Annotated in this window: 61 protein-coding genes and 1 pseudogene (2 of these 62 running past the window's edge); 58 read left to right on the top strand and 4 right to left on the bottom strand. The window is 47.7% G+C overall.

All coding sequences use genetic code 11. The annotated features are described in order from the left end of the window. From NtB2_RS05855 to rpsO, 16 genes and pseudogenes are all read left to right on the top strand, one after another. On the top strand, positions 1 to 489 hold the 3' portion of the coding sequence (locus NtB2_RS05855) for a phosphate ABC transporter substrate-binding protein PstS family protein (RefSeq protein ID WP_109246010.1). 363 nt of this gene lie to the left of the window's left edge; the window shows 489 of its 852 coding nt (coding positions 364-852); its start codon lies off the left edge, out of view; it ends in the stop codon at positions 487 to 489. Positions 490 to 513: 24 nt separating this feature from the next. Next, positions 514 to 1,437, top strand: coding sequence for a phosphate ABC transporter permease subunit PstC (pstC, locus tag NtB2_RS05850; RefSeq protein ID WP_109246009.1), 924 nt, complete (start codon positions 514 to 516; stop codon positions 1,435 to 1,437). Then, positions 1,437 to 2,324, top strand: a complete 888-nt coding sequence (pstA, locus tag NtB2_RS05845; RefSeq protein ID WP_109246008.1) for a phosphate ABC transporter permease PstA — start codon at positions 1,437 to 1,439, stop codon at positions 2,322 to 2,324. The genes pstC and pstA overlap by 1 nt, the downstream gene beginning before the upstream one ends. Positions 2,325 to 2,342: 18 nt before the next feature. Then, positions 2,343 to 3,146 carry a phosphate ABC transporter ATP-binding protein PstB gene (gene pstB / locus NtB2_RS05840; RefSeq protein ID WP_109246007.1) on the top strand — a complete coding sequence of 268 codons (804 nt, stop codon included), beginning with the start codon at positions 2,343 to 2,345 and terminating at the stop codon, positions 3,144 to 3,146. A 7-nt stretch (positions 3,147 to 3,153) separates the two neighbouring features. After that, positions 3,154 to 3,915 (top strand): phosphate ABC transporter ATP-binding protein PstB, encoded by a 762-nt coding sequence (pstB, locus tag NtB2_RS05835; RefSeq protein ID WP_109246022.1) that lies wholly within the window; start codon positions 3,154 to 3,156, stop codon positions 3,913 to 3,915. A gap of 90 nt (positions 3,916 to 4,005) precedes the next feature. Beyond that, positions 4,006 to 4,659 carry a phosphate signaling complex protein PhoU gene (phoU, locus tag NtB2_RS05830; RefSeq protein WP_109246006.1) on the top strand — a complete coding sequence of 218 codons (654 nt, stop codon included), beginning with the start codon at positions 4,006 to 4,008 and terminating at the stop codon, positions 4,657 to 4,659. Positions 4,660 to 4,728: 69 nt separating this feature from the next. Next, positions 4,729 to 5,808: a DUF4352 domain-containing protein gene (locus NtB2_RS05825; RefSeq protein ID WP_109246005.1), complete on the top strand. Its 1,080-nt coding sequence runs from the start codon at positions 4,729 to 4,731 to the stop codon at positions 5,806 to 5,808. Between the two features lie 168 nt (positions 5,809 to 5,976). Then, a complete protein-coding gene (gene rny / locus NtB2_RS05820) occupies positions 5,977 to 7,572 on the top strand; it encodes a ribonuclease Y (protein ID WP_109246004.1) in 1,596 nt (531 codons plus the stop codon). A 601-nt stretch (positions 7,573 to 8,173) separates the two neighbouring features. Next, complete coding sequence (gmk, locus tag NtB2_RS05815) at positions 8,174 to 8,782, top strand: guanylate kinase (RefSeq protein ID WP_109246021.1); 609 nt, start codon at positions 8,174 to 8,176, stop codon at positions 8,780 to 8,782. 30 nt (positions 8,783 to 8,812) lie between these two features. Then, positions 8,813 to 9,277 carry a DNA-directed RNA polymerase subunit omega gene (gene rpoZ / locus NtB2_RS05810; protein ID WP_109246003.1) on the top strand — a complete coding sequence of 155 codons (465 nt, stop codon included), beginning with the start codon at positions 8,813 to 8,815 and terminating at the stop codon, positions 9,275 to 9,277. A gap of 347 nt (positions 9,278 to 9,624) precedes the next feature. Further along, entirely contained in the window at positions 9,625 to 11,964 is a 2,340-nt protein-coding gene (locus NtB2_RS05805; RefSeq protein ID WP_109246002.1) for a primosomal protein N', read from the top strand. A 227-nt stretch (positions 11,965 to 12,191) separates the two neighbouring features. Next, positions 12,192 to 13,142: a methionyl-tRNA formyltransferase gene (fmt, locus tag NtB2_RS05800; protein WP_109246001.1), complete on the top strand. Its 951-nt coding sequence runs from the start codon at positions 12,192 to 12,194 to the stop codon at positions 13,140 to 13,142. Beyond that, a complete protein-coding gene (gene rsmB, locus NtB2_RS05795) occupies positions 13,132 to 14,403 on the top strand; it encodes a 16S rRNA (cytosine(967)-C(5))-methyltransferase RsmB (RefSeq protein ID WP_109246020.1) in 1,272 nt (423 codons plus the stop codon). Before fmt ends, rsmB begins: the two co-directional genes overlap by 11 nt. A 23-nt stretch (positions 14,404 to 14,426) precedes the next feature. Further along, positions 14,427 to 15,179: pseudogene (locus NtB2_RS05790) on the top strand (Stp1/IreP family PP2C-type Ser/Thr phosphatase); the annotation flags it as partial. An 83-nt stretch (positions 15,180 to 15,262) separates the two neighbouring features. Beyond that, positions 15,263 to 17,155: a Stk1 family PASTA domain-containing Ser/Thr kinase gene (gene pknB / locus NtB2_RS05785; protein WP_109245999.1), complete on the top strand. Its 1,893-nt coding sequence runs from the start codon at positions 15,263 to 15,265 to the stop codon at positions 17,153 to 17,155. Between the two features lie 162 nt (positions 17,156 to 17,317). After that, positions 17,318 to 17,587, top strand: a complete 270-nt coding sequence (gene rpsO, locus NtB2_RS05780; protein WP_109245998.1) for a 30S ribosomal protein S15 — start codon at positions 17,318 to 17,320, stop codon at positions 17,585 to 17,587. A 748-nt stretch (positions 17,588 to 18,335) separates the two neighbouring features. Here the strand turns inward: rpsO and proC are convergent. Beyond that, positions 18,336 to 19,130, bottom strand: coding sequence for a pyrroline-5-carboxylate reductase (gene proC / locus NtB2_RS05775; RefSeq protein WP_109246019.1), 795 nt, complete (start codon positions 19,128 to 19,130; stop codon positions 18,336 to 18,338). Positions 19,131 to 19,255: 125 nt separating this feature from the next. Between proC and glmU the strand changes: the two genes are divergently transcribed. The 21 genes from glmU (at position 19,256) to NtB2_RS08625 (ending at position 37,872) form a co-directional block, all read left to right on the top strand. Beyond that, entirely contained in the window at positions 19,256 to 20,632 is a 1,377-nt protein-coding gene (gene glmU / locus NtB2_RS05770; RefSeq protein WP_109245997.1) for a bifunctional UDP-N-acetylglucosamine diphosphorylase/glucosamine-1-phosphate N-acetyltransferase GlmU, read from the top strand. Between the two features lies 1 nt (position 20,633). After that, entirely contained in the window at positions 20,634 to 21,197 is a 564-nt protein-coding gene (locus tag NtB2_RS05765) for an NUDIX hydrolase (RefSeq protein WP_109245996.1), read from the top strand. A 2-nt stretch (positions 21,198 to 21,199) separates the two neighbouring features. Beyond that, positions 21,200 to 21,487, top strand: a complete 288-nt coding sequence (gene macP / locus NtB2_RS05760) for a cell wall synthase accessory phosphoprotein MacP (protein ID WP_109245995.1) — start codon at positions 21,200 to 21,202, stop codon at positions 21,485 to 21,487. A 332-nt stretch (positions 21,488 to 21,819) separates the two neighbouring features. Continuing rightward, positions 21,820 to 22,500, top strand: coding sequence for a 5'-methylthioadenosine/adenosylhomocysteine nucleosidase (locus NtB2_RS05755; RefSeq protein WP_109245994.1), 681 nt, complete (start codon positions 21,820 to 21,822; stop codon positions 22,498 to 22,500). 124 nt (positions 22,501 to 22,624) lie between these two features. Continuing rightward, entirely contained in the window at positions 22,625 to 23,938 is a 1,314-nt protein-coding gene (gene pepC, locus NtB2_RS05750; protein ID WP_109245993.1) for an aminopeptidase C, read from the top strand. A gap of 371 nt (positions 23,939 to 24,309) precedes the next feature. Next, on the top strand, positions 24,310 to 24,741 hold the full coding sequence (locus NtB2_RS05745; RefSeq protein ID WP_109245992.1) for a LytTR family DNA-binding domain-containing protein: 432 nt from the start codon (positions 24,310 to 24,312) through the stop codon (positions 24,739 to 24,741). Further along, the gene (locus NtB2_RS05740; protein WP_109245991.1) at positions 24,741 to 25,115 is read left to right on the top strand and encodes a DUF3021 family protein; all 375 of its coding nucleotides are present in this window, start codon (positions 24,741 to 24,743) and stop codon (positions 25,113 to 25,115) included. The genes NtB2_RS05745 and NtB2_RS05740 overlap by 1 nt, the downstream gene beginning before the upstream one ends. Then, the gene (locus tag NtB2_RS05735) at positions 25,112 to 25,933 is read left to right on the top strand and encodes an ABC transporter ATP-binding protein (RefSeq protein ID WP_109245990.1); all 822 of its coding nucleotides are present in this window, start codon (positions 25,112 to 25,114) and stop codon (positions 25,931 to 25,933) included. Before NtB2_RS05740 ends, NtB2_RS05735 begins: the two co-directional genes overlap by 4 nt. 2 nt (positions 25,934 to 25,935) lie before the next feature. Further along, positions 25,936 to 26,676: an ABC transporter permease gene (locus NtB2_RS05730; protein WP_109245989.1), complete on the top strand. Its 741-nt coding sequence runs from the start codon at positions 25,936 to 25,938 to the stop codon at positions 26,674 to 26,676. A gap of 40 nt (positions 26,677 to 26,716) precedes the next feature. Further along, positions 26,717 to 26,887: a hypothetical protein gene (locus NtB2_RS08630; RefSeq protein ID WP_165814964.1), complete on the top strand. Its 171-nt coding sequence runs from the start codon at positions 26,717 to 26,719 to the stop codon at positions 26,885 to 26,887. Positions 26,888 to 26,939: 52 nt separating this feature from the next. Next, complete coding sequence (rlmB, locus tag NtB2_RS05725) at positions 26,940 to 27,668, top strand: 23S rRNA (guanosine(2251)-2'-O)-methyltransferase RlmB (protein ID WP_109245988.1); 729 nt, start codon at positions 26,940 to 26,942, stop codon at positions 27,666 to 27,668. Positions 27,669 to 27,674: 6 nt separating this feature from the next. Beyond that, a complete protein-coding gene (locus tag NtB2_RS05720) occupies positions 27,675 to 28,541 on the top strand; it encodes a DegV family protein (RefSeq protein ID WP_109245987.1) in 867 nt (288 codons plus the stop codon). Between the two features lie 156 nt (positions 28,542 to 28,697). Then, entirely contained in the window at positions 28,698 to 30,053 is a 1,356-nt protein-coding gene (gene ftsA, locus NtB2_RS05715; protein ID WP_109245986.1) for a cell division protein FtsA, read from the top strand. A 32-nt stretch (positions 30,054 to 30,085) separates the two neighbouring features. Then, positions 30,086 to 31,339 (top strand): cell division protein FtsZ, encoded by a 1,254-nt coding sequence (gene ftsZ / locus NtB2_RS05710; protein ID WP_109245985.1) that lies wholly within the window; start codon positions 30,086 to 30,088, stop codon positions 31,337 to 31,339. Between the two features lies 1 nt (position 31,340). Further along, positions 31,341 to 32,015 carry a YggS family pyridoxal phosphate-dependent enzyme gene (locus NtB2_RS05705; RefSeq protein WP_109246018.1) on the top strand — a complete coding sequence of 225 codons (675 nt, stop codon included), beginning with the start codon at positions 31,341 to 31,343 and terminating at the stop codon, positions 32,013 to 32,015. Between the two features lie 45 nt (positions 32,016 to 32,060). Beyond that, complete coding sequence (locus NtB2_RS05700; protein ID WP_109245984.1) at positions 32,061 to 32,675, top strand: cell division protein SepF; 615 nt, start codon at positions 32,061 to 32,063, stop codon at positions 32,673 to 32,675. Further along, positions 32,675 to 32,947, top strand: a complete 273-nt coding sequence (locus NtB2_RS05695; RefSeq protein WP_109245983.1) for a YggT family protein — start codon at positions 32,675 to 32,677, stop codon at positions 32,945 to 32,947. Before NtB2_RS05700 ends, NtB2_RS05695 begins: the two co-directional genes overlap by 1 nt. After that, positions 32,944 to 33,741 carry a YlmH family RNA-binding protein gene (locus tag NtB2_RS05690; protein WP_109245982.1) on the top strand — a complete coding sequence of 266 codons (798 nt, stop codon included), beginning with the start codon at positions 32,944 to 32,946 and terminating at the stop codon, positions 33,739 to 33,741. The genes NtB2_RS05695 and NtB2_RS05690 overlap by 4 nt, the downstream gene beginning before the upstream one ends. Positions 33,742 to 33,762: 21 nt before the next feature. After that, a complete protein-coding gene (locus NtB2_RS05685) occupies positions 33,763 to 34,548 on the top strand; it encodes a DivIVA domain-containing protein (protein ID WP_109245981.1) in 786 nt (261 codons plus the stop codon). 317 nt (positions 34,549 to 34,865) lie between these two features. Continuing rightward, complete coding sequence (gene ileS / locus NtB2_RS05680; RefSeq protein ID WP_109245980.1) at positions 34,866 to 37,655, top strand: isoleucine--tRNA ligase; 2,790 nt, start codon at positions 34,866 to 34,868, stop codon at positions 37,653 to 37,655. A 79-nt stretch (positions 37,656 to 37,734) separates the two neighbouring features. Next, entirely contained in the window at positions 37,735 to 37,872 is a 138-nt protein-coding gene (locus NtB2_RS08625; protein ID WP_165814963.1) for a hypothetical protein, read from the top strand. A 32-nt stretch (positions 37,873 to 37,904) separates the two neighbouring features. Here the strand turns inward: NtB2_RS08625 and NtB2_RS05675 are convergent, their stop codons facing one another. Further along, complete coding sequence (locus tag NtB2_RS05675) at positions 37,905 to 38,414, bottom strand: TetR/AcrR family transcriptional regulator (protein ID WP_165814962.1); 510 nt, start codon at positions 38,412 to 38,414, stop codon at positions 37,905 to 37,907. 115 nt (positions 38,415 to 38,529) lie between these two features. Between NtB2_RS05675 and NtB2_RS05670 the strand changes: the two genes are divergently transcribed. The 9 genes from NtB2_RS05670 (at position 38,530) to NtB2_RS08840 (ending at position 46,326) form a co-directional block, all read left to right on the top strand. After that, positions 38,530 to 39,558 carry an SDR family oxidoreductase gene (locus tag NtB2_RS05670; protein WP_109245978.1) on the top strand — a complete coding sequence of 343 codons (1,029 nt, stop codon included), beginning with the start codon at positions 38,530 to 38,532 and terminating at the stop codon, positions 39,556 to 39,558. Between the two features lie 151 nt (positions 39,559 to 39,709). Continuing rightward, complete coding sequence (gene sufC / locus NtB2_RS05665) at positions 39,710 to 40,480, top strand: Fe-S cluster assembly ATPase SufC (protein ID WP_109246017.1); 771 nt, start codon at positions 39,710 to 39,712, stop codon at positions 40,478 to 40,480. 1 nt (position 40,481) lies between these two features. Further along, positions 40,482 to 41,741 carry a Fe-S cluster assembly protein SufD gene (sufD, locus tag NtB2_RS05660; protein ID WP_109245977.1) on the top strand — a complete coding sequence of 420 codons (1,260 nt, stop codon included), beginning with the start codon at positions 40,482 to 40,484 and terminating at the stop codon, positions 41,739 to 41,741. Then, positions 41,741 to 42,139, top strand: coding sequence for an arsenate reductase (thioredoxin) (gene arsC / locus NtB2_RS05655; RefSeq protein WP_109245976.1), 399 nt, complete (start codon positions 41,741 to 41,743; stop codon positions 42,137 to 42,139). Before sufD ends, arsC begins: the two co-directional genes overlap by 1 nt. Further along, positions 42,140 to 43,351, top strand: coding sequence for a cysteine desulfurase (locus tag NtB2_RS05650; RefSeq protein ID WP_109245975.1), 1,212 nt, complete (start codon positions 42,140 to 42,142; stop codon positions 43,349 to 43,351). Positions 43,352 to 43,354: 3 nt separating this feature from the next. After that, entirely contained in the window at positions 43,355 to 43,837 is a 483-nt protein-coding gene (locus tag NtB2_RS05645) for an SNARE-associated domain-containing protein (RefSeq protein WP_109245974.1), read from the top strand. Between the two features lie 21 nt (positions 43,838 to 43,858). After that, positions 43,859 to 44,320, top strand: coding sequence for a Fe-S cluster assembly sulfur transfer protein SufU (gene sufU, locus NtB2_RS05640; RefSeq protein ID WP_109245973.1), 462 nt, complete (start codon positions 43,859 to 43,861; stop codon positions 44,318 to 44,320). Then, complete coding sequence (gene sufB / locus NtB2_RS05635) at positions 44,320 to 45,744, top strand: Fe-S cluster assembly protein SufB (protein ID WP_109245972.1); 1,425 nt, start codon at positions 44,320 to 44,322, stop codon at positions 45,742 to 45,744. The genes sufU and sufB overlap by 1 nt, the downstream gene beginning before the upstream one ends. 345 nt (positions 45,745 to 46,089) lie before the next feature. Beyond that, entirely contained in the window at positions 46,090 to 46,326 is a 237-nt protein-coding gene (locus NtB2_RS08840) for a DUF4865 family protein (RefSeq protein WP_109245971.1), read from the top strand. A 142-nt stretch (positions 46,327 to 46,468) separates the two neighbouring features. Here the strand turns inward: NtB2_RS08840 and NtB2_RS05625 are convergent, their stop codons facing one another. Next, positions 46,469 to 46,585: a DUF4044 domain-containing protein gene (locus NtB2_RS05625; RefSeq protein WP_109245970.1), complete on the bottom strand. Its 117-nt coding sequence runs from the start codon at positions 46,583 to 46,585 to the stop codon at positions 46,469 to 46,471. 87 nt (positions 46,586 to 46,672) lie between these two features. Continuing rightward, positions 46,673 to 46,852, bottom strand: coding sequence for an SPJ_0845 family protein (locus NtB2_RS05620; RefSeq protein WP_109245969.1), 180 nt, complete (start codon positions 46,850 to 46,852; stop codon positions 46,673 to 46,675). Positions 46,853 to 47,056: 204 nt separating this feature from the next. Between NtB2_RS05620 and tuf the strand changes: the two genes are divergently transcribed. The 12 genes from tuf to NtB2_RS05560 all read left to right on the top strand — a co-directional run. Further along, entirely contained in the window at positions 47,057 to 48,253 is a 1,197-nt protein-coding gene (tuf, locus tag NtB2_RS05615; protein ID WP_109245968.1) for an elongation factor Tu, read from the top strand. A 397-nt stretch (positions 48,254 to 48,650) separates the two neighbouring features. Beyond that, the gene (locus NtB2_RS05610; protein ID WP_263970109.1) at positions 48,651 to 49,613 is read left to right on the top strand and encodes a ribose-phosphate diphosphokinase; all 963 of its coding nucleotides are present in this window, start codon (positions 48,651 to 48,653) and stop codon (positions 49,611 to 49,613) included. Continuing rightward, positions 49,613 to 50,731: a cysteine desulfurase family protein gene (locus tag NtB2_RS05605; protein ID WP_109245966.1), complete on the top strand. Its 1,119-nt coding sequence runs from the start codon at positions 49,613 to 49,615 to the stop codon at positions 50,729 to 50,731. Before NtB2_RS05610 ends, NtB2_RS05605 begins: the two co-directional genes overlap by 1 nt. Before the next feature lie 9 nt (positions 50,732 to 50,740). Next, on the top strand, positions 50,741 to 51,085 hold the full coding sequence (locus NtB2_RS05600; RefSeq protein ID WP_109245965.1) for a DUF1831 domain-containing protein: 345 nt from the start codon (positions 50,741 to 50,743) through the stop codon (positions 51,083 to 51,085). 92 nt (positions 51,086 to 51,177) lie between these two features. Next, entirely contained in the window at positions 51,178 to 51,966 is a 789-nt protein-coding gene (locus tag NtB2_RS05595; RefSeq protein WP_109245964.1) for a hypothetical protein, read from the top strand. Positions 51,967 to 52,032: 66 nt separating this feature from the next. Further along, a complete protein-coding gene (locus tag NtB2_RS05590; protein ID WP_109245963.1) occupies positions 52,033 to 52,623 on the top strand; it encodes a YdcF family protein in 591 nt (196 codons plus the stop codon). Positions 52,624 to 52,710: 87 nt separating this feature from the next. Then, positions 52,711 to 53,313: a serine O-acetyltransferase gene (gene cysE / locus NtB2_RS05585; protein WP_109245962.1), complete on the top strand. Its 603-nt coding sequence runs from the start codon at positions 52,711 to 52,713 to the stop codon at positions 53,311 to 53,313. Next, positions 53,310 to 53,909: a TMEM175 family protein gene (locus NtB2_RS05580; protein WP_109245961.1), complete on the top strand. Its 600-nt coding sequence runs from the start codon at positions 53,310 to 53,312 to the stop codon at positions 53,907 to 53,909. Before cysE ends, NtB2_RS05580 begins: the two co-directional genes overlap by 4 nt. Positions 53,910 to 53,914: 5 nt before the next feature. Beyond that, on the top strand, positions 53,915 to 55,267 hold the full coding sequence (gene cysS, locus NtB2_RS05575) for a cysteine--tRNA ligase (RefSeq protein ID WP_109245960.1): 1,353 nt from the start codon (positions 53,915 to 53,917) through the stop codon (positions 55,265 to 55,267). Then, entirely contained in the window at positions 55,260 to 55,655 is a 396-nt protein-coding gene (locus NtB2_RS05570) for a Mini-ribonuclease 3 (RefSeq protein WP_109245959.1), read from the top strand. The genes cysS and NtB2_RS05570 overlap by 8 nt, the downstream gene beginning before the upstream one ends. Positions 55,656 to 55,730: 75 nt before the next feature. Beyond that, on the top strand, positions 55,731 to 56,132 hold the full coding sequence (locus NtB2_RS05565) for a DUF1033 family protein (protein ID WP_109245958.1): 402 nt from the start codon (positions 55,731 to 55,733) through the stop codon (positions 56,130 to 56,132). A gap of 155 nt (positions 56,133 to 56,287) precedes the next feature. Next, positions 56,288 to 56,395 carry the 5' portion of an MFS transporter gene (locus tag NtB2_RS05560; RefSeq protein WP_109245957.1) on the top strand. 1,212 nt of this gene lie beyond the right edge of the window, so 108 of the gene's 1,320 nt are visible here — the first part of the coding sequence; the start codon lies at positions 56,288 to 56,290; its stop codon lies off the right edge, out of view.

The raw sequence follows: 56,395 nt of genomic DNA, 5'->3' as shown, positions 1-56,395 counted from the left end.
CAGTTGGTCGATGTCTTTACAGGCAAGGTCAAAAACTGGAAGGAAGTCGGCGGCCCAGATCTGGCCATCACCGTGATTGGTCGTACGGCAGGTTCAGGGACCCGGGTCAACTTTGACAAGTATGCCCTCAATGGGGCAACCGAGGTCAATGGCCCAAGCCAAGATGCCTCAGGCTCTGTTGTCCAGTTACTGAGCCAGACGCCTGGTGCCATCAGCTATGTCTCCTTCTCATACAAGGCAAAGCCTGGTGTGAAGGCCCTTTCTGTTGATGGTGTGGCTCCGAGCGATGCCAATGTCCAGACCAACAAGTGGAAAATCTGGTCTTATGAGCACATGTACACCAACAAAAAGCAGGACAATAAAATCGAAGAGAATTTTATTGACTATGTGAAGGCAGATACTGCAAGCTTGAAAAAACTCGGCTATATCCCAATGGCTGAGATGAAGGTAGACCGCTCAGCTGACGGAAAAATCAGTCGTATTAAATAAAAACTTTTATTAAAAAAGGGATGTATGGAAAACTCAAAACTTAGAGATAAACTCTTATCTAGCTCAAAAAATTCAAGACTAGAAAAATTCGGTAAGACATTGACCTTCTTGTGCATTGCACTGATTGTTTTTGTGGTCGGATTGATTCTGGTCTTTGTTGCTGAAAAGGGCCTTTCGACCTTCTTCGTAAATGGCGTAAATCCGCTGAACTTCCTCTTTGGGACCAACTGGATGCCAGGCTCTATCGGTCCTGATGGCAAGCCAGCCGTCGGTGCCCTACCGATGTTCTCAGGCTCGCTCATCGTTACGATTCTCTCAGCCTTGATTGCGACTCCGTTTGCAATCGGTGCTGGGATCTACATGACAGAAATCTCGCCAAAATACGGCTCTAAGATTCTTCAACCGGTCATCGAGCTCCTAGTCGGTATTCCTTCTGTTGTCTATGGTTTTATCGGTTTGACAGTCATCGTCCCCCTGATTCGTGGGGCCTTTGGCGGGACTGGACTTGGCCTGCTTTCAGGTGTCTTTGTCCTCTTTGTTATGATCCTGCCGACGGTAACTTCGATGACGGTCGATGCCCTCAAGGCTGTGCCTGGCCACTACCGTGAAGCCTCACTCGGCCTTGGTGCGACCCGCTGGCAGACCATCTGGCGTGTCCTTCTTCGGGCTGCAACACCAGGGATTCTGACCGCCGTGATTTTCGGGATGGCCCGTGCCTTCGGTGAAGCCCTGGCCGTGCAGATGGTTGTCGGTAATGCAGTTACCATGCCAAAAAACCTGATTTCACCAGCTTCAACCCTGACATCAATCCTTACTTCAGGCATTCCAAACGCAACACCAGGGATTCAGCTCAATGCCCTCTGGTCGCTTGCCCTACTCTTGCTCCTGATGTCACTTGTTTTCAACCTCATCATGCGTGCCATCGCTAAGAAAGGAAGTCTGAAATAATGAATGCAAAACGTTCTGATAAATTAGCGACAGGCGTCCTCTATGTTCTGTCAGCGATTATCGTCGCTATTCTAGCCTTCCTCCTGATTTTCATTTTGGTCAAGGGCCTGCCTTATGTTTCATGGCAGTTCATCACGACAGCTTCTGACCCTTTGACAGGTGGCGGGATTGCCGTCCAACTCTTTAACTCGGTCTACCTCTTGATTGTGACCCTGATTATTTCAGTGCCATTGTCACTGGGTGCCGGCATCTACCTCAGCGAATATGCCAATCAAAAGCACTGGCTGACAGGGTTTGTTCGGACAGCCATTGAAGTCCTGAGCTCACTGCCTTCTATCGTTGTCGGTCTTTTCGGGATGCTCCTCTTTGTCCTCCAATTTGGCATGGGCTTCTCAGTCATCTCAGGGGCCTTGGCTCTGACCGTATTCAACTTGCCATTGATGACCCGTAATGTCGAAGAAAGCCTGCGGGCCATTCCGACCATCCAGCGTGAAGGTGGCCTGGCCCTTGGCCTGTCGAAGTGGGAGACCGCAACACAGGTCATTCTGCCTGCTGCTGTCCCTGGGATTATCACAGGGGTCATCCTCTCATCTGGTCGTGTCTTCGGTGAGGCCGCTGCCCTGATTTACACAGCCGGTCAGACCAACCTGCCGATTGACTGGGCCAACTGGAACCCGATGGCAATCACGTCACCATTGTCACTCTTTAGACCAGCTGAAACCCTCGCAGTACATATCTGGGCCCTTAACACTGAAGGAACCATCTCTACAGCGACACAAATCTCAGCTGGTGCATCTGCAGTCTTGATTATCTTCGTCCTCCTCTTCAACCTGGGAGCCCGCTTCCTTGGACGCCGGATTCACAAGAAATTGACATCAGGAAACTAATTAAAGGAAATAAATTTTATGGCAACATATGACTGGAATGAGCGTCATATCATCACATTTGACCAGGATATTGCCCTGTCAACGGATGACATCCGCGTCTTCTACAATGAAACTAAAGAGGCAATTCATGGGGTTTCCATGCAATTCCCTAAAAATAAGGTCTCTGCACTGATTGGCCCTTCAGGTTCTGGGAAATCGACCTACCTGCGTGCCCTCAACCGGATGAACGACACGATTGATGGAGCCCGGGTGACCGGCAACATCATGTACGAAGGGGTCAATATCAACGACCCTAAGGTCAATGTCTACGAGGTCCGCAAGCAAATCGGCATGGTCTTCCAACGTCCTAATCCCTTCCCTAAATCCATCTACGAGAACATCGCCTTTGTCCACCGCCGTGAAGGTGTCCGGGACAAGAAGAAGCTCGATGAAATTGTAGAGACTTCGCTCAAGCAGGCGGCCCTCTGGGACCAGGTTAAAGACGACCTGAATAAATCAGCCTTGGCCATGTCAGGTGGTCAGGCACAGCGTCTCTGTATCGCCCGTGCCCTCTCTATGAAGCCTGAAATCATCCTTATGGATGAACCAGCTTCAGCCCTTGACCCGATTTCAACCATGCAAATCGAAGAGACGATGACAGAGTTGAAGAAAGACTATACGATTATCATCGTCACCCACAATATGCAACAGGCCTCACGTGTCTCTGACTATACAGCCTTCTTCTACAATGGCGACTTGATTGAGTTTGATGAGACTTCTAAGATTTTCACACAATCTCAACTGAAAGCTACAGAAGACTATGTTTCAGGACACTTTGGATAAGGAAATTATGACAAAAGAAGCAATTTTATCAGTAAGCGATCTCTCGCTCTACTATGGCAAGAAAAAAGCCTTAAACAATATCACGATGGATTTCTATCCCAATGAAATCACGGCCCTCATTGGCCCGTCAGGATGTGGGAAGTCAACCCTCTTGCGGTCGATCAACCGGATGAATGACCTGATTTCAACCGTGACCATCACTGGTGCCATCATGTACAAGGGCAAGAACATGTATAGCCCTAAAATCGACACGGTCGATCTCCGCAAGGAAATCGGCATGGTCTTCCAGCAGCCTAATCCCTTCCCCTTTTCCATTTATGAAAATGTGGTCTATGGCCTCCGCCTCAAAGGCGTGAAGGACAAGGCCTTGCTCGATGAAGTGGTTGAAAACTCACTCAAGGCAGCCAACATCTGGGATGAGGTCAAGGACGACCTCCACAAGTCAGCCCTCGGCCTCTCTGGTGGTCAACAGCAACGGGTTTGTATCGCACGTGTTTTGGCGGTCAACCCTGACATTATCCTGCTTGATGAGGCGACATCAGCCCTTGACCCGATTTCAGCCGGCCGGATTGAAGAAACCCTGCTCGAACTCAAGAAGGACTATACACTCATCATGGTCACCCACAGCATGCAACAGGCTTCCCGGATTTCAGACCGGACTGCCTTCATGCTCAATGGCGACCTCATTGAAATGGATGATACCAAGAAAATCTTCCTGGACCCGCAAAAGCAGGAGACTGAAGACTATATCGCTGGTAAATTCGGTTAATTGTTAATTGCGATTAAAGTGAGCAATTAATCTATCAGATAGGCAAAGCAGGGCTTTGCTTTCCAATTATCCTCGTAAAAAGGAGAAAACATGTTACGTACACAATTTGAAGAAGAACTCAACAAGCTCCACAATCAATTTTACTCAATGGGAACCCAGGTCTCAGCCCAGCTGAACAAGGCAGTTCGCTCATTTGTCAGCCATGACCGTGAGCTGGCAGAAGAAGTCATTGCGACTGACAAGCAAATCAACGACCTTGAAACCAAGCTTGAAATCAAGTCGCTGGAAATGATTGCTCTGCAACAGCCGGTATCAAGCGACCTGCGGACCATCATCACAGTCCTCAAGGCCTCATCTGACCTCGAGCGGATGGGTGACCACGTGGCTTCTATTGCCAAGGCGACCATCAGCCTCAAGGGCGAAGAACGCATCAGTGTGGCTGAAGAAGACATCTCTCTCCTCGGAGAAAAGGTCAAATCTGTCGTCGATGCCTCACTCAATGCCTATATCCAGGGCAATGACAAGCGGGCCCGTGAGATTGCTGAGCAAAACACGACCGTAAAAAACATGTCAAGCGAAATCCAGAGCAAGATTTTGGATGCTATGAAAGACAACACAGAGACTATTCCTACAGGGAAAGAATACTTGATGACTCTTGTCTACCTAGAACGTATTACAGGCTATGCCATCAACCTCTGTGAATGGATTGTCTATCTTAATTCCGGCGAAATCGTTGAGCTTTAAGCAAGGGCTTCTGCTGAATACAGAGGCTTTTCTTATTGCCAAATTCAGCTGGTTTGTTATAATTAGACTATGTATAAAAAACTAATGATAGGACTGACCATTTTAGCCAGTCTTAGCCTGATGACGGCCTGTGGCAAGCACAAGGCAGAAGTGAAACCTGCCACAAGTACGAGTACTAGCTCCCAGGTCACAGAAGAAGTCAAAATCAGCTATGGGGCGGCGACTCCGATTTTCTCGGATGACAAGCAAGCCAAGGAAAATCAAGAGTTTATCGCTGTTGAAGTCACAGTACAAAATCCTAAAAAAGACGGTCTCAAGGCCATCTCTGCATCAGACTTTTCATTGAAAGACAAGGCTGGCAATAAGCTGGCAGTCACTGACCTCAAGTCGAAAGATGGCAAGTCCTACCAGACACTGACCAAGCAGAACCTCAAGTCTGGCCAGCTCTATCAGGCCTACCTGACCTTTGAGGTCAACACCAAGGAAAGCTATGACCTCGTCTATGACAAGAATGAAGCTGGCAAGTTAGATATGTCAGGCCTTGCCAAGGGGCAAGACCAGGCCCTGCAAGTCGCAAATGACTATGTGGCCGCTGCCTTTTTAGGGGCTGACACGACCAATGCCAATTTTAAGAAGGCTGAAGAAGCCTTTACCAAGGCGGGTACCGATTATTATAAGAGTTTGAAACTCTTTAATGGCACGGCCAAAGACATTACCATGACCAAGGAAGAGGCGGCTACGGCAGTCAAGGGCATGATGGTGGCCAATAAGGCCAAAGCCAAGACGGACTACCAGCTCAAGGTCCTCTATCCGACCTTCATGCAGGTCGAGCTGAAGCCATCGACCATTCATTTTACGGATATCAGCTTTGACAAGACCCAGCAGGACTGGGTCGACGGCCAGCCTGACAGCAGTTTTGACCCAGATAATTCGGGCAATCTGGTCCTGAAGGCCGACAAGCAGGCCGAGCTCAATGCCTATACCTTTGGCCAGATTCCTAAGCTTCTCGGCGAGCTCAAGGCTAAGAAGTCCACAGGAGCGACACTCAGCCTTTCAAAGACGGTCGGTGCTGACTGGGCACTTGCTGGTTCAGAAGTGAATAATGCGGATTATAAGAATTTGGAGCAGGCCTATTATTATGGGCGCTAAGCTAGTAAAACCAGGCTTTGGACCTGGTTTTTATCATATGAGCCTATCTGGGTCTATACAGTTTAAGCTTATAAAAGCCACCTTGTAAAATGCTTACATAAATGCTATAATGTCAGTTGGAGTTTTCTTTGAAAATTCCGTTGAACAATAGAACATTAAGGAGAATAAATGATCGTTATTATCATTATTCTCGCTGTATTATTGATCGTATTAGGAATTGCCTTTTTCTTATTTGGCCAAAAAGTGAAGCAGAATCAGCGTGATGCAGATTCGTTGATCAAATCGGCTGAAAATAAGGCAAATGAGCTTTTAACACAAGCACAACGTGATGCAGATTCGCTGAAACGTGATGCTGAGGCCTTCAAAAAAGAGGCCCGGCTCACGCTAAAAGAAGAAGAGCAGCAACAACGTCGTGACATAGAAGATGAGTTTAAGCAAGAACGCCAAGAGTTTAAGGAGACGGAACAACGCTTAAAACAACGTGAAGAAATCTTAGACCGCAGGGACGACAGTCTCACGCGTAAGGAAAAAAACTTAGATTCTAAAGAAGAAAGTCTTGAAAGCAAGACTAATGCCCTCAATGACCGCGAGAAAGCAGTCGCTGACGTCGAAGCAAAGAAACGTGAGGAGCTGGAGCGCATCGCGCAACTCTCACAAGAGGATGCCAGAAGCCTCCTCTTGACGGAAACCCGTGAAAGCATGACTAAGGAGCTGGCACAGATTGTCCGTAGCTCTGAGGAAAAAGCCAATCACGAAGCCGACAAAAAGGCCAAGCAAATCATCAGCCTGGCCATCCAACGCGTTTCAAGTGAATCAGTGGCAGAGCAGACCGTGTCTGTTGTGACGCTGCCAGACGACAGCATGAAGGGTCGGATCATCGGTCGTGAAGGCCGGAACATCCGGACTTTTGAGGCCCTGACCGGGATTGATGTTATCATTGATGACACGCCGGAAGCCGTAGTTCTCTCTGGCTTTGATCCGATCCGTCGGGAGATTGCCCGGATGACACTGGAGCAGCTGGTCCAAGATGGCCGGATTCATCCCGCCCGCATTGAAGAATTGGTCGAAAAGAACCGCAAGGCTCTGGACCACAAGATGCGTGAGTACGGTGAGCAGGCGGCCTTTGAGGTCGGAGCCCACAACCTCCATCCAGATCTGATGAAGATCATGGGACGTCTGCATTTCCGGACATCTTATGGTCAAAATGTCCTGGATCACTCTGTGGAGGTGGCACAGATTGCCGGCAACCTTGCTGGTGAGATGGGCGAAAATGAAGCCTTGGCCAAACGTGCCGGCTTCCTGCATGATATTGGTAAGGCGCTTGACCATGAGGTTGAAGGCAGCCACGTCGAGATTGGGACAGAGCTTGCCCGCAAGTATAAGGAACATCCCGTCGTTATCAATGCCATCGCCAGTCACCACAATGACACCGAGCCAAACAGTAATATTGCTGTTCTCGTCGCTGCGGCTGATGCCCTCAGTGCAGCCCGGCCTGGTGCCCGTCGCGAATCCGTGGAAAACTATATCAAGCGTCTCCGTGACCTCGAAGCGATTTCTACCAGCTTCAAGGGTGTGGATTCAGCCTTTGCCCTCCAAGCCGGCCGTGAAATCCGTGTCATGGTACAGCCCGATAAGCTGACCGACGACCAGATTGTCGTCCTGGCCCATGATGTCAAGAGCAAGATTGAGAATGAAATGGATTACCCAGGCAATATCAAGGTCACCGTGATCCGTGAGACACGGGCGATTGATTATGCAAAGTAAGGAAAAGTCGGCGATGCCGGCTTTTTTCTTTGTCTAATATAGCCGTTGCGTTCCGAGCTTTCCGAGACAGGGAATAGTGAGGCCGCAAGCAAACCGCTTTGCGGTTTCATTGCTAACTGGCGAGTCTAAGGTCTCGCCAGTTGCCTTTTTCACTATTCCCTGCCTCGGAAAGCTCGGAACTACACTGTTTTCTTGCTGTCGAATTTCCAGAAACCAGCTAGAATACCTGGCCTAAGCTTAAAATTTTGAAATTAAGGCTATAGTGGACCGGAAGGATTTTCTAGCTCAGCTGTGAAAAGGGAGTCCTGGAGACCGCAGGGCTTCAGAACTAGCAATGTATTATTGGAAAAAGTTCTGAGTCAGCGATGCGACCACAGGGAGCATTGAGGACCAGAACTTTCCAAGAATATCTGGGGATAAGGAAAACGCAGTTTTCCTCCTTCGCAGGCTTTGCTTGCGTCCTTGCAGCATGCTCAGAAAATCCTGGAAGGGAACGACTTTCAGGGTTACAATCGAGTTACAAAAAATTAAACTATGAAAACAAAAACTAGCTTCCAGAGCATCCGTTTGTTAAAATATAAGAAAAGCTAAGGAGAATATGATGACCGAACGTGGTTTATTGATTGTCTTTTCTGGCCCTTCTGGTGTAGGAAAAGGCACGGTGCGTGCAAAAATCTTTGAAAATGAAAATAACTTTGACTACTCGGTCTCAATGACGACCCGGCCCCAGCGACCTGGCGAGGTTGACGGCAAGGATTACTATTTCCGGAGCCGTGAGGAGTTTGAGGACATGATTCGCAAGGGCGAGATGCTGGAGTATGCTGAGTATGTTGGCAACTACTACGGGACGCCTCTGACCTATGTCAACCAAACCCTGGATGAAGGCAAGGATGTTTTTCTTGAGATTGAGGTCCAAGGGGCCTTGCAGGTCAAGGAAAAGGTGCCAGATGGCGTCTTTGTCTTCCTGACACCACCAGATTTAGAAGAACTCCGGGAACGCCTGGTCGGCCGTGGGACGGACTCTGAAGAAGTCATCGCCAGCCGTCTGGCCAAGGCCCGTGAAGAGATTCGCCTGATGAATGAATACGACTACGCTGTGGTCAATGACGAGGTCGAGCTTGCGGCTGAGCGGGTCAAGAAGATTATCGAGGCCGAGCACTTCCGTGTCGAGCGGGTTATGGGCCGCTATGCTCAAATGATTGAAGAATAAGAATAGAAAATAAAAAAGAGGTAAAATATTATGATGCTTGAACCATCTATTGATAAATTGTTGGATGCAGTGGACTCTAAATACTCACTCGTTGTGCTTGAAGCCAAGCGGGCCCATGAATTGCGTGACCAGGAGCGGGAAACTAAGCTCTATCCTAATGACCCTCGTGTCGCCTATGTGGCTCCAGAAGAACGCAAGGAACGGGTCTTCCAATCTGTAAAACCTACGCTTCAAGCCCTGGAAGAAATCGCAGAAGGTCGGGTCAGCATTCACCCAGCCCCAGATGCCAAGCGTGAAACCCTGGCCCAGAAGAAGGAGCTTGCCAGCCTGAACGCCCGGATGGAAGAAAAACTCATCAAGGAGCAAATCGAGCAGGAAGAAGCTGAAGAAGAAGCAAAGAACAAGGCAGCCAAGGCTTCAAAGGCCGCTAAGGCTGAAGAAGCTAATGAAGGCGAAGGCGATGAGGCTGAGGCTACTGCTTCTGAAGAAGAATAAAAATATCGGAGTTTCTCATAAAGTCGCTCCAGTCCATAAAACTCGCCCGCTGTTGTAAGGCCGCAAGTTTGATTGGTAAAGAGCTCTGAGTGAGCAATGCGACCAAGGGGAGCATTGAGGGCCAGAGCTCTCTAAGAGAAGTTTTGAGATAAGGAAAGCGAAGCTTTCCTCTTTTTTGTCGTTCCACTGCTAATTTGGGAGCCTAAAGTCTCCTGAATTGCCCTTTTTACAACAGCGGGTGAGTTTTCTTTCCTTCTGCTAGTAAAGATTAGGCTTATAGCTTATCTCTTTCTAAAGTAAAGAAGGATATTTGCTTCACTGGCCCCAGAATATGGTAGAATTTGAATATGATAAATTCAGAACGAAAGATTGCAGAAGTCATCGTCGATGTCCCCCTCATGCAGACGGACAAGCCTTTTTCTTATGCAATCCCTGAGCATCTGGCGGGCCTGATTGAGGTCGGTATGCGGGTCCATGTCCCTTTTGGGTCTGCTGGCCGCCTGGTCCAGGGCCTTGTCGTCGGCTTTTTGGACGACTTTAATGGAGAGCTCAAAGAAATCGTTGAGGTCCTGGACCTGGAGCCTGTCCTGACCGAAGAGCAACTCTGGCTGGCAGATGAAATGCGACATAATGTCTTTTCCTACAAGATTTCCTGCCTGAAGGCCATGTTGCCGAATCTGCTTAATTCAAGCTATGACAAGGTCTTGGTACATGACGACGGCTCAGAAGAGCTCTGGTCTAGTCTTTCGCCAGAAGCCCAGCAGTCCGCTCTCAAGGCCGTCAAGGCCGGCGAGCAGACCGTCCGCTACCTGGCCAAGTCCAAGGAAAACCGCAAGACTGAAAAATGGCTGACTGCGACAGACAAGCTAGCTGATTTTGATTTTGGCAATCGCTCGAAGAAAAGGCTGGAATTAAGGGATATGTTCCTAGGGCTTGGCAGGGAGCCCATCCGCAAAAAAGACCTGCCCTTTTCAAGAGAGGTCATCAAGTTTTTTATCGACAATGACCTGCTCAAGCTTGAAGAGCGGGAGGTCAACCGCTTAGAATCCGCCTTTGATGCGGTCGAGCCCGACCAGGCCAAGCAGTTGAACGCTGAGCAGGCCACTGCCTTTCAGGCCATCATCAGCGACCGAAGTCGCCCCTTCCTGCTTGAAGGTATCACGGGCTCAGGCAAGACCGAGGTCTACCTCCAGGTCATCGAGCATTTTCTCAAGCAAGGCAAGACTGCCATCATGCTGGTCCCTGAGATTTCCCTGACCCCTCAGATGTCCAACCGCTTCATTGCCAGATTTGGCAAGCAGGTCGCCATCATGCACTCTGGCCTGTCTGACGGGGAAAAATATGATGAATGGCGGAAAATCAGGTCTGGTGAGGCCAGGGTCGTCGTCGGTGCTAGATCAGCGATCTTTGTCCCCCTGACCAATATCGGCGTCATCATCATCGACGAAGAGCACGAGGCGAGCTACAAGCAGGATAGCAATCCCCGCTATCATGCTAGAGACATCGCCCTTCTCCGGGCAAAACGCCAAGGGGCGGCCCTAGTTATGGGGTCGGCCACGCCGAGCTTAGAGAGCCGGGCACGGGCTCAACGGGATGTCTACCAGCTTCTGACTCTGACCCAGCGGGCCAATCCTGATGCCCTACTTCCCAAGGTCGAAGTCATCGACATGCGGAGCCAGATCAATGAAGCGTCGGCTAATTTTTCAAAACCACTTTTAGCGAAGATTGCTGAAAAATTAGAACGCAAGGAACAGGTCATCCTCATGCTCAATCGCCGGGGCTACAGCTCTTTTGTCATGTGCCGGGATTGTGGCCATGTGGTCGAATGCCCCAACTGTGACATTTCACTGACCCTGCACATGGACACGAAAACGCTGAATTGCCACTACTGTGGCCATACAGAGGCCATCCCACAAGTCTGCCCGAATTGCCAGTCCCGCAAGATTCGCTACTATGGCTCTGGGACTCAAAAAGTGCAAGAAGAATTAGAAGGCCTCATGCCCGAGGTCAAAATCCTCCGGATGGATGTCGACACGACCAAGACTAAGAATGCCCACGAGCGGATTCTGGCAGACTTTGGTGAGGGTAAGGCGGATATTTTGCTGGGGACCCAGATGATTGCCAAGGGCCTTGACTTTCCAAATGTGACCCTGGTCGGTGTCATCAATGCCGATACAGGACTGAACCTGCCGGATTTCCGGGCTTCTGAGCGGACTTTTGACCTGCTCATGCAGGTGGCCGGTCGGGCTGGTCGGGCTGACAAGCTGGGCGAGGTCTTGATACAGACCTTTAATCCGGGCCACTATGCGATTGCTCTGGCCCAGGCCCAGGACTATGAGGGCTTCTACGCTAGAGAGATGGCCTTTCGCCAGAAGTTGGCCTATCCGCCTTATTATTTTACGGTGCAGGTGCTGGTGTCTCATAAGGACGAGCAGGTCGCTGTCAAGAAATCCTATGAAATTGCAAAAATTTTAGCTGGGCATCTGACCGATAAGGCCAAGGTCCTGGGCCCAATTCCCAAGCCCATCGCCCGGACCCACAACCTCTATCACTATCAGCTTTTAATCAAATACCGCTTTGAAGACGAGCTGGAAGAGGCTCTTAATGAGGTCCTTGACCTGACCCAAGAGCGGGAAAACCGGGATTTGCGGGTCATTATTGATAGTGAGCCGCAGAATTTTGTCTAGTCAAAGAAGGAGAGGCCGTTTCGTTCTGGAAATTCTGAAAATCACTTTGAGGATACAAGCAGACAGCTTTGCTGTCTCATTGCTAAAAGGCGAGCCCTAGCGGTCTCGCCTTTTGCCTTTTTCACAGTGATTTTCAGAATTTCCGAAACGAAATGGCTTACATCACTAGTTCTCTCCCAAAGCCCTGAAACCTTGTTGTTTTAACCGATTTCCGCTATAATAGCCATATGACAAAAACAAAAATCATTTTTATGGGGACGCCTGAATTTTCAGCGACGGTCCTCAAGGGTATTTTAGAAAGTGGCCAGTATGAGGTCTTGACGGTGGTCACTCAGCCAGACCGGCCGGTGGGGCGTAAGCGGGAGCTCAAGGGGACGCCGGTTAAGGCGGTCGCTGTCGAGCATGGCCTGCCTGTCTTACAGCCTGAAAAATTATCAGGTTCAGAAGAATTAGAAAAACTCATTGCCCTTGGTCAAGATGAGGGAGCTGGCATCATTACAGCGGCCTTTGGCCAATTTTTGCCTGGTAAGCTTCTGGACAACGTGGCCTTTGCGGTCAATGTCCACGCTTCTCTTTTACCTAAATATCGTGGGGGGGCACCGATTCATTATGCCCTCATGAATGATGAAAAAGAGATGGGCGTGACCCTGATGGAGATGGTCCGCAAGATGGATGCAGGCGACATGATTGCTCAGGGATCAATTCCAGTTTTAGAGACGGACAATGTCGGCAGTATGTTTGAAAAGTTGGCGGTCGTCGGCCGTGACCTGCTCCTGGACAAATTTCCAGCCTATCTGGCGGGTGATATCAAGCCTGAAGCTCAAGACGAATCCCAAGCGACCTTCAGCCCCAACATTGCCCCAGAAGAAGAAGTGATTGACTGGACAAAATCTGCCCGTGAGATTTTCAATCAAATCCGGGGGATGAACCCCTGGCCTGTCGCCCATACAACCTGGAATGACGGCCGTTTCAAGATTTATGAGGCGCAAGAAACCGAAGGGGCTGGCCAGGCTGGTCAGGTCATCGAAAAGACCAAGAAGAGTCTTGTTATTGCTTGTGGGAAAGGGGCTCTGAGCCTCAAGCTCGTCCAACCAGCCGGCAGAGCAAAAATGGAAGTGGCAAACTTCCTCAATGGCCTTGGCCAGAAAATAGAAATAGGTGATGCCTTTGGCAAATAATGCAAGACAGGTCGCCCTGGACGTCCTCAACGACATCTTTGGAAACGACGCATACGCAAATATCTCACTGGACCGCCACTTAGAAGGCAGTGAGCTCTCAGGTCTCGATAAGAGCCTGACGACGGCCCTGGTCTACGGTGTCGTCAGCAAGAAGGCCCTTCTGGACTGGTATGTGGCTCCCTTCCTCAAGAAAGCAGCCAAGCCTTGGGCGGCCAATCTCCTGGCTTTGACAATCTACCAGATTGTCTTTATGGATAAGGTCCCAACCTCTGCTGCGGTCGACGAAGCGGTCAAAATCGCTAAGCGACGGGATGGTCAGCAGGCCGGCAACTTTATTAATGCGGTCCTCCGGAATTTTATGCGGTCTGAACGCATCAAAGAAGAGCCTAAAGACTGGGAGACCAAGTACTCGATGCCAAAGCTCTTGATGGACAAGATGGTCAAGCAATTTGGAGGAAAGCGGACGGGTGAGATTTTAGCCAGCCTTGACGAACCTAGCCGGGCCAGTGTCCGGCTCATTGACCCTGCTGTAGAACTTCAGGATATGGAAGTCTCCGAGCTCTCTCCAGTTGGCAGGATCGCCCTCCATGGCAATTTCGCCAGCAGTCCGGATTTTGTTGAAGGCCGTATCACCATCCAGGACGAGAGCTCACAGCTGGTCGCTCCACAAATGGAATTGACCGGGACTGAAACTGTCCTTGACGCCTGTGCAGCACCGGGTGGCAAGACCACTCACATGGCTAGCTACCTGACGACAGGCTCAATCACAGCCCTCGACCTCTATGACCACAAGCTCAAGCTCATTGAAGAAAATGCTGAACGTCAGCATGTTGCCGACAAAATCAAGACGATCAAGGCAGATGCAAGCCAGGTCGCTGAGCAATTTGGCGAAGAGCAGTTTGACCGGATTTTGGTCGATGCCCCTTGTTCTGGTGTCGGCCTGATTCGTCGGAAGCCAGACATCCGCTACCGCAAGGAGGCGACAGACTTTCTGGAGCTTCAGGCCTTGCAACTCCAAATTTTGCATAGTGCCTCGAAAAGCCTCAAGAAAAGTGGTATAATGGTCTACAGTACCTGCACAATCTTTGATGAAGAAAATTTTGACGTGGTCAAAAAGTTCTTAGAAACACATCCAAATTTTGAGCAGATTGAGATTTCTCATGAAAAAGAAGACATTATCACAGACGGCTGTATCTTCATCACGCCTGAAATGTACCATACGGATGGCTTCTTTATCGCGAAATTTCGTAAAATCAAATAACTTTAATCTTGAAAGGGAGAAAAGTGGAATACAGTATCTTATCAGACATCGGCTCTAAACGGAGCAATAATCAGGACTTCGCTGGAAGCTTTGTCAATAAAGCCGGCCTGCGCATCTTTTTGCTTGCCGATGGTATGGGTGGACACAAGGCTGGAAATGTCGCCAGCAAGCTGACCGTAGAGGACCTGGGCAAGGTCTGGTCAGAGAGCTTTTTTGACGATAGCACGCCGGATGCGACCATCGAGCTCTGGCTCCGCAATCAAATCCGTAACGAAAACGAAAACATTGCCAACCTGGGCAAGCTCGATGAATACCAGGGCATGGGGACTACCCTCGAAGTCCTGGTAGCAAAGAGCCACAAGGTCATCTCGGCCCACGTCGGCGATAGCCGGACCTACCTGGTCCGTGCAGGCGAGCTCAAGAAAATCACCAATGACCACTCTCTGGTCCAAGAACTGGTCGATGCCGGACAGATCACGGAAGAAGAGGCTGAAAGCCATCCCAACAAGAACATCATCACCCGTAGCCTTGGTCAGACCAGCGAGGTCCAGCCGGACCTGGTCCACCTGGATGTCCAGGCTGATGACATGATTCTCATGAACTCTGACGGCCTGACCAACATGGTCAGCAATGAAGAAATCATGGCCATTGTTGACCAGCCAGAAACGCTGGATACAGCGACCCAGGCCCTGGTTGACAAGGCTAATGAACACGGCGGTTTTGACAATATCACTGTCAGCCTGATCAAATTTGACGGCCAAGAGGCTGAGATTCATGGTAAGGGCCAGGAAGCAGTACTAGAAACTGCGACGGCTGAAGCCGGTGAAACTCTTCAGTCTAGCGAAAGTGAGGTGTCTGAATGATCCAAATGGGACAACTCTTCGCTGACCGTTACCAGGTCAAAAAAGAAGTAGGACGTGGCGGAATGGCCAACGTCTACCAAGGAGAGGACAGTTTTATTGACAACCGCAAGGTCGCCATTAAGGTCCTCCGCCCGAATTTTGAAAACGATAGCATCGCCATCGCCCGCTTCCAGCGGGAAGCCTTTTCTATGGCTGAGCTCTCACACCCCAATATCGTCTCAATCACAGACGTCGGAGAATCCGATAACCAGCAATACATCGTCATGGAGTATGTCGATGGCCCGACGCTGAAGCAATATATCAAAGAGCATGCCCCCCTCTCAAATGAAGAGGCTATCAATATTGCCACAGAGATCCTTTCAGCTATGCAGATGGCCCACGGCCACGGCATCATCCACCGGGACCTCAAGCCTCAAAACATCCTGATGACGGCGAATGGCACGGCTAAGGTTACCGACTTCGGCATTGCCAAGGCCCTCTCAGACACCAGTCTGACTCAGACCAACACCATGTTTGGCTCGGTCCACTACCTCTCGCCAGAGCAGGCTCGTGGGGCCAATGCCACCATGCAGTCCGACATCTATGCCATCGGGGTCATCCTCTATGAGCTCTTGACCGGGGAGATTCCTTTTGATGGCGACTCGGCTGTGGCCATTGCCCTCAAGCATTTCCAGGAAAATATTCCAAGCATCATTGCTAAAAATAAAAATGTCCCTCAAGCCTTAGAAAATGTCGTCATCAAGGCGACCGCTAAGAAGCCTGAAGACCGCTATGAAAATGTAGCAGCCATGATGGCTGACCTTGCGACCTCGACCAGTCTTGACCGGGCCAATGAGCCTAAGCTGGTCTTCAAGCAGGACAAGGATGCGACCAAGCCAATGCCAAAAAACCTGATTGACACCAGTGATACCAATCAGTTGATTAAGCCGAAACAAGAAGAAGCAAAGGCTGAAAAGCCTGAAGAGAACAAGGCCGACGAGACAGCAAAGAAAAAAGGCAAAAAAGGCCTCATCATCGGAATCATCGCGACCCTTCTCTTGATTGCGGGTGTGGCTGGGGCCTGGATTGGCCTGACGCCTAACAATGTCAATGTGCCCAATGTCCAAAACCTCAGTCTTTCTGAAGCCGAGTCTAAAATCAAGGCTGCCGGCCTCCAAGTCGGCACGGTTACTGAAGAGACCAACAGCCAGATTGCCGAAGGCAATGTGGTCAGGACCAATCCTTCTGCTGGTAGCTCGACCCGTAAGGGCAGTAGAGTGACCATCTACAAGTCAGCCGGCAATAACATCAAGCTGGACAACTATGTCGGTCGCCAATACCAGGATGTCGTTAACGACCTGCTCAACAAGGGCATCTTGACCAGCCAGATTAACAAGGTTCTCGTCCAAAGTAACAAGGACGCCGGAGAAGTCACCAAGCAGGACCCAGGTTCAGGTAGCTTCTTTGACCCATCAGGCGATGGGCAAATCACGCTGACCGTCTCACAAGGTAAGATGGTTAATATCCCGAACTACCTTAGCGACGGCGGTCTTGGTACCATGCAGCTTGACACCCTCAAACAGCTTCTAGTCAAGGCAGGTATTCCAAATTCTAATATTGTCACACAAGAAACAACGAATACTCAAGGTGCAAGTGCCAACAATATTGTCTACCGGATTACCACTGCTGACAGCTCAAGCATATTGCAAAATGGAGCTGAGGTCGATCCGACCAACCAGTTTATCATCTACTATCTGGGGACTTATCAGGCCCCACAACAGACCTCTGAGAGCACGACTGCTGAAAGTAGCCCTCAGAGCTCGCCTGCGACCGGCAACGGTGGCCACAGTGCCCAGGCTGACCAGCAAAATAGTCAGTCGACCACTGCACAAAGCTCATCATCTAAGTAAGCTTAAAAATCTGCATTTCGCAGATTTTTTTGTGACAAAAAGTTGATAAAAGCTGAGAAATGTTGTAAACTAGGGGAGTAGTTTTTTACAACCATTTCTTGGTTTTAGGCTTTGCCAGCCTCTTACTCGGATCTGGCATTAAAGTAAAAAGGAGAAAAAATCATGGCTATCTCAAAAGAGAAAAAACAAGAACTCATCAAGCAATACGCACGCACTGAAGGTGACACTGGTTCACCAGAAGTACAAATCGCTGTATTGACATGGGAAATTAACCACCTTAATGACCACATCAAGTCACACAAAAAAGACCACGCTACTTACCGTGGTTTGATGAAAAAAATCGGTCGCCGTCGTAACCTCTTGAGCTACCTTCGCTCTAAAGACGTTCAACGTTACCGTGAACTCATCGCTTCACTTGGACTTCGTCGTTAAGCATAGATTCAGCCCTCTGTGGCTGTTTTTTTGTTTTTTGGTGGAATGAAGTCTCAGGCTGTTGTTGGGGTTCGTTGCGTTACAGAAATTCTGCAAAAGCACTGTGAGGCCCGCAAGCCAACCTTCGGTTGCATTGCTAAAACCCGAGCCCTAGTGGTCTCGGGTTTTGCCTTCTTTCACAGTGTTTTTGCAGAATTTCCTCCACTCCACTTCTAGCATGAAACTTTTCCTTAAATGTGAATGCAGTCTATTTTAGAATAATGGTAAATCAGAGAGGGGACTGTAATGAGGACTACAACAATTCGCTTTGACGCAGAAACTTATGAGCAAATTATGAAGCTTGCTGACCTGGAAGGGGTATCAACGACCGGCTTCATGTGACAGGTGATTCTAAGCAAGATGGAAGACATCCAGGATTATGAAGATGGGGTCAAGGCTCTTACAGAAGGCAGTGGCAAGATTGTAGGGCGTGAAAGTGTCCTTGAGCGACTTGGAATGCTCTAATGCTCTTAGGTATAGTTTTGGATGTTGACAAAGCTTGGCAAAATAGCAATAGTGCAGTGTAGGAAATTCTGATAAACCACTGTGAAAGAAGGCAAAAGGCGAGACCGATAGGGCTCACCTTTTAGCAATGGAAGCCGAAGGCTTCGCTTGCGGCCCTCACAGTGTTTTTGAAGAATTTCCGGAACGGAACGAACCTTCTGGGAGGCATAAAAAAAGCCCGGCCAAAGCCGAAGCAGATTCTTTCTCATTTCCCCAAAGCCTTATCCTTTTCAATCGTCGCATTAACAGCGGCAATCACACTCGATACAAAACCCGTATCCTCAAGCGAGACAACACCTGCAACAGTCGTGCCCCCAGGGCTTGAGACCTTGTCGACCAGGGCCCAAGGGTTTTCTTGGCTGGCCATGAGCATTTGGGCTGAGGCGGAGACGGTTTCTGCGACGATTTGTGTGGCCTGGGACTTTGGTAGCCCATTGAGGACGGCGGCCCGGCTGAGAGCGTCGATAAAGATGTAGATAAAGGCAGGGCTAGAGCCTGCGATGGCTGTGAAATTGGCAAAGTCTTTTTCTGCGATGTCGTGGACACTGCCGACCTGCTCAAAAATCCTCTTGACTGCTTGATAGTCCTCATCGCTGACATATTCATTGGCAACCATCGCTGTCGTAGAAGCCTGGATGCTGGCATTGATATTGGGCATGATGCGGACAATGGGCTGGCCTGCCTGGTCGGCAAGTCCGGCGAGCTCGTCAAGAGTCAGGCCTGCAGCGATTGAGACGATAATCTTATCTGCACTGAGCTGAGGAGACATACTGCTCAAAACAGCAGGCAGGACCTGAGGTTTGACGGCCAGAATGATAATGTCAGACTTCTCCAGGACTTCTTGAGGTCCAGCCAGAGCAGTAATCCCAAGCTCGCCAGCCTCTTTTTTTGTCTTCTCAAAATCCCGGCCAGAGGCGAAAATCTGATATGCTTCCTTGTCCAGCCCTGCAATAATGACCGTGCTCATCTTTCCAAGTCCAATAAAACCAATGCTTTTCATCGTCTTTGCTCCTTGCTTATTTTTTCTCATTTTACCATAAATCCCCTAGTTTAGGGAAGATAGGCCTGCTTTTCTCATAAATATGTTATAATTGCTTATAGTTAAACTTAAACGGAGGTTCTTTTATGAACAAATATGTAATCGTTCTGGCTGCAGGCAAGGGCACACGGATGAAGTCCAAGCTCCCCAAAGTCCTGCATGAAGTGACAGGAAAGACCATGCTGGCCCATGTTTTGGACAATGTCGCTGAGCTTGCGACTGAAAAGCGGGTGGTCATCGTCGGTCATGAGGCCGATATGGTCATTGCCAGCCTCCCCCAAGGAACCAACTATGTCAAGCAAGAAGAACAGCTGGGGACAGGTCATGCGACTAAAATTGCAGCCGACCTTCTGGCTGACCAAGAAGGGGCGACCCTTGTCATCGCAGGCGACACACCACTGATCACAGGTGATACGCTCAACAAGCTTTTTGACTACCACTTTGAGCAAAAGGCGACAGCGACCATCTTGACTGCCAATGCTGAAAATCCAACAGGCTACGGGCGGATCATCCGTGGGGCAGACGGCTCTGTGGAAAAGATTGTCGAGCAAAAAGATGCCTCAGCTGAAGAAGCGGCGGTTAAGGAAATTAATACCGGGACTTACGTTTTTGATAACAAGGCCCTCTTTGAGGCTTTGAGCAATCTGACGACTGATAATGCCCAAGGCGAATACTACTTGACTGATGTTATCGAAATCTTTAAGAAAGACGCTAAAATTGTCTCAGCTTATACGCTGGATGACTTTGAAGAAAGCCTCGGTGTCAATGACCGTGTGGCCCTGGCCCAGGCTGAAAAAGTCATGCGTGCCCGGATCAACAAGCAACACATGATTAACGGCGTGACCCTGGTTGACCCTGAGCATACCTATATCGACTCAGATATTTCGATTGGCGAAGGTTCGCTGATTGAGGCCAATGTGACAATCAAGGGCAAGACGACCATCTACAAGAACGTCCATATCACGGCAGGTTCAGCCATCTATGACTCAGAAATCCATTCAGGAGCTGAGATTCGTAATTCGACGGTTGAAAGCTCTAAGATGGACATCGGCAGTAACTGTGGCCCTTACGCCCACCTCCGTCCTGGCACTGTCCTGGGCGAAGAAGTCCACATCGGCAACTTCGTCGAAGTCAAGGGTTCTACCCTCGGCCGCGGCACAAAGGCTGGCCACTTGACTTATATCGGCAATGCGACGGTTGGCGAAAAGGTCAACTTTGGTGCTGGTACTATCACGACCAACTTTGATGGCCAACATAAATTTAACACTGAAATCGATGACTATGCCTTCATCGGCTCAAATTCAACCTTGATTGCTCCTGTCCGGATTGGTAAAAACGCCCTGACTGCAGCAGGATCGACCATCACAGAAGACGTGCCAGACGAGTCCATCGCACTCGGCCGTGCCCGCCAGGCCAACAAACTCGGCCAGGCCAAGAAACTCCCTCACTATCGTGGACAATAAGATGTACGATTCTAAAAAGTTTGAAGAAAAGACCCTCAAGCGGGAGAACATCTTTGAAGGCAAGATTTTTCAAGTCGTCAGAGATGAGATTGCCCAGCCAGACGGTAAGACTGGTTTTCGTGAGCTGGTCTTCCACAATGGCGGTGTGGGCATCGTTCCCATTATCGATGATAAGATACTTCTCGTTGGCCAGTACCGAAAGGCCTTAGAACGCTTTATTTACGAGATTCCAGCAGGCAAGCTAGAGCCCGGTGAAAATGCTGATCCGGCGACTGCTGGCCTCAGAGAGCTAGAAGAGGAGACGGGTTATAGTACAGATGAGCTGGTTGAGCTCCCGGTCTTTTACGGGACTGCTGGCTTTTCATCAGAAAAGACCTATCTTTATTATTCTGATAAATTAAGCAAGGTAGAAAAACCTCGGCCTAAAGATGACGATGAATTTTTAGAAGTCATTCAAGTCAGCCTAGACGAGGCTAAATCCATGCTTGAGCGGGGCGAAATTGCTGATGCCAAGACCATCATTGCCCTCCAATACTGGGAAATCCAAAGACTGAAAGGAGCTTGAGCATGCCTAGACCTTTATTGACCGATGACATCATCGAGCAGGCCCAGCGTGAAAAGCTAGAAGCTGAACTCAGACTTCGCCGTGAGCTCGAAGAAGACGAAGAGCTCGCACAAAAATACGATCAAAAAGAAGAAGAACTCGCCAAGCAGGCGGTTTATAAGAGCCGTCGCATCGAGAATGTCAAAGTCAAAGAACGCTCAAAGAAGCTGAATAAGTGGCTTTGGATTATCTTGCTGGTCGCGCTGCTGCTGTTGGTGCTCTTTGTGCTTTATTATTTTACTAATTTGTAAGAGAGACGTACAATTTAATAGTTAAAAACGATAGGAAATTACACATGAAAATAGTAATAATCTGTGCCATGGCTCAAGGCGACCAATGGGAGCGTTGAGGTTGGAGATAAGGAAAGCGGAGCTTTCCACCTCTCGTCCATGTCGTACTGATAAGGACTATGTTCATTAAAAACGATAGGAAATTACACATGAAAATAGGAATAATTTGTGCCATGGCTCAAGGCGACCAATGGGAGCGTTGAGGTTGGGGATAAGGAAAGCGGAGCTTTCCACCTCTCGTCCATGTCGTATTGATAAGGACTATGTTCATTAAAAATGATAGGAAATTACATATGAAAATAGGAATAATTTGTGCCATGGACGAAGAAATCCGCGTCTTGGTTGAAAACCTCGAAGACTATGGAAAACAGACCCGCCACGGCTTTATCTTCCATACGGGGATGCTTGGCCGTCATGAGGTGGTCCTGGTCCAATCTGGTATCGGGAAGGTTATGTCAGCCATGGCAGTCGTGCTCTTGACGGATGTCTTTAGCGTAGATGCCATCATCAACACAGGCTCTGCCGGTGCCCTTGATGAGGGCTTGGCGATCGGCGATGTTGTGATTGCTGACCGGCTGGCCTACCACGATGTGGATGTGACAGCCTTTGGCTATGCATTTGGTCAGATGGCCCAACAGCCCCTTTACTATGAGTCAAGCAAGTACTTTATTTCTGAGCTTAAGCAGGTCATTGACCAGCCTAAGGTCGGTCTGATTACAAGTTCAGATAGTTTCATTGCTAGCTCTGAAAAGACAGCAGAAATCAAGCAGCATTTTCCAGATGTGATGGCTGTTGAGATGGAGGGGGCCAGTATTGCCCAGGCGGCGACTGCCCTCAAGAAGCCTTTCGTTATCATCCGGGCCATCTCAGACACAGCCAGTCATGATGCTAATGTGAAATTTGATGAATTTATCATTGAAGCAGGCAAGCAGTCTGCTCAGACCTTGATGAAGTTGTTGGAAAATATGGAATGAATGATTGAAACCTCTCTAAAATGAGGTTTTTTCTATATTCTCATCGCCTCCATTTTTAGAAAATCAAGGCTTGTTTTTTCCCGAAAATTGGACTATATTAAAGTGAGAAAGAAAGGAGTTTAACATGACAATAACAGAAGATTTTACCCAAAAACTTTATGACAAGTTCCTGGCTGACAAGACCCTCCAGGCGGTAGAAAATGCGGCGACTAAGAACGGCCTGCTCAATGCCCTGGAAAACCGGGCTTCTCACGCTAAGAACCTGCCAGAATTTTCGATTGACCTGACCAAGGACAAGGTGACCAACCAGAAGCAGTCTGGCCGTTGCTGGATGTTTGCGGCGATGAACACCTTCCGCCATCCTCTGATTGGCGACTACAATCTGAAGGATTTTGAGTTTTCGCAGGCCTATCCCTTCTTTTGGGACAAGTATGAGAAGGCCAACTGGTTCATGGAGCAGATCATCCAGAATCCTGAGATGGATGACCGTCGCCTGAAATTCCTCCTTCAGACCCCGCAACAGGACGGTGGCCAGTGGGATATGATTGTGGCCATCTTCCAGAAGTACGGTGTCGTGCCAAAGGCCATCTATCCTGAGTCTGAGGCCAGTTCCAACTCCCGTGAACTCAACCAGTACCTGGATAAATTGCTCCGTCAAAATGCAGAAATTTTAATCAATGCCATGAAATCCGGCAAGGATGTGGCAGGCATCAAGGAAGCCATGCTCCATGAGGTATTTAACTACCTCGCTGCGACCCTGGGCCTGCCACCACAAGAATTCGACTTTGCCTTCCGTGACAAAGACGGCGAGAACTTTACCCGCTTCTCTGGCACGCCAAAAGACTTCTATAATAAATTTGTGGGCACAAACTTGGACGACTATGTCTCTATCATCAATGCCCCAACGGTTGACAAGCCTTATAATCAAAGCTACAGCGTTGAGTTTCTCGGCAATGTGGTCGGTGGTAAGCCTGTCAAGCATCTGAATGTCGACATGGACCGCTTCAAGAAGCTGGCCATCGCCCAGATGCAGGCAGGAGAAACAGTCTGGTTTGGCTGTGACGTTGCCCAGCTTTCTAATAGAAAAGACGGTCTCTTGACTCTTGACAGCTATGACTTTTCGGCAGTCGGACTCAACTTTACTCAAAGTAAGGCAGCACGTCTGGACTACGGAGAAAGCCTGATGACTCATGCCATGGTTCTGGCCGGTGTTGACCTTGATGAGGCTGGTAATCCTAAGCAATGGAAGGTCGAAAACTCCTGGGGCAAGGACGCCGGCTCATTTGACGGCTACTTTGTCGCCTCTGATGAATGGATGGACGAGTACACCTACCAAATCGTCGTCCGCAAGGACCTCCTGACAGCAGAAGAGCTCAAGGCCTATGAGGCAGAACCACAAGTTCTCCTGCCTTGGGATCCTATGGGTGCACTTGCATAAAGAAAGGGTCCGGGGGACCCTTTCTTGCAAGTGCATCTATAGAATAAGGAAAAGCGGAGCTTTTCCTCCTTGCATAAGTACAAGGTCCACTGGACCTTGTACTGCAAGTGCCTGTACTAAATAGGGAAAAGCAAAGCTTTTCCTCCTCACATAAAATGGTCTGGGAGACCATTTTAAGCTGAGTGCACCTATTGGAATGAGGAAAACGGAGTTTTTCCTCCTTGCTTAAAGTGCTGTTGTTTGGCTTACAATGTGCTTACAATACTAAGGATATTAAAGAAATGCCACTCCTGGCATTTCTTTATCCCTAAAAATAGAAACTTCGTCCCAAAGTCTATTGCCCGCCCCCAATAATGGTGTAAAATAAAAACATGAAGTTATTCAAAGAAATCATTCCCGGCCTTAAGGAACCAGAAGTTCTGATTCGAGCCTGCCGAGAAGAAGACTATCAACAGATTGCTCAAAGACTTTCTGATAAGGTGGAGATAGAGACGACTAAAGGCATAAAACGTCTTAATAAGCCCGACATCATCTACGTGGAAGCTCTAAAAAACTATGTGGAGCTTCATACGACATCAGACAGTATCCAAGTGAGAATGCCGCTCTACAAGATGAAGGAAAAGCTGGGAGAGGACTTCATTCAAGTCTCAAGATCTTATCTGATCAACTTTCAAGGCTTAAGCGCACTGGAAGTAGACTTGGTTCAAGGTCTCGTTGCAAGAGTTTCAGGTTTGAAGATTCCTGTGACGAGAAGTTTTGTGGCAAATCTTGAAGCACGAATAGAAAAGGAGCAAGAAAAATAATGCGTATACTCAAATCAATAGGACTTGGTGTCGTTGTTGCCTCGCTCTGTATGGTCATCATGGCAGCCATCTACTGGAATACATGGATGGTGACGCTGACGCTTATTCAAGGTGCTGCTCAAGGCCTTGTTGCAGTACTGGTCTATGGCTTCCTCAAGGCGCCCTATCTTATAAAGTTTATCAGTCATGCCCTATTAAGCTATCTCCTCGCCTTTGCTATGCTGCTCTTAAATCATCAGTATTGGCAGGTCAATCTTTTAACCTTCAGCGTCGAGTGGCTGCTGATCTTTGCATTGGTCTACCTCTACATTTATTGGAGAAATCGAACTGAAGCAAGAAGGCTTAATGAAAAGATTGTGAGGTTAAGAAAATGAAAATTGAGCATTTAGAAAAATCTTTTGGAACTGTCAAAGTCTTAAAAGACATCAATCTCTCTGTTAAATCAGGCGAGCGGATTGCTATTTTAGGGGGCAACGGCTCAGGAAAGACAACGCTATTAAACATCATTAATGGCGGTATAAAAGCCACAGGAGGCAGCATTGATTTTGAAGAGATGGCGATCAACCATCAAAACACAGCCTATATCATGCAGCATGAAAGCCTTCCTTCTGAACTCCGTTTGCAAGAAGTACTGGCGCTCTTTTCAAGAGATAAGGCTGCTTATCAGAGGGGATTGGATTTAGCAGATCAGTTTGATTTGACCAAAAATCTCAGAAAGAAATACGCTCAACTTTCTGGCGGAGAAAAACAAAAGCTGCTTTTAATTTCAAGCCTGCAAAATCAGCCCAGTTACTTCTTTTTAGATGAGATCACGACAGGTCTTGACTACAATAGTCGAGATGACCTCTTGGATTTTTTAGCAAGTGTCTTTGAGGAGAAACAAGCCAGTCTATTTCTAGTGACCCATTATATCGAAGAAGCCCTTCGTCTCTGCAATCGCTTTGTAGTCATCAAGTCTGGGAAGATTATTGAAGATTTTACAAAAGAAGCACTGATCTCAAATGAAGATAGTCTGATTCGCTTTGACCAGGAGATGACAGCTTATCAAGCCTATCTGATTCAATCAGAGCAACATACTTACAAGCTTCCCAAAGCGCTGATGTCTCAAGTATTAGCGCATGATTTTGAACATATTTTGAGCTATGAGCGAGATTTTACTAGGAATCTCGGACAGATTATTGAAGGAGCTTAGAGATGAAAAAATTTATGACTTATTTGATGACAGAACTCAAATTAAGGTTTAGGATTCCTGTTTCGGTCTTCTTTATCTTTATTTTCCCTATCTTTCTTATGATTGCTTTTGCTTCGAGTTTTGGTCATGCAGATCCCCACTATGTGCAGGATAACATGGCCATCATCATGTTTTATGGGGTCTTATCAGCAAGTGTGACCAGTTTTTCTTCAGATTTGGCCAGATATAAACAGGATAATTTCTACTTTTTGATTGAGCGGCGCTCAGGAAATAAGTTGCTCTATCTCCTTGCCCAAATCATCGCCTTTCTCATCATCATCTTTGTTTCCACACTGGCTGTGCTTCTGGTTGCTCATTTGAATTATCATTATCAGCTTCCAGGTCTTGAGCGCTTGTTGCCTTTTTACCTCAAACTCTTTGCCTATACGCTCCCCTGGTTTTTAGTTTCTTTAATCATCGGCTTTTCGGCTAAAAATTCAGCTGTTGCTTCGGCCATTGCCATGCCTGTGATGTTTGTCAGCTACTTTCTTTCGGGAATGATGGTGCCCTATAGCCTTTTGACAGGGGGACTTCAAAAGATTGCTCAGCACTTTTTCCTGACGCAGAATCTGTCGGATTTGACAGCGAGCCTAGGGCAGACCGCACTTGTGGCTAATCAGTGGCCCTTAATCATCGGCTGCTACATCGTCCTCATCGGCCTTGCTGCAGCAAGCTTATATCGCAATGTGCTGGTAAGAAATTAAGACGACGTTCAATTAAACAATTATTAAGGAGGGTCTCAAAATGAAAAAATCACTCTATCGTTTCCCAATTTATCTCATCGTCCTCTTTCTCTACCTTGCCCTCTCTGCCTTTACAGGACTCTCAGACGACAAGCTCGGCTTCATCTTCTTGATTATCCCCATCTATTACCTGACTGTCCGTGCGATACCAGAGCCTAAGCATGACCACTAAAAGCCTGCCACTCGGCAAGGCTTTTTTTTCTTCAATATGATAAAATAGGCCTATGGAAAATAGCGATATTGTGTACGGATTGCACGCTGTGACAGAGAGTTTGAAGGCGGGGACCGTCAACAAACTTTATATTGATGATAAAATCAAGGGGAAAAACCTGGAGCAAATCAAGGCTCTGGCCTCTGAAAAGAAGGTCAACATCTCCTGGACCAGCAAGGCCGAGCTGGCCAAGCTTTCAGAAGATGGCGTCCACCAGGGTTTCTTGGCCCGTGTGGCTCCATTTCCATATGTGGAAATAGACCAGCTCATAGACCAGCTCAAAGATAAGGAAAACGCTACGCTTATCATCCTGGATGAACTGACTGACCCCCATAATCTGGGTGCGATTGCGAGGACTGCAGATGCAACGGGCGTGGATGGCATCATCATCCCTAAGCACCGGGCCGTGGGCGTGACACCGACGGCTGTTAAGGCCTCAACAGGTGCCTTTGAACACCTGCCGGTAGCCCGAGTGACCAATCTGAGCCAGACCCTGGAAGCCTTGAAGTCAGCAGGTTTCTGGGTCTTTGGGACCGACATGGCCGGCACCAGCTATAACAAATGGAATACGGGTGGCAAGATTGCCTTGATTATTGGCAATGAAGGCAAGGGAATTAGCCAGGGCCTAAAGAAGCAGGTTGATGAGATGGTCAGCATCCCTATGGTTGGCCATGTTCAAAGCCTCAATGCCAGTGTCGCTGCGGCAGTGTTAATGTATGAAATTTTTAGAAATAAGGGATAATAAAATATGAGCTTCAAGATTATTACAGATTCAACAGCAGACCTGCCAGACAGCTATGTCGCCGAGCATGACATTATCGTGCTTGGCATGACCGTGACCGTCGGCGACGACAGCTATGAGACGGTCGGCGAAGGCCGGCTGACCAATGACACCCTCCTGGCCGAAATTGCAAAGGGCAAGAAGGTCCAGACCGCCCAGGTCAATTCAGGTCAGTTTCTCGAGGTCTTTAAGGCCTCAGCACAAGCTGGCGAAGAAGTGCTTTATCTGGCCTTCTCATCAGGCCTTTCTGGGACCTACCAGTCTTCAGTGATGGCCCGTGAGATGGCACTGGAAGAATTTCCAGAAGCGAAAATCACTGTCTTTGACACGCTGGCTGCCGCATCAGGCGAAGGCTTTATCGTCGAAGAAGTAGTCAAGCTCCGTGAAGCCGGCCATTCGGTCGAAGAGGTTGTCAGCCAGCTTGAGCATCTGTCAACGCATTTACAGAGTTTGTTTATGGTTGACGACCTGAACCACTTGGCCCTGGGTGGCCGGATTTCTAAGGCGGTCGCTGTCATGGGGACCATGGCCAACATCAAGCCTCTGCTCTATGTTGACAAGCCAGGGACGCTCCAGCAGGCTGGACGTGTCCGGGGCAAGAAAAAAGCCCTCAACAGCTTGATTAAGGACACTTTGGAGGGGATGGATACCGCTTATTCTAAGGTCATCGTTTCTTACTCAGGAGAGGATGCGACAGCCCAGGAAATCAAGGCCTGCTTCCTTGAAGCAGGGGTCCAAGAAGTCGAAGTGAGACCGCTTAGCCCAACCATTGTGACTCATACGGGTGCAGGGACGATTGCCATCTTTTCGATGGGACGAAATCCAAGGGCCTAAAACTTGTGAAAAAAATCATCTTATTTACAGTTTGAGCCTTGTTTTATCAGGATTTTATGTTAGAATAGATAGTGAGTGAAAATCTCGCTATTTAATTATACAAAAAATTAAGACTTAAAAAAATTTAACGCGTTGTGTAGGAAAGGAGTCACTTTTATGGCCAAAAGTGGACTTTATACGGGAGTAGATATCGGAACCAACACCATAAAGGTGCTGGTTGCCGAGTATATCTCCGGTGAAATGAACATTATCGGTGTGGGTAACGCCAAATCTGAAGGACTTAAAAACGGCATCATCGTTGATATTGAAAAAGTAGCACATGCTCTTGGACAAGCCATCCAGACTGCTGAAGAACGGGCCGGAATTAAAATTGATAAAATCAATGTTTCCATCCCAGCGACTCAGCTGGAAATGGAACCTTGCCAAGGCATGGCGGCGATTCTTGGTGCCAGCCAAGAAATCACTGATGACGACGTCCTTCAAGTGGTGTCAAACGCACTGGTGCGTGGGACAACGCCTGAACGTGAAATCATCACACTTGAAGCGACTGAGTTTACAGTTGACGGCTTTACAGGCATCTCTGACCCACGTGGTATGTTCGGGACCCGCTTGGAAATGCGTGGTCTGGTCTACACTGGTCCTCGTACCCTGATTCACAACGTCCGTAAGGTCGTAGAGCGCGCCGGCCTCTTTGTTGAAAACATCGTGATTGCACCGCTTGCCATGGCCCAATACGTCCTCTCTGAAGGAGAACGTGAGTTTGGGACCATCATGGTCGACCTTGGTGCCGGTCAGACGACAGTGACTGCTGTCAAAGACCAACAAATCAAGTTTACACACAGCTCACCAGAAGGTGGCGACTATATCACAAAAGACATCGCTGCTGTCCTTGAGACTTCTATTAAAAATGCAGAAGATCTTAAAGTCAACTACGGTGAAGCAAGCACAGAGCGGGCAAGCGAAAGCGAGACCTTCGCTGTTGATGTGGTCGGACAGGCTCAACCTCAAGAATTTACAGAGCTTTATCTCTCACAAATCATCGAAGCCCGTCTGTCACAAATCCTGACCCGGGTCCGTCAAGACATCGATCGGAACCGCCTGTCTGAGATCCCTGGTGGAGCCGTCCTCATGGGTGGCACAGCTGCTATGCCTGGTGTCGTTGATGTGGCAACCCGTATCCTTGGCATCAATGCCCGCCTCTTTGTGCCAACTGAAATGGGTCTTAGAAATCCTGCCTTTGCAGAAGTGATTTCTATCGTGAATCATATCGGCATGAGAAGTGAAATCGATGACCTGGTATCTTACGCTATCTCAGGTAACTATACCTATGTCGAAGAAGGCAACAGCTATGTCGAGCCTGCAGTTTCAGCCACTCCAGTAGAAACTGAAGTCACTGAAACGCCTGCCCCAGCTTATCAAGCTCCAGCGGCAGTCGCTCCAAAGCAAGAGGAAGAAGAGTCTGAAGGACTTGTCGGCCGCGTCCGTGGCATGTTCGGCAACCTCTTTGACTAAGACGCTCAAAATATAAACGGAGACTAAAAAACATGGAATTTTCATTTGATACAGAATTAACATCAGGTGCGGTCATCAAGGTTATTGGTGTCGGTGGTGGTGGTGGAAACGCCGTCAACCGCATGATCGAAGAAGGCGTGTCTGGCGTAGAATTTATCGCAGCCAACACAGACGTTCAAGCCCTCAAGTCATCTAAGGCTGACACTGTCATCCAGCTTGGCCCTAAATTGACTCGTGGTCTTGGTGCCGGTGCCCAACCTGAGGTTGGCCGTCGTGCTGCTGAAGAATCAGCAGAAACAGTCACTCAAGCCCTCGACAATGCTGACATGGTCTTTATCACTGCCGGCATGGGTGGTGGTACTGGTACAGGTGCTGCCCCAGTCATTGCTCAAATCGCTAAAGAAATTGGTGCTTTGACAGTTGCGGTCGTTACTCGTCCATTTGGTTTTGAAGGTTCAAAACGTTCTTACTTCGCAACTGAAGGAATCGAAGAACTTCGTCAAAACGTAGATACACTTCTTATCATCTCAAACAACAACTTGCTTGAAATCGTTGATAAGAAGACACCATTGACAGAAGCTCTTATGGAAGCTGACAATGTTCTTCGTCAAGGTGTTCAGGGTATTACTGATTTGATTACAAATCCAGGTATGATTAACCTTGACTTCGCTGATGTGAAGACTGTTATGGCTAACAAGGGTGATGCCCTCATGGGTGTGGGCGCTGCCACTGGTGAAGACCGGGTCATCGAAGCAACCCGTAAAGCCATCTTTAGCCCACTCCTTGAAACAACGATCGAAGGTGCTGAAAATGTCCTCTTGAACGTCACAGGTGGTATGGACATGAGCTTGTCTGAAGCACAAGATGCATCAGAACTCATCATCAACACTGTTGGTCAAGATGTTAACATCATGCTTGGTACATCTATCGACGACAGCCTGACAGATGAAATCCGTGTGACTGTTGTTGCGACAGGCGTTTCTAAAGAAGAAATCGAAGAAGTATTGAACGAACAACCACGTCGTCAACAAACTTTTATTTCTGGAAGCAATGTGACCCAACAGCCAATGCAACGTCCAGCCGCTTCACAGAAGCGTCCTGCTCAAGGCCAGGCTCAAGCTCAACAACAGACTTCAGCCTTCGGCGACTGGGACATCCGTCGTGAAAACTCAGGCCGTCAGACCCCATCAAGCACACGTGATAACTCAAACGTGACAAGCTTCTCAGGTCTGCCAGCAGGAGAAGATGACGACCTGGACACACCAGCATTTTTCCGTAAAAAATAAGATGCAGATAAAAGAAAATGTCAAAAGCATCAGAGAAAGGGTAGACAAGGCTGTGGCCTCGTCGCCTTTCCCTTTATCTGAGCCTCATGTTATTGGGGTAACCAAGTATGTGGATGCTGAGACGGCTAGACAGCTCGTCGAAGCTGGCATCCATGACATCGCAGAAAATCGGACCGAGCTCTTTCTTGAAAAGCAGGAAGCCCTCTCTGATTTAGATGGTATTAGCTGGCATCTGATTGGAAGCCTCCAACGCCGGAAGGTCAAAGAGGTTATCAACAAGGTCGACTACTTCCATGCCCTGGACAGCCTAAAGCTCGCCCAGGAGATTGAGAAGCGGGCAGAGCACGAGATTAACTGCTTTGTCCAGGTCAATGTCTCTGGCGAGGCGAGCAAGCATGGCTTTAGCCCAGAGGAGCTAGAGGAAGCTCTGACATCTATCAACGCGTTAAGCCGGGTCAAGGTCGTCGGTCTGATGACAATGGCACCGATTGATGCGACGGAGTCTGAGCTGGCTGACATTTTCGGAAAAACTTATCAATTAAAAGAAAAAATGAGGGCCCTCAAGCTCCCAAACATTCCTTGTACTGAGCTCAGCATGGGGATGAGTCGGGACTTTGAGACAGCCATCAGCAATGGGGCGAGCTTTGTAAGAATTGGAACTGAATTCTTCAAATAAGGCGTCCCGCCGCAAGGCAAAACAGTTAATATTTTGGAGGGCTTCATGGCTTTAAGAGATCAAATTGAAAAATTACGTAATTACTTTGTAGAGGACGACGAAGAGTTTGAAGACGAACCTGTCCGTCCCCAAAGGACTAGCGTAACTTCAACGCCACAAGCAGCAACGACAACAGCGAAAGCAGAAGAAAAACCAGCCACAGCACCAGCAAGCACTGCTACTGCAACGGCTGCTCCTGCTCAAGCCCGTCCTGCTGCCCCGGCAACGACTCCAAGTCAAAAGCCCCAGGGCCGGCGTTCAGCTTCAGGCTTTAGCCGCCCTAGACAGGAAAGAAGCGTGCAACAACAAACCTTGAACCCAACTGCTAGTCAGACCAACACCAGCCAAGTGATTGCCATCAAAGAGCCCCGTGCCTACAATGACATCATGGAAGCTGCCCGTATCGTCAAGAACGGCGAAGCGGTCCTTGTCAACTTCAAATTTATGACGGATTCACAAGCCCGTCGTTCGATTGACTTCTTGACAGGGGTCGTCTTTACCATCGATGGGGACATCCAAAATGTGACAGGCCAGCTCTTTGTTGTGACGCCTGCCTCAGTTGCGATTGACGTTGAACGCCAGATTGAAGCCTTGACAGAAGGCTATGACCCTTACAAATAATGATCCTATACAATTTATTAAATTTAGTCTTAACAATCATCAGCATCTACTCATGGGTCCTGGTGATTTATGCTTTATTGAGTTGGACGCCTTATAGCTGGCAGACTTCTGGCTTTGGCCGTCTCATTGCGAAGCTCGCAGAGCCCTACCTTGGCATCTTTGAGCGACTCCGTCTGACCTTTTTTGGCATGAATTTTACCGTGATCCTCGCCATTATTTCCCTTCAAGCCATCAGCTGGCTTCTGGTCACTCTTTACAATAATCTGATATGAGCGGGCATATTTACCAGCATTATCAGCCGGAAGAGCGGATTTTTGTCGACCGGGTCCTAGACTGGTTTGAGCAGGTCGAGGGAAATTATTCTGTAGTCAGCACTTATTTCTTAAATCCTAGAGAACAAGAGATTCTCCAGACTTTAGGAAATAAGCGAGAGCTACAGATTTTTTTGAGTTCTGATATGATGACGGGCGAGACGGAGATGGTCAAGGCAGTGCTTGCTCCGGACTTTTATGAGCTGGACGAAGACGACTTTGATATGGCCCTGCTTGAAATTCGTTATGCCAGTAAATTTCATGAGCTCAAGCATGCCCAGATTTTGGGGACCCTGCTCGGTCAGACGGGGATTAAGCGGGAGCAGATTGGCGACGTTCTTCTGGCTGACAAGCGGGCCCAGGTCTTTGTTTCAAAGAAGATGGTCACGGCGATTAGCCAGTCTGTGACGAAGATTGGTCGGGCAACGGTTCAGTTTAAGGAAGTAGCCTGGTCTGAAAAATTAGAAATTGAAGAGCAGGCAACGAGGAAAGTCCTGTTACTGAGCCAGTTACGCCTGGATAAAATTATCTCAGAATCTTTTAACATTCCTCGCAATATTGCCGCAAATATGATAGAATCAAGTAAGGTGAAAGTCAATTTCCGAGAGCTCTCGAAAAAGGATTTTCAGCTTAAGGCAGGCGATTTGATTAGCCTGCGAGGCTACGGCCGGATTAAGATTTTAGCGATGCTCGGCTTGACCAAGAAGGACAAGCAAAAAGTTGAAGTCGATATTATTAAGAATAAAAAACGATAAGAAATAAAGTGAGGTTAGGCTATGGCATTAAGCAGTTTAGACATTCAAAACAAGACCTTTGATACGAAGTTCCGAGGCTACGACAAGGTTGAAATTGATGAATTTCTCGACCTTGTAACACGTGACTATGATGAGTTTGCACAGACCATCAAAGACCAAGACCGCGAACTAAAGACCCTCCGTGAGCAGATCAAGTACTACGACGACATGCGTGACACGCTCAATAACTCTATCGTCGTAGCTCAAGATGCGGCCGATAACCTCCGTTCACAGGCTGAGGCAGAATCTGGCAAGATTATCGATGATGCTGGTGTCAAGGGACAAAACATCATCGAGGGGGCCAAAAAAGAAGGTGGCGTGATCCTCACGCAGGCTTCTGCCGATGCTAGCCGTCTCATCCGTGATGCTGACGACCTCCGTCGTAAGATGCGTCTCTACCATCAACGGATGAAACAGCTTATCGAAGCCCAACTGGCCAATGTCAACTCAGAAGAATGGACAGAAGTCCTCAATCCATCTGAGCTCATGATTCTAAATCCTGAAGAAAAACTCCAGGAAATCGTGGACAATGCCGCAAGTACTGCTGCTGCACAGACTGAAGAGCCTGAAGCAGAAGCTAAGGCTGAGGAAGTTGTAGAAGCTAAGCCAGAAGAAAAGACTTCTGAAATCACCTCTGAGGCTATCTCAGAAGTGACTTCAGAAGCTAAGGAATCTAAAGCCGAAGCCACAGAAACCGCAGAAGAAGCAAGCAGCGAAGCCAAGTCAGAAAGCATCGACTTTGGCAACACCATGGAATTTAATAAATAAGATTCAGAACGCAAAGCATAGCTGAAAGTCTCAGCGAGCAGGGGATGATGGGAGCCCTGCACTCACTCGACTATGCCTTATCATCTGAGGAAGGTCCGCTGAAATTGAGTAAGCGAGACGGTAAGCCAGGCCTTAACTGCTTCGAGTTCAAGCGGGAAACTGCTTGATAAATGAAGGTGGTACCACGGCTTTTCGTCCTTTGCGAAGAAGTCGTGTTTTTTATTATAGCAATGCTTGTAAGTCGCTAAAGCGAAAATAAGCAAAGGCTAGCTGTTGTGGCAGCTAGCTAGTTGTCGTATCAATAAGAGGAATCAAATATGAAAATCAAAGACACATTAAATCTAGGAAAAACAGCCTTTCCCATGCGGGCAGGCCTGCCAACAAAAGAGCCAGAATGGCAGAAGAAGTGGGATGGGGATAAGCTCTATCAGCTCCGTCAAAAATTGAACGAAGGGAAACCGTCATTTATGCTCCACGATGGTCCTCCTTATGCGAATGGTAACATTCACTTGGGACACTCGCTTAACAAGATTTCAAAAGATATTATCGTTCGCTACAAGTCTATGGCAGGTTTCCGCGCACCTTACGTTCCTGGCTGGGATACGCATGGTTTGCCGATTGAGCAACAACTTGCTAAAGCTGGTATGAAACGCAAGGAAATGGATTTACTGGATTATCTTGAAGAATGTCGTAAATATGCACTCTCACAAGTGGATATGCAACGCTCAGACTTCAAGAGTCTTGGTGTGCTTGGCGATTGGGAAAAACCTTATGTCACGCTTTTGCCAGAATACGAAGCAGCACAAATCCGTGTCTTTGGTGCGATGGCTGAAAAAGGCTATATTTATAAAGGTCAAAAGCCAATCTATTGGTCTCCATCATCAGAAAGTTCTCTCGCTGAAGCTGAAATCGAATATCAAGATGTCCGCTCAGCCTCTATTTATGTGGCTTTCAAAGCAAAAGATACAAAAGGACTTTTGCCTGAAGACACTGAATTTATCATTTGGACAACAACACCATGGACGATTCCATCAAATCTCGGCATCTTTGCTCACCCAGACTATGACTACAGCTTGGTAGAAGTGGCTGACCGCAAGTTTCTGATTGCTTCAGAAATGCTTGATGCTGTGTCTAGTAAGCTGGAATGGGAAAATCCTAAAGTTTTGCAAACGCTTAAAGGTTCTGACCTTGACATGATGGTCGCAAAACATCCATTCTACGACCGTGATACACTCGTGATGAATGCTGACTATGTCACACTTGACTCAGGGACTGGACTTGTCCACGTTGCCCCAGGTCATGGTGAAGATGACTATTTTGCTAGCCGTAAATACAAGCTTGAGGTCCTCTCACCAATTGACGACCGTGGCTACTATACTGCTGAAGCACCAGGTTTTGAAGGACTTTTCTACGACGAAGGAAATAAAAAATCTACTCAACTCCTCGAAGAAAATAATGCCCTCCTCAAGCTTGAATTCTTCACCCACAGCTACCCACACGACTGGCGTACAAAGAAACCAGTCATCTTCCGTGCGACACCACAATGGTTTGCCTCTATTGATGATTTCCGCCAAAACATTTTGGACGAAGTGGAAAAAGTAGACTGGGTGATTCCATGGGGTAAAACACGTCTTTACAATATGGTGCGTGACCGTGGCGACTGGGTTATCTCACGTCAACGCGCTTGGGGTCTGCCGCTTCCTATCTTCTATGGGGAAAATGGTGATGCGATTATCACACCAGAGACCATTGACCATATTGCCAATCTCTTTGCTGAACATGGCTCTAAAGTCTGGTTCGAACGTGAAGCAAAAGACTTGTTGCCAGAAGGATTTACACATCCAAGCTCACCAAATGGCATTTTCACAAAAGAAAAAGACATCATGGACGTCTGGTTTGACTCAGGTTCTTCATGGAATGGCGTGCTGAATGGTCGTGAAGAACTCAGCTATCCTGCTGACCTCTATCTTGAAGGCTCTGACCAATACCGTGGTTGGTTTAACAGCTCGATCACAACCTCTGTCGCAGTCAATGGCATCGCGCCCTATAAGGCTGTCCTCTCACAAGGTTTCGTCCTTGACGGCGAAGGCCGCAAAATGTCTAAGTCAATCGGAAATGTTATCGTACCAAAAGATGTAACGAAACAATTTGGTGCGGATATTCTCCGTCTTTGGGTGGCTTCTGTCGATACAGAGAGCGATGTCCGCGTATCTATGGATATCCTCAAACAAATCTCAGAAGTTTATCGTAAGATCCGTAACAGTTTGCGTTTCTTGCTTGCGAACACTTCTGACTTTGATAAGAATGCTGATGCTGTACCATACGCTGAAATGCGTGGCGTTGACAAATACATGACGGTGAAATTCAACGAACTTGTCAAAGCAGTCCGTACAGCTTACGATAAGTACGACTTCATGACCGTTTATAAGCTCATTGTGAATTTCTTGACGCAAGACTTGTCAGCCTTCTACCTCGACTTTGCCAAAGATGTCGTCTATATCGATGCTGCCAAAAGCAAGGCACGTCGTGGGATGCAGACCGTCATGTATAAGATGCTGGTTGACTTGACGAAAATGCTCGTGCCAATCTTGCCACATACTGCTGAAGAAACTTGGACCTATCTGGAAAATGAAAGTGAGCAATACGCTTATCTTTCAGAAATGCCTGAGCCTGTAGCCTACCCAGATGCTGAGGAACTTCTCGGCGAGTGGGAAAGCTTCTTTGACTTCCGTGATAAGGCTTTGAAGGCCTTGGAAGAAGCCCGTATCGCGAAGCTTATCGGTAAGCCACTCGAGGCCAAGCTGGTCGTCTATCCAAACGAAGTAGTAGCAACGCTCTTGAAGAGCCTGGATGAAAATGTCGCACAGCTTCTGATCGTTTCAGAGTTGGAGATTTCAAGCGAGAACGCTCCAGAAGACGCTCTCAAGTTTGACGACATGGCCATTCTGGTAGAACGCGCCGCAGGCGAAGTCTGCGACCGTTGCCGTCGGACGGATGTGACCGTCGGTCAAGACAGCAATCCACACCTTGCACATCTCTGTGCATCCTGTGCAGCGATTGTCGGCAGCGAGTTTCCTGAGGTCTTGGCTGAGGGGTTTGAAGAATAAAATTGATAATGACAGTTTTCCATTTTTGGAGAGCTGTTTTTTTATCTGCTATAATGGAATCAAAAAAGGAGGATGAGAGATGAATGAAGAAGGGTTGAGAGAAGCTTGGGAAGAGCTGAAAAGAGAAATAATGATGGGACACGAGGATATTCAAGCCGGAAGAACAACAGCTCTAGCAGAAGTCCGTAAGGAGTTTGGGCTAGAAGAAAGACAGTAGTAAAAAAGCCGTCGCCACAAGCAACAGCTCTTTTACTTCACCATCCGCCCAATCGAATCATGCACCTCTCCAATAGGTCGCCCCTTCCCCGACAAAATCCAATCTCGCCAGACGGCAAAAGTGCCAGCTGATACAAAGCTCAGCCAGAGCTCGTCGTCGACTTGGCCCTTAAAGAAAGCCTTGATTTCTCGACTGAAAATTTCTTCTAAGAGGGGCATGAAGCCTCGTTGCTGAGCCAGGAGGAGCTCTGTCTCAAAACTCAAGAAGAACTGCTCTTGTATTTGAAGCTTGCTCAGTTGATTATCATCATTTTTAAGTTGACTAAAAGTCGCCGAAATCTTATCTTCAAAATAACTCAGCAAAACCTCATCCAGGCTCTGAAACTGCCGGTAAAAAGCCATCCGACTGACACCCGCCCGCTGGCAGAGCTGGGAGATACTGATTTTAGCGAGTTCTTTTTCTTCCAGCAACTCCAGCAAAGACTGGCAGAGATAGGCCTTGGTCTCTAATTTTAATTTTTCTGCGTGCTCAGTCGCTGCCATTACAAAACCCTCGATTCTGTCAACAAGGCGATTTCTGTCTTGTTTTTTATTTTTCTTTATCATATACTAAAAACACAGGAGTTACAAGTGTAACGTATATAAGAGGAGAAATCAAATGAAAAACGAAACTGTCTTAGTCACTGGAGCCAGCGGATTTATTGCTGTGAACGCTATCGCAAAGCTTTTGGCTAAAGGCTATAAGGTACGTGGGAGTCTTCGCACGATGGCCCGCCAAGATGAAGTGAGGGCTATGGTCCAGGCAACTGGTCAGCAGGATGTCAGTGGCCTTGAATTTGTCGAAGCTGACCTCGTGAATGCAAATAGCTGGAAGCTAGCTATGCAGGACGTCGACTATGTCATGCACATCGCCTCGCCGACCCCAGCGACCCGGCCGGATTCAGCTGATGCCATGGTTGAGATGGCAGTGACAGGTGTCCGTAATATCTATCAGGCCGCCTATGAGGAAGACGTCAAGCGGATTGTCCTGACCTCAGCCTCTGGAGCCGTCCTTGCCGGCCACAAAAATCACCCGGAAATATTTACTGAGGATGACTGGTCAGATTTATCAAGCGACCTCAATGCCTACCAACGGTCCAAGACAGAAGCAGAGCTTGCCGCTTGGGACTTTGTCAAGTCCCACAAGATGGAGATGGCCAGCATCCTTCCAGTCGGCGTGATGGGGCCGGTCCTTGGCAAAGACTTTTCCCACTCCAACCAAGCCATCAAAGACATGTTTGAGGGTCGGATGCCTTTCCTTTTGAATCTGGCCTTTGACTATGTTGATGTCCGTGATGTCGCTGACCTCCATGTTCTAGCGATGGAGAGACCGAAAGCTGCGGGCGAACGTTTCCTGGCGACCTCTGGCGACAATATCAGTTACAAGGAACAAGCCAGCTTCCTGAAAGCTCATTTTGGAGTTAAAGCCAAGAAGGTCTCGACGAAGGTTCTCCCCAACAGCCTTGTTAAAATCGTTGCTCACTTTAATAAACAACTCCGGATGCCTGCCAGCTTCCTCGGCCAGAATACATCTTGCAGTTCTGAAAAGGCCCGTGCATTGCTGGGCTGGCAAGCTCGTTCAGGTCAGGAGGCTATCATTGCGACAGCTGAGAGCATGTTTGATTTTGGCTTGATTGATGAAGCATAAATAAAAGACAGTTCTCCATTTTTGGAGGGCTGTTTTTTCTCGATGAAAAGCCCATCAAAATCGCCAATTTCACAATCACGACAAAGCCTCAAATTTTTGTTAAAATAGAAACTATAAAATGTCAAAAATTATTGACATTATGGAGGAATTTATGTCAACTTTAGAAATCAAAAATTTGCACGTCCGCATTGAAGATAAGGAAATCTTGAAAGGTGTGAATTTGGTCATCAACACCAACGAAATTCATGCCATCATGGGCCCTAACGGAACAGGGAAATCTACCCTTTCTGCAGCCATTATGGGAAATCCTAGCTACGAAGTCACTGAAGGTGAGATTCTTTTTGACGGTCAAAATGTGCTGGAACTTGAAGTCGATGAACGCGCGCGTCTCGGTCTTTTCTTGGCTATGCAATACCCATCTGAAATCCCAGGGATTACAAATGCTGAATTCATGCGGGCTGCCATCAATTCAAAACGTGCTGAAGACGATAAAATCTCAGTCATGGATTTCTTGAAAAAGCTTGACCAAAACATGGAACTCCTCAACATGAAAGAGGAAATGGCAGAACGTTATCTTAACGAAGGTTTCTCTGGTGGTGAAAAGAAACGTAACGAAATCCTGCAACTCCTCATGATGGAACCAACATTTGCCATCCTTGACGAAATCGACTCAGGACTTGATATCGATGCCCTTAAGGTTGTTTCTAAAGGTGTCAATGCCATGCGCGGTGATAAGTTTGGTGCCCTCATCATCACTCACTACCAACGTTTGCTTGACTATATCACACCAGATGTTGTTCACATCATGATGGAAGGTCGCGTCGTCTTGACGGGTGACGCTGAACTTGCAAAACGTCTTGAAAAAGAAGGTTATGCAAAAATCGCAGAGGAACTCGGTATCGAATACAAGGAAGAGGTTTAAGATGGCAGATCAAAATCTTCAAAACTTTTCCCTGATGCATGAAGAGCCCGCTTGGCTGTCAGACTTGCGCCAAAAAGCAATGACTGCGAGCGCTGAGCTCAACTATCCCAACATCGAACGTGTCCGTTTTTCAGGATGGAAACTGGATACGACTGAGATTGGTGATTTGGATTTTTCTGGCAATGTCCCAGATTTTTCAGCGCTTGGCGAACATCCGATGGTCGTTCAAGTCGGTTCACAGACCTTGCTTGAACAGTTACCGGCTGATTTAGCAGCAAAAGGTGTTGTCTTCACAGATTTCCATTCTGCTTTGAGCGAAATTCCAGAAGTCATGGAAAAATACTTTGCTCAAGCGATTAAATTTGATGAAGATAAGCTTGCGGCGACAAGTACAGCAGCTTTTAACTCAGGTGTGGTCCTTTATATTCCTGACAATGTCGAAATCGACCAACCCGTTGAAACAATTCTCCAGCAAGATAGCAAGTCTAGCTTACCATTTAACAAGCGGGTATTGATTATCGCTGGGCGCAATACGAAGCTCGACTATCTCGAACGTTTGGATACTGTTGGTGATGGCAATGTTAAAGCGATTGCGAATTTTGCGGTTGAGGTCATCGCTGAAGATGGCGCACAAATCAAATATTCAGCCATTGACCGTTTGGGTAAAAATGTGACAGGCTACATCAGCCGTCGAGGTTACATCAAAAATAATGCCACCATCAACTGGTCTCTGGCGGTCATGAATGACGGCAATGTCATCTGCGACTTTGACAGCGACCTTAAAGGCGATGGTTCACACGCGGAACTCAAAGCCGTCGGCATCTCTATGGGCAAACAAATCCAAGGGGTTGATACCCGTGTCACAAACTTTGGCCGTAACTCTATCGGTCATATCCTCCAACACGGTGTCATTCTCGAAAAAGGAACATTGACTTTCAACGGTATTGGTCATATCATCAAGGGTGCGAAAGGGGCAGATGCGCAACAAGAATCTCGCGTCCTGATGCTCTCAGACCAAGCTAGAAGTGATGCCAATCCTATTCTTTTGATTGATGAAAATGATGTTACTGCGGGTCACGCAGCTTCTATCGGACAGGTTGACCCAGAAGATATGTACTATCTCATGAGCCGTGGACTTGATGAAGTGACAGCGAAACGCTTGGTCATCCGTGGTTTCCTCGGCTCTGTGGTCTCAAACATCCCTTTGAAGGCTGTCCGTGACGAGTTTATCGCGAGCATTGATAGAAAGTTAGACCTTTAATGACACAAGTTTATTTCTTATGTACCGGCAATTCCTGCCGGTCTCAGATGGCTGAAGGCTTTGCCCACAAGTATCTGTCAGGCTGGACGATTGCTTCGGCAGGAGTCGAGCAACACGGCTTGAATCCCCGTGCGGACAAGGCTATGGCTGAGGCCGGCGTCGATATTTCTGGACAGACCTCCGACCTGATTGACCTGGACTATTTTAATTCGTCAGACCTTATCATCACACTATGTGGCGACGCCAGAGACAAGTGTCCGATGATTCCAGCAGGCATAAAGCATGTCCACTGGGATTTGGAAGACCCTGCTAAGGCGACGGGGACGGAAGAAGAGGTGTTTGAGGCCTTTCGTGAGACAAGAGATAAAATTGAAGCAGAAATTAGAAAGCTGGCATAAATGTTAGACTTGAAAAAAGATTTTCCAATATTAAATCAGACCGTCAACGACGAGCCGCTGGTCTACTTGGATAATGCAGCGACGACCCAGAAGCCGACCCAGGTGCTGGATGCCGTCCGTCATTATTATGATTTTGACAATGCCAATGTCCACCGGGGCGTGCATACGCTGGCTGAGCGGGCGACAGCTGACTATGAGGCTGGCCGTGAGAAAGTCAGAAAATTTATCAATGCCGGCTCGACCAAGGAAGTCCTCTTTACAAGAGGCACGACGACGGGCCTGAACTGGATTGCTCGCTGGGCAGAGGAAATCCTCAAGCCAGGCGATGAAATCCTGATTTCTGTCATGGAGCACCACTCGAACGTCGTTCCCTGGCAACAGGCGGCGACTAAATCTGGAGCAAAGCTCAAGTTCGTCTACCTCAAAGAGGGCGAGCTGGACATGGACGACCTCAAGGCCAAGCTGACCGACAAGACTAAATTTGTCTCACTTGCTCATGTTTCCAATGTACTCGGTGTGATCAACCCCATCAAGGCAATCGCCCAGCTGGCCCATGAACACGGAGCCTACATGGTCGTCGACGGGGCCCAATCCACCCCCCACATGGCCATTGATGTCCAGGATCTGGATGCTGACTTCTTTGCCTTCAGTGGCCACAAGATGGCTGGACCAACAGGTATCGGTGTCCTTTATGGCAAAGAGGAAATTCTTAATCAAATGTCGCCGGTTGAATTTGGTGGCGAAATGATTGACTTTGTCTACGAAAGCCATAGCACCTGGTCTGAGCTCCCTTGGAAGTTTGAGGCGGGAACGCCAAATATCGCTGGCGGTATCGGACTCGGTGCTGCAGTTGACTATCTTTCAGCCATCGGCATGGAGCAAATCCACCAGCACGAAGCCGAGCTCATCGACTATGTCATGCCGAAGCTCCGTGCTATCCCAGGCCTGACTATCTATGGCCCGCAGGATAATCATAAGCGTGGTGGCGTGATTGCCTTTAATTTAGACGGCCTACATCCCCACGATGTAGCCACAGCCCTTGACATGGAAGGCGTCGCAGTCCGTGCCGGCCACCACTGTGCCCAGCCCCTGCTTAGCTATTTGGATGTCTCAGCCACGGCCCGTGCCAGCTTTTACATCTACAACAGCAAGGCTGACTGCGACAAGCTGGTCGATGCGATATTAAAGACCAAAGAATTTTTTGGAGTATAAAAAATGGTAACTAACGTCATGGACTGGATTGCCTCATTGCCCTTGTGGCAGGCAAGTCTGATCATCTTTGTGGCCGTGGCCTGTCGAGCCCAGTCGACCTACTGGATTGGCCGGGCGATTCAAGCCGGCCTCCTCAAGACCAAATGGGGACAAAAGCGGGCCGAGTCGGCTGAAAAATCCGGCGGTGTCACAGCCATCGAACGATTTGGCCTGCCGATTATCCCGCTTTCCTTTTTGACGGTGGGATTTCAGACACTGGTCCAGCTTGGGGCGGGCCTGATTGGCCTGTCCTGGCTTCGCTATAGTCTCGCTGCCTTGCCGGGCTACATTGCCTACGGTATCATCTATGCGGCGGGTGGCTTGAGCTTGTTTAGGGCCTTGGCGACCGGCTCGATTGGCCTCTTGATTTTGTTTATCATTATCGTGCTTGTCCTTATGATTGCTGGCCATATCCTCATGCGTTATATCAAACGAGAAAATTCTTAAAGCTTAAAGAAAGAAGAAATCATGGCATTATCAAAATTAGATAATCTCTACCGGGCCGTTATCCTCGACCATTCCTCTAGTCCCCGCCATTCCGGTGAGTTGACAGCCGGCTGTGTGGTAGACCTGAACAACCCTACTTGTGGTGATGTGATCCGTCTCCATGTTCAATTTGATGGGGATAAGATCAGCGACTTAGCCTTTTCAGGCCATGGCTGTACCATTTCAACAGCCTCAGCCAGCATGATGACAGAAGCCGTCCTTGGGAAGACAAAAGAAGAAGCGATTGCCTTAGCGCAAGTTTTTTCAGAAATGGTCACAGGTCAAGAAAGTCCGGAACAAGAAAAACTTGGAGACGCTCAGTTCTTAGCAGGTGTCTCTAAATTCCCACAACGTGTGAAATGCTCGACACTGGCTTGGAATGCACTTAAAAAGGCAATCGAGACAGATAATGGCGAAGCAATCATAGAAAGTGAGCACTTATAATGACAGAAGAAGTAAAAGTAGAAACGGTTGATGACGCGGTCGTCGGCCTTGATGAATATAAATTTGGTTTCCACGACAATGCAAAACTTGCCTATACAACAGGGCTTGGTTTGACAGAAGAAGTCGTTCGTGAAATCTCAGCAGCAAAAAATGAACCAGAATGGATGTTGGAATTTCGCTTGAAATCACTCAAAGCTTTCCACAAATTAGACCTCCCAGATTGGGGACCTGATTTGACGAAAATCGACTTTGACGACATCGTTTATTACCAAAAGCCTGGTGATAAGCCAGCACGTACATGGGAAGATGTACCAGACGAAATCAAAAACACTTTTGAAAAAATCGGGATTCCAGAAGCAGAACGTGCTTACCTTGCAGGTGCTTCCGCCCAATACGAATCAGAAGTTGTTTACCATAATATGAAAGAAGAGTTTGAAAAGCTCGGCATTATTTTCACAGACACTGATACAGCCCTCCGTGAATACCCAGAACTTTTTAAAAAATATTTCTCAAAACTTGTACCACCGACAGATAATAAGCTTGCTGCTCTGAACTCTGCCGTTTGGTCAGGTGGCTCTTTCGTTTATGTGCCAAAAGGTGTGAAATGTGAAATTCCAATTCAAGCCTATTTCCGGATTAACAACGAAAAATCTGGTCAGTTCGAACGGACATTGATTATCGTTGACGAAGGCGCCAGTATCCAATACGTTGAAGGCTGTACCGCACCAACTTACTCAGCAGCAAGCCTTCACGCTGCTGTTGTAGAAATCTTCTGCGAAGAAGGGGCCTATATGCGCTATTCAACCATCCAAAACTGGTCTGATAACGTCTATAACCTCGTCACAAAACGTGCTGAAGCAAAAACAAATGCAACAGTCGAATGGGTGGACGGAAACCTCGGTTCACGTGTTTCTATGAAATACCCAGCCGTTTACTTGAACGGTCCTGGTGCCCGTGGTACCATGCTCTCTATTGCCTTTGCCAATGGTGGACAAGAGCAGGATACCGGTGCGAAGATGATTCACAACGCACCAAACACCAGCTCAAGCATCATCTCTAAGTCTATCTCTAAGAGCGGTGGGGCCGTCAACTATCGTGGCCAGGTCACCTTCAACAAGGACTCGGCCCACTCTAAGAGTCACATCGAGTGTGATACGATCATCATGGACGATATCTCTAAGTCAGATACCATTCCATTTAATGAAATCCACAACTCACAAGTGGCTCTGGAGCATGAAGCCAAGGTCTCTAAGATTTCAGAAGAACAGCTCTACTATCTCATGAGCCGTGGCTTGACGGAAAAAGAAGCCACAGACATGATCGTCATGGGCTTCATTGAACCATTCACAAAAGAACTGCCTATGGAATATGCTGTAGAGTTAAATCGTTTGATTTCTTATAGTATGGAAGGTTCGATTGGCTAGAAGGCTGAGGCCTCAATGCGACCAAAGGAAGCATTGAGACCCAGCCTTCTCCAATCGAAGTTGCAGATAGGGAAAACGCAGTTTTCCTCCTTAATGTTAGATAGACTTCTGAATCAGCAACGCAACGTCGACCTAAAAAATGCAATATGAGGGGCAAAAAAGGGGCAAAAAATATGAAAACTTACCAAAAAGTACTCTTATTGTCCTAGCTTTGCCACTGAATTTTGCTTTTTGAAAAAACAAATGCTCTTGTAACTAAGGGCATTTTTTTCGATTTTTCCAACCTTCCAAAACAACTACAATGCAATGCTTCTTTATTGACTACTTGCTTGCCAAAATGTCAACATTGGCATCCCGCTCCAGCTCGAAGTAGATGCAGGCATCAAGGAAGCGACTTATGTTCTTGAGATTGAAAAAGAAATCCCTCGGGCGGCAAAGATGAACGAACCATCCTTTTCCCTTAGGAGTGCTGACGAAAAGGGCTGTGCCTTGATTTATAATCCCGATAAATGGCATTGTGTTGAATTTTACTTTTTTGAAGAATATCCGACAGAGTTTGCAGAAAAAAGGGCAGGTTTATAGTATTCTTTACATATCGATCTAGCTTTTAGAAACTTGACCACACAGTGAAAAAAACACCCTGACTATCGTAACTAGCCAGGGTGTTTGTGTTAGAGGCTGACAACCAACGCTTTGAAGCAAAGAAAAAGGACCCGAAGGCCTTTTACAAAATCGAAAACAGCGCACCGAAAGCCGCAAACAATGTCAATAAAATCATAATCACAGCAACCACCAGCGTAATTTTCTGAAAGGTTGTTTTTTTCTTTTTTTGATAAGCCATAATATCCTCAAGTCAATTTAATAAAGCTATTGTAGCAGGAAATCTCGGTGATTTCAAGGCATATTGATGACGGGGCAATAGAGAGGCTTATTTCCCGGCCTCCTCGTCTTCCTCTTTGGGAGCAAGAAACTTGGCAAAGGGGTCTTCAGCAGGCTTTTCATCCTTTGTGACGGGGTCAGCTCCAGACAAGATGTCGTCTAAGCCAGACACGCCAAGGTTTTCCATTAATTGATCTAAATCATCACGCTTCTTAAAAGTTAATCCCATGATGGCCTCCTCATTACATTTTTCTTCATTGTACTACATTAGCTCCTAAAAAGCGAGACGGATGAATGCTGAAAAATTTTACTAAAAGCGAAGTCATACTTGCTTTATTTAGGATTTTATTATAGAATAGTTAGGAACGGTAGATTGTGACTCCACAGCCTGCCTCAAAAAATAATTATTTTTTCTTAAAGGAGACCATTAAAAATGGCTAAAGCTGTATACGACCGTAGCAAACCACACGTTAACATCGGTACAATCGGACACGTTGACCACGGTAAAACTACGTTGACTGCCGCAATCACTAAAGTTCTTGCTGAAAAATATCCTTCAGACGTAAACGTCGTTAAAGACTACGCGTCTATCGATGCTGCTCCAGAAGAACGCGAACGTGGTATCACAATCAACACTGCACACGTTGAGTACGAAACTCCTGCACGTCACTATGCCCACATCGACGCCCCAGGTCACGCGGACTACGTTAAAAACATGATCACTGGTGCCGCTCAAATGGACGGTGCAATCCTCGTTGTTGCCGCTACTGACGGACCTATGCCACAAACACGTGAACACATCTTGCTTTCACGTCAAGTTGGTGTTCAATACCTTATCGTCTTCCTTAACAAGGCTGACCTTGTTGACGATGATGAATTGATGGAACTCGTTGAAATGGAAGTCCGTGACCTCCTTACAGAATACGAATTCGACGGAGACAACATCCCATTCGTAGCTGGTTCAGCTTTGGGTGCTATCAACGGTGAAGAAAAATACGTTGAAAAGATCGTTGAATTGATGAACATCGTTGACGAATACATCCCAACTCCAGAACGTGATACTGACAAGCCACTCCTCCTTCCAGTCGAAGACGTATTCTCTATCACTGGTCGTGGTACAGTTGCTTCAGGACGTATCGAACGTGGTATCGTTCACGTCAATGACGAAATCGAAATCGTTGGTATCAAGGAAGAAACTAAGAAGGCAGTCGTTACTGGTGTCGAAATGTTCCGTAAGACCCTCGAAGAAGGTATGGCCGGTGATAACGTCGGTGTCCTTCTCCGTGGTATCCAACGTGACGAAATCGAACGTGGTCAAGTTATCGCTAAACCAGGTTCAATCACTCCACACACTAAGTTTGAAGGTGAAGTTTACGTATTGAGCAAAGAAGAAGGCGGACGTCACACTCCATTCTTCGATAACTACCGCCCACAATTCTACTTCCACACAACTGACGTTACTGGTTCAGTTAAACTTCCAGAAGGAACTGAAATGGTTATGCCTGGTGAGAACGTGCACATCGACGTGGAACTCATCCACCCAGTTGCCGTTGAACAAGGTACAACATTCTCTATCCGTGAAGGTGGACGTACTGTTGGTTCAGGTATCGTTGCAGAAATCAAGGCTTAATTTGATTAACATCGATAATAAAGACGTAGCGCATGCTACGTTTTTTTTGTGTTTGATCCGCTAGGTTCCAAGCCAGGCGGTCAGCGGTGGTACTATATTTGAAACATGCCATAACATATGCAAGAACAGTGAGGGTGATGGTAGAAGAGGGAGTGGAAGTAGGCACAAGTGAAGTGGAGGAAATTCCGCAAAACACTGTGAAATAAGGCAAATGGCGAGACCTTTGGGCTCGACATTTAGCAATGAGACCGCGGAGCGGTCTGCTTGCGGCCTCACAGTGTCTTTGCGGAATTTCCGGAACGTAACCTACCATCCACTAAAACGATTTCCCTCCTAACTACTATTTCCCTCCAAATTTTGTTAAAATGGAACTATAATAAATTCGAGGAGAATCGCATTGAACGCTGATCACAATATGAAGCTTTTTGCACTGAGCTCAAACCCTGAGCTTGCCCAAAAGATTGGAGATTACCTGGAAATTCCCCTTGGGAAGCTGACCTCAAAGCAGTTTTCTGATGGCGAAATCCTTGCCCATGCTGAAGAGTCTGTCCGGGACCGTGACGTCTTCATCATCCAGTCGACCTCAACACCGGTCAATGACAATCTCTGGGAGCTCATGATCATGATTGATGCCTGCAAGCGGGCCTCTGTTCGCTCGGTCTCTGCGGTCATCCCTTACTTTGGTTATGCCCGCCAGGACCGGACGGCAGCTAGCCGCCAGCCCATCACGGCCAAGGTTGTTGCTGACAATCTCGTGGCAGCAGGCCTTGACCGGGTTTTGACCCTGGACCTCCACGCTGTCCAGGTCCAAGGCTTCTTCGACATTCCGGTCGACAACCTCTTTACCGTCCCTCTCTTTGCTGAATATTATCATGAGATGGGCCTTGAGGGCGATGACGTTGTTGTCGTTGCCCCTAAAAACTCAGGCATCAAGCGGGCCCGCTCGCTTGCCGAATACCTGGAAAGCCCGATTGCCATTGTCGACTATGAAGACGATGACCAGAAGCGGGAAAATGGCTATATCATCGGGAATGTCAAGGATAAGAAGGTCATCCTGATCGATGACATCTTGAACACAGCAAGAACTTTTACCAATGCTGCTGCCGTCGCTAAAGATGCAGGAGCCAAGGAAATCTTTGCTGTAGCCAGCCACGGCCTCTTCTCAGAGACAGCCGCAGCGCTTCTTGACGCCTCATCCATCCAGGAAATACTCGTGACTGACTCTGTCAAAAACGACAACCCTAAACCTCAGCGTGTGAAATACCTCTCAGCCGCAGAACACCTTGGCTCAGCCATCGAACGCATCCACGAAGGCCGTCCGGTATCTCCACTCTTTGCCTACGAAAAGAACCAAAACTAATGATTTATCTCGATAATGCAGCCACAACAGCTGTCCTGCCTGAAGTTGCACAAAGCGTGACAGATACGCTCTTGAGCACTTATGGCAATCCCTCAAGTATCCACGGTCTCGGCCGTGAGGCAGCAAAGGTTTTAAGGAGCGTGCGAGAAAGTATCGCTCTTCTTTTAGATGCCAAGCAAAATGAAATTACCTTTACATCAGGTGGCTCTGAGAGCAATAATACCGCCATCATTGCCTATGCCCTGGCCAATCAAGAAAAGGGCAAGCACCTGATCACGACGGCGATTGAGCATCCGTCAGTCCTCAAGGCCATGGCCTATCTGGAAGAACGTCTTGGCTTTGAGGTGAGCTATGTTCAACCTAATCCTGACGGGAGCTATACAGCTGAGCTCTTTGAGCAGGTCCTCCGGCCAGATAGCATTCTCCTTTCGATGATGTGGGCCAATAATGAGACCGGCCAGCTCATGCCGGTTGCAGAAGTCGGGGATATCTTGGCAGACCATCAGGCGGCCTTCCACGTCGATGCGGTCCAGGTTATGGGCAAGATTCTGGTGCATCCGGCTGACATCAAGGCTGACTTTCTGTCGGCCTCAGCCCACAAGTTTCATGGGCCAAAGGGGGTCGGTTTTCTCTATCATAAGGCTGGCCTCCGCTTTGACCCGCTGATTCACGGTGGTGAGCAGGAGGAAAAACGCCGGGCGGGGACAGAAAACCTGCATTCCTTGGTCGGTATGGCCCGAGCCTTAGAAATTGCCCAGGCGAGCCTTGACGAGAAGTATGCCCAGGTCGCTAGCCTAAAACAGCATTTGCTGGATGGCCTAGAGGGTCTGGATTACTACCTCAATCGCTTTGGTGAAAGCCTGCCCTACGTCATTAACATCGGCCTGTCTGGCCAAAATCATGACCTGCTCTTGACCAGGCTCGACATGGAGGGCATTGCCATCTCGACAGGATCTGCCTGCACGGCAGGGACCGTTGAGCCTTCTCACGTCCTTGAAGCCGTCTACGGAAAGGCAGACCCTAGGCTCAAGGAAAATATCCGGGTTTCTTTCTCAGAGCTTAATTCGTTTGAAGACATTGATCAATTTCTATCCGTTCTCAAAAAAATCATCCAATAAGGAGCAATCATGGCATTTTTGACTGAAAAACATCTTGACGACTGCAACTACAGCTATCGTCTTTCTAAAAATGTAAAAAAATACACGCTGAAAGACACCACCTTCTTTGAAAACAAGGTCGGCAATTTTGAATTTTCCCGCCTCCTAGAAGAAGTGCCCAACTCAGGCGAAGGCTTTCTCTTGAAGATTATTGTGAATAAGGACTTGACCGGCTTCAAGCTCTCTGTGACCGATAAATCAGGCCTTCGCAATGTCAACATCTTCAAAAACGCCAGCCAAGTCATCCAAGAGAAGTTTTATTATCAGATGGACGCTTTTGTGGCTCGGGAGGTTTTTGAGAAGCTTGAATCTTAGAGGCGATGTCCTTGAAGAAAAGGGCATAAGCCTTTTTCTTTTATTTATAAAGTTGTATAATGAATCATAGACCAGTCGTTGAAAGGACACAAATGAAAGCATTTAACATCAATCCAGAACTACACAATAGAATTAAGGCAAGCCTTCAATATCCAGGAGACTTTCTTCTCAATATTGGCATGACCTATGCCCTCCAAAGTTATGCTTTTATTGCCCCTTCTGAGCCCTTTTATCTTCATATTAACGAAAAAAATATTCTTCCCATCTTTACCAATGAAGAAGATTTTGAAAAATTTAAGGAACACGTGAATAATGAGGAAGTCAAATGGGTAGAGACTTCTGTTATTTCTCTTTTAGATTCCATTGCTGATTCAGAAATTGATACGCTGGGTATCAACGTTGACCTTGAAGCACACAAGGTTGACAGTGACCATGCCTTCTTTGATAAGCTTGCCCTGATGGATTTTATTCGCGAATATACAGAGATGATGAATACTTTTTCAAGCGAAGAAAATCAGCAGGCGGCAAAACTCGATCAATATTTCTTTGTCCCAGCCTTCACAGGAAAAAATGACGAGGGCGAGATCCTTCGGAGCTTTCCTTTGATGACTGCAGGTGACAACAAGAAATATGCTCCGGTCTTTGATAATCTGGACAGCCTTCAAATATGGTACCGCTCAGAGTTCTTCGGTCTTCCCTTTACGAAGGATAAGGGGGATGTTGTCCTGATGAAGCTCTCAGAGATTGAACATCCAGCAGATGCCAAGCATATTTTGGATGATGCTTCAGGCGTAACGATAAACCCTTTGGACGTCGAGATCTCAGAGTATAAGAAAACCATCATTCCTTTCAATATGTTGACAAAGCCTGACTACGATTGAGAAGTCTCAATATATGGCACTTAAACAAAGTCGGTCATTGACGGACTTTTTTATTATGAGGACAGCATGAAAAAAATAAAAATAACACTGATGCTTCTTCTGGGGGCACTCATCATCTGGTCTGGCATCTGCCTCCTCCTCATCTCCTCAAAGACCCACAGTAAGTCTAGTTCAGACTATGGCAGTATCCTGGTCTTAGGCTCTAAAATTGAGGGCAATAATTTAGCAGATAGCTATCCTGCAGCGGCGACCAAGGCCAGGCTGGATGCGGCAGTCAAACTCGCCAAGGCCCGCCCAGGCAGTCGGGTCATCGTCTCAGGGGGAAAAGGCTTTGACGAACCCGTCACAGAGGCTTCCGCCATGGCCAAGTACCTCAAGGCCAAAGGGATTCCAGCTTCTCAAATCATCGAGGAGGATAAGGCCAGCGACACCAGTGAAAATCTCAAGTTTTCAAAGCCCTATCTAAAGGGCAAGACCGTCCTTGTGACCAATGATTTTCATCTCTACCGCTCCCTTTATTTGGCCAAAAAACAGGGCCTGGATAAGCTAGAAGGCGAGGCTGTCGTCAGCCAGACCAAGAATCCCCTGCTCTGGACGGGCTATTATGGCCACGAAATCCTGGGCCTGACCTATGCCTTTATCTTTGGCGAGGGCTAAATCCTTGATAAGCTTGAAACAAGGAGGATGGCAGACGGCCCCTATTTCTGCTATAATTGAAGAAGTAATTTTAGGAACGGTAGAAGAATGAAGGAAAAAAAGAAGGGCTTTTGGCGGGAGGCCATCCGGGTGACCCAGGAGAATGACCCTGCCGCAAGGACGGCCTTTGAGGTAGTCTTGACCTATCCGGGTGTCAAGGCCCTGGCAGCTCACAAGCTCAGCCATTGGCTCTGGAATCACGGCTTTAAGCTTCTGGCCCGGATGCACTCCCAGTTTTGGCGGTTTTGGACCCAAATAGAAATTCATCCTGGAGCCAAGATTGCCAATGGCGTCTTTATCGACCATGGCTCAGGCCTGGTCATCGGTGAGACGGCCCTGGTTGAAACAGATGTCAAGCTCTACCACGGCGTGACCCTGGGCGGGACGGGTAAAGACAAAGGCAAACGCCATCCTCAGGTTCACAGAGGAGCCCTGATTTCAGCCCATGCCCAGTTGCTTGGGCCAATAGAAATCGGTGCCAACAGCAAGGTCGGTGCCGGAGCGGTTGTCGTCGCTGATGTCCCTGAAGACGTGACAGTTGTCGGCGTTCCGGCTAAGGTCGTCCGGGTGCACGGGCAAAAAGACGAGCAGACCATCTTAAACTTAGAAGAACGAAGAGAGGCGAGTTACCACTCCAGCCATTCCAAATGAAGAAATTAAATACAAAGGTCGCTGTCTATGACAGCCATATGATTGGGGTTCTCAGGAGCTTTTCAGATGCTGTGATGAGTATCATTGCCACGCTGATGGTCCTGGAAATCCCCCTGCCAAAGCTCTTGAGCACTGGCCATTATGAGTTTTCTGAAACATTAAATTCACTGGTCATCTTCTTTGTCAGCTTTCTGGTCATTGTCGGTTTTTATTTTAGATTTGTGAATTTTTTTAAGAAAATCGAGAAAATCAGTGGCTGGCAGGTCTTTGCCTATGCGATTTTCCTGATGCTGATTGCCTTATTTCCTTTTATGACCCAGGCAAATAATAATGTCCATCCGACCTTATTTACTATTATTTACATTGCCTATATTGTCCTTACGACCCGCTATTCAAGGGCCTTGAGGGCGAGAATCATGGCCTTCAATGGCCTAGAGGTCAAGAAGGCGGGCTCTGGGCTTTCTTGGGATTATATTCTTATGACAGTCCTAGCGGTGGTCGTGACCATCTTTTTGGGGAATTGGTCGGGTTATGTCCTGCTCTACCTGCCACTCCGTGCCCTGATTGGCTCTGTTGTGTTTGATGAAGAAATGTGAGACTTATGAAAATATACAACACTTTAACAAGAAAACTCGAAGACTTCCAGACAATTGAAGCAAAGAAGGTCCGCATGTATGTCTGCGGGCCGACGGTCTACAATTATATCCACATCGGCAATGCCCGGAGCGTGGTCGCTTTTGACGTGATTCGCAAATATCTGGAGTATGCTGGCTACGCTGTCCACTTTGTCTCCAATTTTACCGATGTCGACGACAAAATTATCAAGGCTTCCAAGGCTGAAGGTATCTCTGCTGGAGCCCTTTCTGACAAGTATATTGCGGCCTTTTATAAGGACACGAAGGCTCTGGGCGTGAAGCCTGCCGACGAAAATCCGCGGGCGACGGCCTTTATCGACGATATCATCCGCTTTATTGCTGATTTGATTGAAAAAGGCTTTGCCTATGAGGCTGACGGCGACGTCTACTTCCGGGTCAGCAGGTCAGAAGACTATGCGAGGCTTGCCGGCAAGAAGCTGGACGAGTTGCTTGACGGGGCCTCAGGTCGTCTGGATGAAGAAGCAATGAAGAAGGAGAGCCCGGCTGACTTTGCCCTCTGGAAATCAGTCGCAGCCGACCGGGAAGAAGACAAGTACGACAGCCCTTGGGGGGCAGGACGTCCTGGCTGGCATATCGAGTGCTCTGTGATGAGCAACAGCCTACTTGGCGAGACGCTTGACATTCACGGTGGGGGTCAAGACCTGGAGTTCCCCCACCATACCAATGAAATCGCCCAGTCTGAAGCTCACAACGGCGTGAAATTTGTCAACTACTGGATGCATAACGGCTTTGTCAATGTCGACGGTGAAAAGATGTCCAAGTCGCTGGGTAATTTTAAGACCGTCCATGAGATGCTGGAAGCCGGCCTCAATCCCCGTGTCCTCCGACTTTTCCTGGCGACAAGTCACTACAGACGGCCAATTGACTTTAATGACGAGGCTCTGTCTAGGGCAGAAAATAATCTTTCTAAAATTGACAATGCCTACCGGAACCTTGACCTAACAGCCTCTTCAGAAGGCCTAGAGGCCTTTGTGACGGGCTTTAAGCAGGCCATGGACGAGGACTTTAATATCGCAAACGCCATGACCGTTTTCTATGACTTTATCAGCTGGGTCAACAAAGGCAATGGTGGAGCCGATGCCAAGGCCTTCTTCGATGAAGTCCTTGAAATCCTAGGTCTTAGTCATGAGCAGGAAGCAGGCAGTCTCGATGAAGAAATCGAGTCCCTGATTGAAGCCAGACAACAAGCTAGAAAAGACCGGGATTTTGCCCGTGCAGATGAAATCAGAGATGAACTCAAGGCCCGGGGCATTATCCTAGAAGACCGGCCTGAGGGCGTGAGGTGGCATCATGAATAGGCCGGAACTCTTAAATGGCATAGCACTGGCCTATATTGGCGATGCGGTCTACGAGGTCGCTGTCCGGGACCATCTTCTTGAAAAAGGCCTGACTCGGCCTAATGACCTGCAGAAAAACGCTGTCCGATACGTCTCTGCCAAGGCCCAGGCCTCCCTGATTTCAGAGATGGAAGCCGACAACTTTTTGACCGAAGTAGAGCAGGACATCTTTAAGCGGGGGCGTAATGCCCACTCCAAGACCTCAGCCAAGAATACAGATGTGATTACCTACCGGATTTCCACCGGTTTTGAGGCGGTCATTGGCTTCTTGCACCTGACGATGGAGGCTGACCGCCTTCAGGAAGTCATGGAATATTGTCTGCTCAAGGTTGACGAGAAAAATTCATAAGCAAAAAACTTTCTATTTCTGAGTAATTAGGCTAAAATAAAATAATCAGTAAAATGAAAGTAAACGAGTAGAAAAATGTATCGCGTAGTCGAAATGTACGGTGTGGACGAGCCCTGGTGGTTCTTTGACGATTGGAAAAAAGACATCGTCAGCACCAAAGAATTTGAAAATTTTTATACGGCCCTCAAATATTACCGGAATCAATGGTATAAATTTGCCGAATCCTTCACAGAATTTAAGAGCAAGGACGACCTGCTCTCAGCTTTTTGGGATGTTGAGGACGAGATTTGGTGCGAGGAATGTGCCGGCTACCAGCAGCGCTATCACAGTATTGCCCTCTTGGAGGACTGGCACCTCTTGCCAGAAGAAAAGAAACGCTGGGCCTATGAGAAGCACTCGGCAGACCCTCAGATAAAGGTCTGTCCAAATGCCTTGAAGGCTCGGGAGACTAAGGATAGTTTGGATGAGAAATTATAGACCTGGAGAAGGTCTTTTTCTTTTGGTGGGAGCCATCTCCACTCCTAGCAATTTATACTTTTCCGTTGTGCTCAGCTCACTTCTCTATTTACAAATCGAATAAAAAAGCGTAAACTATCATTAGTAGTTTATAAATACAAAAAATAGAAAAGAAAATGTCAGAAAAAAAGAAAAGAAAAAATACGACCTTCAGCTCGCTGAGCTACTATAATTATCGGCTCTGGTTTAGCGGTGCCCTGCTTTCCAATATCGGGACCTGGGTC

The sequence above is a fragment of the Lactococcus termiticola genome, from assembly GCF_003116835.1.
Taxonomy (GTDB): domain Bacteria; phylum Bacillota; class Bacilli; order Lactobacillales; family Streptococcaceae; genus Lactococcus; species Lactococcus termiticola.
Note: the sequence above shows the minus strand (reverse complement) of the source record. Positions and strands in the feature narration are given on the sequence as shown.

What these genes read in the sequence shown, in the direction of transcription:
- pstC (WP_109246009.1), top strand. Translation starts at nt 514, where the DNA reads ATGGAAAACTCAAAACTTAGAGATAAACTCTTATCTAGCTCAAAAAAT.
- pstA (WP_109246008.1), top strand. Translation starts at nt 1,437, where the DNA reads ATGAATGCAAAACGTTCTGATAAATTAGCGACAGGCGTCCTCTATGTT.
- pstB (WP_109246007.1), top strand. Translation starts at nt 2,343, where the DNA reads ATGGCAACATATGACTGGAATGAGCGTCATATCATCACATTTGACCAG.
- pstB (WP_109246022.1), top strand. Translation starts at nt 3,154, where the DNA reads ATGACAAAAGAAGCAATTTTATCAGTAAGCGATCTCTCGCTCTACTAT.
- phoU (WP_109246006.1), top strand. Translation starts at nt 4,006, where the DNA reads ATGTTACGTACACAATTTGAAGAAGAACTCAACAAGCTCCACAATCAA.
- NtB2_RS05825 (WP_109246005.1), top strand. Translation starts at nt 4,729, where the DNA reads ATGTATAAAAAACTAATGATAGGACTGACCATTTTAGCCAGTCTTAGC.
- rny (WP_109246004.1), top strand. Translation starts at nt 5,977, where the DNA reads ATGATCGTTATTATCATTATTCTCGCTGTATTATTGATCGTATTAGGA.
- gmk (WP_109246021.1), top strand. Translation starts at nt 8,174, where the DNA reads ATGACCGAACGTGGTTTATTGATTGTCTTTTCTGGCCCTTCTGGTGTA.
- rpoZ (WP_109246003.1), top strand. Translation starts at nt 8,813, where the DNA reads ATGATGCTTGAACCATCTATTGATAAATTGTTGGATGCAGTGGACTCT.
- NtB2_RS05805 (WP_109246002.1), top strand. Translation starts at nt 9,625, where the DNA reads ATGATAAATTCAGAACGAAAGATTGCAGAAGTCATCGTCGATGTCCCC.
- fmt (WP_109246001.1), top strand. Translation starts at nt 12,192, where the DNA reads ATGACAAAAACAAAAATCATTTTTATGGGGACGCCTGAATTTTCAGCG.
- pknB (WP_109245999.1), top strand. Translation starts at nt 15,263, where the DNA reads ATGATCCAAATGGGACAACTCTTCGCTGACCGTTACCAGGTCAAAAAA.
- rpsO (WP_109245998.1), top strand. Translation starts at nt 17,318, where the DNA reads ATGGCTATCTCAAAAGAGAAAAAACAAGAACTCATCAAGCAATACGCA.
- proC (WP_109246019.1), bottom strand. Translation starts at nt 19,130, where the DNA reads ATGAAAAGCATTGGTTTTATTGGACTTGGAAAGATGAGCACGGTCATT.
- glmU (WP_109245997.1), top strand. Translation starts at nt 19,256, where the DNA reads ATGAACAAATATGTAATCGTTCTGGCTGCAGGCAAGGGCACACGGATG.
- NtB2_RS05765 (WP_109245996.1), top strand. Translation starts at nt 20,634, where the DNA reads ATGTACGATTCTAAAAAGTTTGAAGAAAAGACCCTCAAGCGGGAGAAC.
- macP (WP_109245995.1), top strand. Translation starts at nt 21,200, where the DNA reads ATGCCTAGACCTTTATTGACCGATGACATCATCGAGCAGGCCCAGCGT.
- NtB2_RS05755 (WP_109245994.1), top strand. Translation starts at nt 21,820, where the DNA reads ATGAAAATAGGAATAATTTGTGCCATGGACGAAGAAATCCGCGTCTTG.
- pepC (WP_109245993.1), top strand. Translation starts at nt 22,625, where the DNA reads ATGACAATAACAGAAGATTTTACCCAAAAACTTTATGACAAGTTCCTG.
- NtB2_RS05745 (WP_109245992.1), top strand. Translation starts at nt 24,310, where the DNA reads ATGAAGTTATTCAAAGAAATCATTCCCGGCCTTAAGGAACCAGAAGTT.
- NtB2_RS05740 (WP_109245991.1), top strand. Translation starts at nt 24,741, where the DNA reads ATGCGTATACTCAAATCAATAGGACTTGGTGTCGTTGTTGCCTCGCTC.
- NtB2_RS05735 (WP_109245990.1), top strand. Translation starts at nt 25,112, where the DNA reads ATGAAAATTGAGCATTTAGAAAAATCTTTTGGAACTGTCAAAGTCTTA.
- NtB2_RS05730 (WP_109245989.1), top strand. Translation starts at nt 25,936, where the DNA reads ATGAAAAAATTTATGACTTATTTGATGACAGAACTCAAATTAAGGTTT.
- NtB2_RS08630 (WP_165814964.1), top strand. Translation starts at nt 26,717, where the DNA reads ATGAAAAAATCACTCTATCGTTTCCCAATTTATCTCATCGTCCTCTTT.
- rlmB (WP_109245988.1), top strand. Translation starts at nt 26,940, where the DNA reads ATGGAAAATAGCGATATTGTGTACGGATTGCACGCTGTGACAGAGAGT.
- NtB2_RS05720 (WP_109245987.1), top strand. Translation starts at nt 27,675, where the DNA reads ATGAGCTTCAAGATTATTACAGATTCAACAGCAGACCTGCCAGACAGC.
- ftsA (WP_109245986.1), top strand. Translation starts at nt 28,698, where the DNA reads ATGGCCAAAAGTGGACTTTATACGGGAGTAGATATCGGAACCAACACC.
- ftsZ (WP_109245985.1), top strand. Translation starts at nt 30,086, where the DNA reads ATGGAATTTTCATTTGATACAGAATTAACATCAGGTGCGGTCATCAAG.
- NtB2_RS05705 (WP_109246018.1), top strand. Translation starts at nt 31,341, where the DNA reads ATGCAGATAAAAGAAAATGTCAAAAGCATCAGAGAAAGGGTAGACAAG.
- NtB2_RS05700 (WP_109245984.1), top strand. Translation starts at nt 32,061, where the DNA reads ATGGCTTTAAGAGATCAAATTGAAAAATTACGTAATTACTTTGTAGAG.
- NtB2_RS05695 (WP_109245983.1), top strand. Translation starts at nt 32,675, where the DNA reads ATGATCCTATACAATTTATTAAATTTAGTCTTAACAATCATCAGCATC.
- NtB2_RS05690 (WP_109245982.1), top strand. Translation starts at nt 32,944, where the DNA reads ATGAGCGGGCATATTTACCAGCATTATCAGCCGGAAGAGCGGATTTTT.
- NtB2_RS05685 (WP_109245981.1), top strand. Translation starts at nt 33,763, where the DNA reads ATGGCATTAAGCAGTTTAGACATTCAAAACAAGACCTTTGATACGAAG.
- ileS (WP_109245980.1), top strand. Translation starts at nt 34,866, where the DNA reads ATGAAAATCAAAGACACATTAAATCTAGGAAAAACAGCCTTTCCCATG.
- NtB2_RS08625 (WP_165814963.1), top strand. Translation starts at nt 37,735, where the DNA reads ATGAATGAAGAAGGGTTGAGAGAAGCTTGGGAAGAGCTGAAAAGAGAA.
- NtB2_RS05675 (WP_165814962.1), bottom strand. Translation starts at nt 38,414, where the DNA reads ATGGCAGCGACTGAGCACGCAGAAAAATTAAAATTAGAGACCAAGGCC.
- NtB2_RS05670 (WP_109245978.1), top strand. Translation starts at nt 38,530, where the DNA reads ATGAAAAACGAAACTGTCTTAGTCACTGGAGCCAGCGGATTTATTGCT.
- sufC (WP_109246017.1), top strand. Translation starts at nt 39,710, where the DNA reads ATGTCAACTTTAGAAATCAAAAATTTGCACGTCCGCATTGAAGATAAG.
- sufD (WP_109245977.1), top strand. Translation starts at nt 40,482, where the DNA reads ATGGCAGATCAAAATCTTCAAAACTTTTCCCTGATGCATGAAGAGCCC.
- arsC (WP_109245976.1), top strand. Translation starts at nt 41,741, where the DNA reads ATGACACAAGTTTATTTCTTATGTACCGGCAATTCCTGCCGGTCTCAG.
- NtB2_RS05650 (WP_109245975.1), top strand. Translation starts at nt 42,140, where the DNA reads ATGTTAGACTTGAAAAAAGATTTTCCAATATTAAATCAGACCGTCAAC.
- NtB2_RS05645 (WP_109245974.1), top strand. Translation starts at nt 43,355, where the DNA reads ATGGTAACTAACGTCATGGACTGGATTGCCTCATTGCCCTTGTGGCAG.
- sufU (WP_109245973.1), top strand. Translation starts at nt 43,859, where the DNA reads ATGGCATTATCAAAATTAGATAATCTCTACCGGGCCGTTATCCTCGAC.
- sufB (WP_109245972.1), top strand. Translation starts at nt 44,320, where the DNA reads ATGACAGAAGAAGTAAAAGTAGAAACGGTTGATGACGCGGTCGTCGGC.
- NtB2_RS05625 (WP_109245970.1), bottom strand. Translation starts at nt 46,585, where the DNA reads ATGGCTTATCAAAAAAAGAAAAAAACAACCTTTCAGAAAATTACGCTG.
- NtB2_RS05620 (WP_109245969.1), bottom strand. Translation starts at nt 46,852, where the DNA reads ATGGGATTAACTTTTAAGAAGCGTGATGATTTAGATCAATTAATGGAA.
- tuf (WP_109245968.1), top strand. Translation starts at nt 47,057, where the DNA reads ATGGCTAAAGCTGTATACGACCGTAGCAAACCACACGTTAACATCGGT.
- NtB2_RS05605 (WP_109245966.1), top strand. Translation starts at nt 49,613, where the DNA reads ATGATTTATCTCGATAATGCAGCCACAACAGCTGTCCTGCCTGAAGTT.
- NtB2_RS05600 (WP_109245965.1), top strand. Translation starts at nt 50,741, where the DNA reads ATGGCATTTTTGACTGAAAAACATCTTGACGACTGCAACTACAGCTAT.
- NtB2_RS05595 (WP_109245964.1), top strand. Translation starts at nt 51,178, where the DNA reads ATGAAAGCATTTAACATCAATCCAGAACTACACAATAGAATTAAGGCA.
- NtB2_RS05590 (WP_109245963.1), top strand. Translation starts at nt 52,033, where the DNA reads ATGAAAAAAATAAAAATAACACTGATGCTTCTTCTGGGGGCACTCATC.
- cysE (WP_109245962.1), top strand. Translation starts at nt 52,711, where the DNA reads ATGAAGGAAAAAAAGAAGGGCTTTTGGCGGGAGGCCATCCGGGTGACC.
- NtB2_RS05580 (WP_109245961.1), top strand. Translation starts at nt 53,310, where the DNA reads ATGAAGAAATTAAATACAAAGGTCGCTGTCTATGACAGCCATATGATT.
- cysS (WP_109245960.1), top strand. Translation starts at nt 53,915, where the DNA reads ATGAAAATATACAACACTTTAACAAGAAAACTCGAAGACTTCCAGACA.
- NtB2_RS05570 (WP_109245959.1), top strand. Translation starts at nt 55,260, where the DNA reads ATGAATAGGCCGGAACTCTTAAATGGCATAGCACTGGCCTATATTGGC.
- NtB2_RS05565 (WP_109245958.1), top strand. Translation starts at nt 55,731, where the DNA reads ATGTATCGCGTAGTCGAAATGTACGGTGTGGACGAGCCCTGGTGGTTC.